This is a genomic window from Kitasatospora sp. NPDC057936 (genome assembly GCF_042887525.1).
Lineage (GTDB): Bacteria > Actinomycetota > Actinomycetes > Streptomycetales > Streptomycetaceae > Kitasatospora.
This window is the reverse complement of record NZ_JBHVPD010000031.1, coordinates 1-57,208: the sequence shown is the minus strand read 5'-3', so window position 1 is coordinate 57,208 and position 57,208 is coordinate 1. Positions and strand designations below refer to the sequence as shown.

48 protein-coding genes, 1 tRNA gene and 2 pseudogenes (1 of these 51 cut by a window edge) are annotated in these 57,208 nt (G+C 73.7%); 19 read left to right on the top strand and 32 right to left on the bottom strand.

Annotated features, from left to right (window positions below; all coding sequences use genetic code 11):
• Both ACFVU9_RS18355 and ACFVU9_RS18350 read left to right on the top strand, forming a co-directional pair.
• Positions 1-40 carry the 3' end of a nuclear transport factor 2 family protein gene (locus ACFVU9_RS18355; RefSeq protein ID WP_387594383.1) on the top strand. It extends 365 nt beyond the left edge of the window, so only the last 40 of its 405 coding nucleotides appear in the window; its start codon lies off the left edge, out of view; it ends in the stop codon at positions 38-40.
• Positions 41-183: 143 nt separating this feature from the next.
• Entirely contained in the window at positions 184-1,656 is a 1,473-nt protein-coding gene (locus tag ACFVU9_RS18350) for an FAD-dependent monooxygenase (RefSeq protein WP_387594381.1), read from the top strand.
• A gap of 61 nt (positions 1,657-1,717) precedes the next feature.
• Here the strand turns inward: ACFVU9_RS18350 and ACFVU9_RS18345 are convergent, their stop codons facing one another.
• Positions 1,718-2,386, bottom strand: coding sequence for a hypothetical protein (locus tag ACFVU9_RS18345; RefSeq protein WP_387594379.1), 669 nt, complete (start codon positions 2,384-2,386; stop codon positions 1,718-1,720).
• Between the two features lie 108 nt (positions 2,387-2,494).
• Here ACFVU9_RS18345 and ACFVU9_RS18340 point away from each other — a divergent pair, with 108 nt between their 5' ends.
• Positions 2,495-3,121: a TetR/AcrR family transcriptional regulator gene (locus ACFVU9_RS18340; protein WP_387594377.1), complete on the top strand. Its 627-nt coding sequence runs from the start codon at positions 2,495-2,497 to the stop codon at positions 3,119-3,121.
• A gap of 36 nt (positions 3,122-3,157) precedes the next feature.
• Here the strand turns inward: ACFVU9_RS18340 and ACFVU9_RS18335 are convergent, their stop codons facing one another.
• Entirely contained in the window at positions 3,158-4,852 is a 1,695-nt protein-coding gene (locus ACFVU9_RS18335; protein ID WP_387594375.1) for a serine/threonine-protein kinase, read from the bottom strand.
• A gap of 236 nt (positions 4,853-5,088) precedes the next feature.
• Between ACFVU9_RS18335 and ACFVU9_RS18330 the strand changes: the two genes are divergently transcribed.
• Positions 5,089-6,621 carry a serine hydrolase domain-containing protein gene (locus ACFVU9_RS18330; protein WP_387594373.1) on the top strand — a complete coding sequence of 511 codons (1,533 nt, stop codon included), beginning with the start codon at positions 5,089-5,091 and terminating at the stop codon, positions 6,619-6,621.
• Positions 6,622-6,798: 177 nt separating this feature from the next.
• Here the strand turns inward: ACFVU9_RS18330 and ACFVU9_RS18325 are convergent.
• Positions 6,799-6,870, bottom strand: a tRNA-Glu gene (locus ACFVU9_RS18325).
• A 126-nt stretch (positions 6,871-6,996) separates the two neighbouring features.
• Here ACFVU9_RS18325 and ACFVU9_RS18320 point away from each other — a divergent pair.
• A complete protein-coding gene (locus ACFVU9_RS18320) occupies positions 6,997-8,025 on the top strand; it encodes an AraC family transcriptional regulator (protein ID WP_387594371.1) in 1,029 nt (342 codons plus the stop codon).
• Positions 8,026-8,228: 203 nt separating this feature from the next.
• On the opposite strand, the gene ACFVU9_RS18315 is transcribed toward ACFVU9_RS18320, so the two are convergent.
• Together ACFVU9_RS18315 and ACFVU9_RS18310 are read right to left on the bottom strand one after the other, a co-directional pair.
• A complete protein-coding gene (locus ACFVU9_RS18315) occupies positions 8,229-9,323 on the bottom strand; it encodes a PQQ-binding-like beta-propeller repeat protein (RefSeq protein ID WP_387594369.1) in 1,095 nt (364 codons plus the stop codon).
• Between the two features lie 125 nt (positions 9,324-9,448).
• Entirely contained in the window at positions 9,449-10,327 is an 879-nt protein-coding gene (locus tag ACFVU9_RS18310) for an SDR family oxidoreductase (RefSeq protein ID WP_387594367.1), read from the bottom strand.
• Between the two features lie 165 nt (positions 10,328-10,492).
• On the opposite strand from ACFVU9_RS18310, the gene ACFVU9_RS18305 reads away from it, so the two are divergent.
• The 3 genes from ACFVU9_RS18305 to ACFVU9_RS18295 are packed head-to-tail and all read left to right on the top strand — an operon-like array spanning position 10,493 to position 12,331.
• Positions 10,493-11,428, top strand: a complete 936-nt coding sequence (locus ACFVU9_RS18305; protein ID WP_387594365.1) for a LysR family transcriptional regulator — start codon at positions 10,493-10,495, stop codon at positions 11,426-11,428.
• A gap of 55 nt (positions 11,429-11,483) precedes the next feature.
• Positions 11,484-11,900, top strand: a complete 417-nt coding sequence (locus ACFVU9_RS18300) for an SRPBCC family protein (protein ID WP_387594364.1) — start codon at positions 11,484-11,486, stop codon at positions 11,898-11,900.
• A complete protein-coding gene (locus ACFVU9_RS18295) occupies positions 11,900-12,331 on the top strand; it encodes a MarR family winged helix-turn-helix transcriptional regulator (RefSeq protein WP_387594362.1) in 432 nt (143 codons plus the stop codon). The genes ACFVU9_RS18300 and ACFVU9_RS18295 overlap by 1 nt, the downstream gene beginning before the upstream one ends.
• Here the strand turns inward: ACFVU9_RS18295 and ACFVU9_RS18290 are convergent, their stop codons facing one another.
• A complete protein-coding gene (locus ACFVU9_RS18290; protein WP_387594360.1) occupies positions 12,332-12,931 on the bottom strand; it encodes a DUF1707 domain-containing protein in 600 nt (199 codons plus the stop codon).
• Entirely contained in the window at positions 12,928-13,803 is an 876-nt protein-coding gene (locus tag ACFVU9_RS18285) for an alpha/beta fold hydrolase (RefSeq protein WP_387594358.1), read from the bottom strand. The genes ACFVU9_RS18290 and ACFVU9_RS18285 overlap by 4 nt, the downstream gene beginning before the upstream one ends.
• An 86-nt stretch (positions 13,804-13,889) precedes the next feature.
• On the opposite strand from ACFVU9_RS18285, the gene ACFVU9_RS18280 reads away from it, so the two are divergent.
• Entirely contained in the window at positions 13,890-14,447 is a 558-nt protein-coding gene (locus tag ACFVU9_RS18280; protein WP_387594356.1) for a helix-turn-helix domain-containing protein, read from the top strand.
• Positions 14,448-14,465: 18 nt separating this feature from the next.
• Here the strand turns inward: ACFVU9_RS18280 and ACFVU9_RS18275 are convergent, their stop codons facing one another.
• Together ACFVU9_RS18275 and ACFVU9_RS18270 are read right to left on the bottom strand one after the other, a co-directional pair.
• Complete coding sequence (locus ACFVU9_RS18275) at positions 14,466-15,017, bottom strand: DUF4303 domain-containing protein (protein ID WP_387594354.1); 552 nt, start codon at positions 15,015-15,017, stop codon at positions 14,466-14,468.
• Positions 15,010-15,180 (bottom strand): hypothetical protein, encoded by a 171-nt coding sequence (locus ACFVU9_RS18270; RefSeq protein ID WP_387594352.1) that lies wholly within the window; start codon positions 15,178-15,180, stop codon positions 15,010-15,012. Before ACFVU9_RS18270 ends, ACFVU9_RS18275 begins: the two co-directional genes overlap by 8 nt.
• A 174-nt stretch (positions 15,181-15,354) precedes the next feature.
• Between ACFVU9_RS18270 and ACFVU9_RS18265 the strand changes: the two genes are divergently transcribed.
• Together ACFVU9_RS18265 and ACFVU9_RS18260 are read left to right on the top strand one after the other, a co-directional pair.
• Complete coding sequence (locus tag ACFVU9_RS18265) at positions 15,355-16,167, top strand: hypothetical protein (RefSeq protein ID WP_387594350.1); 813 nt, start codon at positions 15,355-15,357, stop codon at positions 16,165-16,167.
• A gap of 169 nt (positions 16,168-16,336) precedes the next feature.
• Entirely contained in the window at positions 16,337-17,332 is a 996-nt protein-coding gene (locus tag ACFVU9_RS18260) for a DUF2278 family protein (RefSeq protein ID WP_387594348.1), read from the top strand.
• Between the two features lie 237 nt (positions 17,333-17,569).
• On the opposite strand, the gene ACFVU9_RS18255 is transcribed toward ACFVU9_RS18260, so the two are convergent.
• Positions 17,570-18,757: a CaiB/BaiF CoA transferase family protein gene (locus ACFVU9_RS18255; RefSeq protein WP_387594346.1), complete on the bottom strand. Its 1,188-nt coding sequence runs from the start codon at positions 18,755-18,757 to the stop codon at positions 17,570-17,572.
• A gap of 225 nt (positions 18,758-18,982) precedes the next feature.
• The gene (locus tag ACFVU9_RS18250) at positions 18,983-19,909 is read right to left on the bottom strand and encodes a hypothetical protein (protein ID WP_387594344.1); all 927 of its coding nucleotides are present in this window, start codon (positions 19,907-19,909) and stop codon (positions 18,983-18,985) included.
• 195 nt (positions 19,910-20,104) lie between these two features.
• Here ACFVU9_RS18250 and ACFVU9_RS18245 point away from each other — a divergent pair, with 195 nt between their 5' ends.
• Together ACFVU9_RS18245 and ACFVU9_RS18240 are read left to right on the top strand one after the other, a co-directional pair.
• On the top strand, positions 20,105-22,552 hold the full coding sequence (locus tag ACFVU9_RS18245) for a hypothetical protein (protein ID WP_387594342.1): 2,448 nt from the start codon (positions 20,105-20,107) through the stop codon (positions 22,550-22,552).
• A gap of 80 nt (positions 22,553-22,632) precedes the next feature.
• Positions 22,633-22,770 (top strand): annotated as a pseudogene (locus ACFVU9_RS18240) (IS5/IS1182 family transposase); the annotation flags it as partial.
• 49 nt (positions 22,771-22,819) lie between these two features.
• Here ACFVU9_RS18240 and ACFVU9_RS18235 read toward each other — a convergent pair.
• The 13 genes from ACFVU9_RS18235 to ACFVU9_RS18175 all read right to left on the bottom strand — a co-directional run bounded on the left by ACFVU9_RS18235 (position 22,820) and on the right by ACFVU9_RS18175 (position 38,458).
• Entirely contained in the window at positions 22,820-23,584 is a 765-nt protein-coding gene (locus ACFVU9_RS18235; RefSeq protein ID WP_387594340.1) for a maleylpyruvate isomerase family mycothiol-dependent enzyme, read from the bottom strand.
• A 105-nt stretch (positions 23,585-23,689) separates the two neighbouring features.
• The gene (locus ACFVU9_RS18230; RefSeq protein ID WP_387594339.1) at positions 23,690-23,881 is read right to left on the bottom strand and encodes a hypothetical protein; all 192 of its coding nucleotides are present in this window, start codon (positions 23,879-23,881) and stop codon (positions 23,690-23,692) included.
• Positions 23,882-24,000: 119 nt separating this feature from the next.
• Positions 24,001-25,248, bottom strand: a complete 1,248-nt coding sequence (locus ACFVU9_RS18225) for an RICIN domain-containing protein (RefSeq protein WP_387594337.1) — start codon at positions 25,246-25,248, stop codon at positions 24,001-24,003.
• Between the two features lie 483 nt (positions 25,249-25,731).
• On the bottom strand, positions 25,732-25,953 hold the full coding sequence (locus ACFVU9_RS18220; protein ID WP_387594335.1) for a hypothetical protein: 222 nt from the start codon (positions 25,951-25,953) through the stop codon (positions 25,732-25,734).
• A gap of 183 nt (positions 25,954-26,136) precedes the next feature.
• Entirely contained in the window at positions 26,137-26,640 is a 504-nt protein-coding gene (locus ACFVU9_RS18215; RefSeq protein WP_387594333.1) for a DinB family protein, read from the bottom strand.
• A gap of 102 nt (positions 26,641-26,742) precedes the next feature.
• Positions 26,743-27,615 carry an ABC transporter permease gene (locus tag ACFVU9_RS18210; RefSeq protein WP_380447777.1) on the bottom strand — a complete coding sequence of 291 codons (873 nt, stop codon included), beginning with the start codon at positions 27,613-27,615 and terminating at the stop codon, positions 26,743-26,745.
• Complete coding sequence (locus ACFVU9_RS18205; RefSeq protein WP_380447775.1) at positions 27,575-28,435, bottom strand: ABC transporter ATP-binding protein; 861 nt, start codon at positions 28,433-28,435, stop codon at positions 27,575-27,577. The genes ACFVU9_RS18210 and ACFVU9_RS18205 overlap by 41 nt, the downstream gene beginning before the upstream one ends.
• Positions 28,432-28,938, bottom strand: coding sequence for a MarR family winged helix-turn-helix transcriptional regulator (locus ACFVU9_RS18200; RefSeq protein ID WP_387594330.1), 507 nt, complete (start codon positions 28,936-28,938; stop codon positions 28,432-28,434). Before ACFVU9_RS18200 ends, ACFVU9_RS18205 begins: the two co-directional genes overlap by 4 nt.
• Positions 28,939-28,990: 52 nt before the next feature.
• Positions 28,991-30,493 carry an alpha/beta hydrolase gene (locus ACFVU9_RS18195; protein WP_387594329.1) on the bottom strand — a complete coding sequence of 501 codons (1,503 nt, stop codon included), beginning with the start codon at positions 30,491-30,493 and terminating at the stop codon, positions 28,991-28,993.
• Positions 30,494-30,635: 142 nt separating this feature from the next.
• On the bottom strand, positions 30,636-31,688 hold the full coding sequence (locus ACFVU9_RS18190; RefSeq protein ID WP_387594327.1) for an NAD-dependent epimerase/dehydratase family protein: 1,053 nt from the start codon (positions 31,686-31,688) through the stop codon (positions 30,636-30,638).
• Between the two features lie 10 nt (positions 31,689-31,698).
• Complete coding sequence (locus tag ACFVU9_RS18185; protein WP_387594325.1) at positions 31,699-32,184, bottom strand: flavin reductase family protein; 486 nt, start codon at positions 32,182-32,184, stop codon at positions 31,699-31,701.
• A complete protein-coding gene (locus ACFVU9_RS18180) occupies positions 32,181-32,669 on the bottom strand; it encodes an acyl-CoA thioesterase (protein WP_387594324.1) in 489 nt (162 codons plus the stop codon). Before ACFVU9_RS18180 ends, ACFVU9_RS18185 begins: the two co-directional genes overlap by 4 nt.
• Positions 32,669-38,458 (bottom strand): SDR family NAD(P)-dependent oxidoreductase, encoded by a 5,790-nt coding sequence (locus ACFVU9_RS18175; protein WP_387594322.1) that lies wholly within the window; start codon positions 38,456-38,458, stop codon positions 32,669-32,671. Before ACFVU9_RS18175 ends, ACFVU9_RS18180 begins: the two co-directional genes overlap by 1 nt.
• 356 nt (positions 38,459-38,814) lie before the next feature.
• Between ACFVU9_RS18175 and cyaB the strand changes: the two genes are divergently transcribed.
• Positions 38,815-39,369, top strand: a complete 555-nt coding sequence (cyaB, locus tag ACFVU9_RS18170) for a class IV adenylate cyclase (RefSeq protein WP_387594320.1) — start codon at positions 38,815-38,817, stop codon at positions 39,367-39,369.
• 106 nt (positions 39,370-39,475) lie between these two features.
• Here cyaB and ACFVU9_RS18165 read toward each other — a convergent pair whose 3' ends face one another.
• Genes ACFVU9_RS18165 through ACFVU9_RS18155 form a run of 3 tightly spaced genes read right to left on the bottom strand, consistent with a single transcriptional unit; the run spans position 39,476 to position 42,635 of the window.
• Complete coding sequence (locus ACFVU9_RS18165; RefSeq protein WP_387594318.1) at positions 39,476-40,447, bottom strand: carboxymuconolactone decarboxylase family protein; 972 nt, start codon at positions 40,445-40,447, stop codon at positions 39,476-39,478.
• Between the two features lie 2 nt (positions 40,448-40,449).
• Positions 40,450-42,108 (bottom strand): FAD-dependent oxidoreductase, encoded by a 1,659-nt coding sequence (locus tag ACFVU9_RS18160; RefSeq protein ID WP_387594316.1) that lies wholly within the window; start codon positions 42,106-42,108, stop codon positions 40,450-40,452.
• Positions 42,105-42,635: a DUF5987 family protein gene (locus ACFVU9_RS18155; RefSeq protein WP_380447936.1), complete on the bottom strand. Its 531-nt coding sequence runs from the start codon at positions 42,633-42,635 to the stop codon at positions 42,105-42,107. The genes ACFVU9_RS18160 and ACFVU9_RS18155 overlap by 4 nt, the downstream gene beginning before the upstream one ends.
• A gap of 599 nt (positions 42,636-43,234) precedes the next feature.
• Here ACFVU9_RS18155 and ACFVU9_RS18150 point away from each other — a divergent pair.
• The gene (locus tag ACFVU9_RS18150) at positions 43,235-44,002 is read left to right on the top strand and encodes a helix-turn-helix transcriptional regulator (protein WP_380447934.1); all 768 of its coding nucleotides are present in this window, start codon (positions 43,235-43,237) and stop codon (positions 44,000-44,002) included.
• 137 nt (positions 44,003-44,139) lie between these two features.
• Here ACFVU9_RS18150 and ACFVU9_RS18145 read toward each other — a convergent pair whose 3' ends face one another.
• From ACFVU9_RS18145 to ACFVU9_RS18125, 5 genes are all read right to left on the bottom strand, one after another.
• A complete protein-coding gene (locus ACFVU9_RS18145) occupies positions 44,140-45,426 on the bottom strand; it encodes a cytochrome P450 (protein ID WP_387594448.1) in 1,287 nt (428 codons plus the stop codon).
• Positions 45,427-45,518: 92 nt separating this feature from the next.
• Positions 45,519-46,550 (bottom strand): enediyne biosynthesis protein, encoded by a 1,032-nt coding sequence (locus ACFVU9_RS18140; protein ID WP_387594314.1) that lies wholly within the window; start codon positions 46,548-46,550, stop codon positions 45,519-45,521.
• A gap of 5 nt (positions 46,551-46,555) precedes the next feature.
• Complete coding sequence (locus ACFVU9_RS18135; protein WP_387594446.1) at positions 46,556-48,406, bottom strand: CRTAC1 family protein; 1,851 nt, start codon at positions 48,404-48,406, stop codon at positions 46,556-46,558.
• 123 nt (positions 48,407-48,529) lie between these two features.
• On the bottom strand, positions 48,530-49,504 hold the full coding sequence (locus ACFVU9_RS18130) for a DUF1702 family protein (RefSeq protein ID WP_387594312.1): 975 nt from the start codon (positions 49,502-49,504) through the stop codon (positions 48,530-48,532).
• A gap of 109 nt (positions 49,505-49,613) precedes the next feature.
• A complete protein-coding gene (locus tag ACFVU9_RS18125) occupies positions 49,614-50,612 on the bottom strand; it encodes a DUF1702 family protein (protein WP_387594310.1) in 999 nt (332 codons plus the stop codon).
• A 236-nt stretch (positions 50,613-50,848) separates the two neighbouring features.
• On the opposite strand from ACFVU9_RS18125, the gene ACFVU9_RS18120 reads away from it, so the two are divergent.
• The 4 genes and pseudogenes from ACFVU9_RS18120 to ACFVU9_RS18105 form a co-directional block, all read left to right on the top strand.
• The gene (locus ACFVU9_RS18120) at positions 50,849-52,633 is read left to right on the top strand and encodes a hypothetical protein (protein ID WP_387594309.1); all 1,785 of its coding nucleotides are present in this window, start codon (positions 50,849-50,851) and stop codon (positions 52,631-52,633) included.
• Positions 52,634-52,656: 23 nt separating this feature from the next.
• Positions 52,657-53,847: a hypothetical protein gene (locus ACFVU9_RS18115; RefSeq protein WP_387594307.1), complete on the top strand. Its 1,191-nt coding sequence runs from the start codon at positions 52,657-52,659 to the stop codon at positions 53,845-53,847.
• A 257-nt stretch (positions 53,848-54,104) separates the two neighbouring features.
• Positions 54,105-56,630, top strand: a complete 2,526-nt coding sequence (locus ACFVU9_RS18110; protein WP_387594305.1) for a hypothetical protein — start codon at positions 54,105-54,107, stop codon at positions 56,628-56,630.
• A 43-nt stretch (positions 56,631-56,673) separates the two neighbouring features.
• Positions 56,674-57,208, top strand: a pseudogene (locus tag ACFVU9_RS18105) (hypothetical protein); the annotation flags it as partial.

The window sequence follows — 57,208 nt, the reverse complement described above, 5'->3', positions numbered from 1 at the left end:
AGGCGCCGACGCCGACCGGAACCTCGGCAGCGCCCGCTGAGCCGCAGCGCCCGCCCGACGCCACGACGCCGCCGCCGTCCCCGCCGCCGTCCTCACCGCCGCGGATCGGCCGCTGATCGGCGCGCGGCCGTCATGGCGCACCGTCCCGAAGCATCATGCCGATTGTGAGAGGAAGTACTTGTCATGCTCGACGTGCTCATCGCCGGGGCCGGCCCGGTCGGGCTCTGGCTCGCCGCGGAGTTGCGCCTGCACGGGGTGGAGGTGGTGGTCGTGGAACGCCGGGCGGCACCGGACGGACGGTCGCGCGCGGTCGGCATGCAGGCCGGCACGCTGGACACCTTCGCCACCCGCGGCCTCGCGCAGCGGTTCATCGAACGCGGCACACCGGTGCCGACCGGCCACTTCGGCGCGGCGACCACCCGGCTGGACTTCTCCACGGTCGGGGCGGTGCACCCCTTCATGCTGGCGCTCGGTCAGTCCGTCACCGAGCGGCTCCTGGAGGAGCACGCGGTCGCCGTGGGCGCCCGCGTGCTGCGCGGACAGGAGGTCGTCTCGCTCACCCAGGGGCCGGACGCCGTCGAGGCGGTGATCCGGGCCGACGGCACCCACCGGACCGTGCGGGCCCGCTGGGTGGTGGGCTGCGACGGCACCCGCAGCGCGGTGCGCCGGGCGGCCGCCGTCGAATTCCCCGGTCAGGACACCACCATGACCGGGTGGCTCGCCGACGTCGAACTCGACGACCCGCCCGCCGCGCCGCTCGGCGCCACCGGGCCGGCCGGTTCGTTCCTGGCGGCCCCGATCGGCGACGGCGTCCACCGACTGGCAGGACTGTCCACGGCCACCATGCACCTCGGCGCCGGCGAACCGCTGACCCTGGAGGAGGTGCGCGAGCAGACCCGCGTCCTGCTGGGGCGGGACCTCGGCATCCGCAACCCGCGGTGGCTCTCTCGCTACGGCAACGCCACCCGCCAGGCCACGCGGTACCGGGCCGGACGGGTGCTGGTGGCCGGGGACGCGGCGCACATGTTCTTCCCGGCCGGCGGGCAGGGCATGAACCTCGGCATCCAGGACGCCACCAACCTGGGCTGGAAGCTGGCCGCCACCCTCCAGGGCCGGGCACCCGACGGACTGCTCGACAGCTACGACACGGAGCGCCGGCCGGCCGCCCGCGCCGTCATCGACAACACCCGCGCGCAGCTCGCCCTGTTCGCGGCGGCGAGCCCGGAACAGATCGCGCTGCGCGAGGTCTGGTCCGCCGCGCTCGCCGAACCCCGGACCAACCACCAGTGGGCCCGACGGATCGCCGGCTTCGACGACCCGATCCCCGCCGGCACCGTGCCCGGCGCGCACCCGCTGACCGGCACCCGGCTGGCCGGCCTCGCCCTGGCGGCGGCCGACGCACCCACCGCCCACCCGCTGATGCACCACGGCCGACCGCTCCTGCTGGACCTCGACGGGACGCGGACACCATGTCCCGCGGACGGCCTGGAGCAGCGGGCCGCCACCGTCGACACCGAGGCGGCGCACCCGATCTGGCGGGACGTGAGCGCCGTCCTCATCCGTCCGGACGCCCGGATCGCCTGGGCCGGAACCGACGCCGACCCGCAGCGCCGGGCCGCGGAGTGCGTCACCGCCCTGCGCACCCTGTGCCGCTGAACGCCGCAAGACGGCAGCGGGCGCTGTGCACCCGCTGCCGCTTCGTACCGCTCGTCCGGGGTCAGGCCGTCCGCTCGGCCGCCGGGCGGACCAGCCGGCTCCGGACGGCCCACGCCACCGCGCCGAGGGCGAACCCGTAGACGGACACCAGTCCGTGGCCGTTCTCCTGGGCGAGCCACATCGCCATGCCCAGCGCCGGAACGCCGGCCGCCAGGGCGATCTCCTTCGGCACGCGGGTGCGGGCGAGGAAGGCGATCGCCAGGGTGGCGCCGAGGAAGTAGGTGGCGCCGGAGCTGCCGGCGAAGTTGCGGGGGTCGGTGCTGGGGCCGCCGCCGAAGCCGAGCAGGTCGTCGATCCGGCCGGGCAGCAGGATGCCGGCGAGGAAGAAGCCGAGGGTGAGCGTGCCGCCCCAGTACCAGTGGGCGAGCGCGGCGACGGCGGCGAGGGTGACGAGGTTCCACAGGCCGCCGAACAGGCCGCCGTTCTGCATGAACACCGAGGTGAACTCGCGCCACCAGCCCGACTTGGCGGGGTCCGCGTCGAGCGCGTCCATGGCGCCCGACCAGACCAGCTGGAGCACGACGCCGCCGACGGCGAGCGCGGTCAGGACGATCGCCGCCCACGGCAGCGGCCGCCCCCGCAGGGTGTCCCGGCCGACCACCCCGAGCCCGCAGTTGACCATCATGACCATCAGCGCGGCCGTGGTCACGTTGAACAGGATCGCCCCCATGCCCGCCCTCCCCCCGGTTCGGCGTTTTCCAACGCCGTTCGAAAACGTGATGGCGCAAAGTTAGCACAGTTTTCGAACAGTGTTGGAAAACGCGGTACCGTGGACCGCATGAAGCTCACCAAGGAGCGCATCGTCGACGCCGGCATGGCCGTCTTCGCCGAGGTCGGCTACCAGAACCTGTCCATGCGCCAGGTCGCCGACCGCCTCGACGCCCACGCCGGCAGCCTCTACTACCACGTGCGCGGCAAGGACGAGCTGCTCGCCCTGATGGCCGACCGGATCTGCCGAGCGGCCTACGACGCCGGCACCGAAGCCCTGGCCGCCCTCCCCGCCGACGCCACCTGGCAGGACCGCGTCGAGGCCCAGGCCGCCACGCTGCGCCGGAGCATCAAACAGCACCCCGGCGGCGCCCAACTGCTCGCCGAGAGCCCCGGCATGCTCAGCCCCGGCGCCCTCTCCCTGATGGAACGCCTGCTGCGCACCCTCCTCGACGCCGGCCTCCCCGCCGACCACTGCCCCACCGCCGCCGACACCCTCCTCAGCCACGCCACCGGCTTCGTCCTCCAGGAACAGAACCAGCCGGCGACGCCCCCGCCCGTCACCGCCGAGCTCTACGCCGACCTGTGCGAGCGCTTCCCCCTGGTCATGGGCCCGCTGATCCCGCGCATCAGCCAGGACGAGAAGTACACCCGGAGCATCCGGCTCCTGTGCACGGGCTTCGCGGCGCTGGCGTAGCCGTCAGACTCCTCCCGCGCGCGTCGGCGTCCCGGCTCAGGGGAGCTTGGCGAGTGCCGCGTTCATCATGTCCGACAGCCTGGGCTCGTCGGGGAAAGGGTCGTCGTTCTCCGTGAAGAACTCCACCAGGAAACCGTTGCGAGTGACGGTGACCTTGTCCGACCAGGCCGTCGCGTAGGTGGTCCGGGAATCGTGGCAGTTGTACGTCTCCCGGCGTGCCACCACGTTGCCACCCGCGTAACTGACGGCCGGGGCCGGCCGCGGCGTGATGCTGACCGTGCAGGTGTGGGGGCCCGAGGAACCCGGCAGCCAGGTGAAGGCGAAGGCAGAGCACTGCTGCAGTTCCTCACGAACCGCGGCCAGGTGCTGGGCGGCCACTTGTTCGCCGACCTCCATGACGACATAGCCGAGGCTCCACTTGTTGGAGCCATTGCCGTCCGGCGAGAACGCCACGGCGTTGGCCGATGTCCTCCGCTCCCATGGCACTTCCCGGTTCCGGGGCGCGCACGACCATGGGCCGGTGGCCGGCGTGGCGTACGGCAGATCGGCGAACCCGCTCGTGGTCGTCACGGTGAACGCGGGCATGTCGGTCCGGTCGAGCAGGTAGGGCTGGAGGTTGAACCGGCGAGAGGCCGAGGCGGCGGGGGTGGGGGTCGGGGACGAGGCGGGCGGGGAGGTGGCCGTGCTCGCAGTCGCGCTGCGGCCCGCGTCCGACGAGCCGTCCGGCGGCAGCGAGGCGGCGACCACCATCCCGCCGACAGCGAGGCCCACGGCCAGCGTCGTCGCCGTCAAGGCCGGCCAGCGGCGGGTGGTCCGGGTCCGGCCGGCCGCCACCGGGCCCGGCCGCGCCGGAAGCGGGGGCCCGTCGTCCGGACCGTCCGCCGCCGAGGGCACCGGGTGGGGACCACCGAGCATCCGGGTGGCCTCGTCGATCGTCGGACGACGAGCCGGGTCCTTGGCCATCAGACCGACGATCAGGGACGTGAGGGCTCCGGCGGCTCCCGACACGGGGGCGTCCTCGCTGACGACCGCCAGCAACGTCGAAGCGGCGCTGGCCCGCCGGAAGGGCGACACCCCCTCCACGGCCTGGTACAGGGTGACGCCGAGGGAGAAGAGGTCCCCCTCCGGCGCGTCCGGGCCGCCCTGCAGCCGTTCCGGTGCCATGTACTCGGCGGAACCGATGAACGCGCCGGTGGCGGTCAGTGCCGTGTCCTGGCTGTCGACCGCGATGCCGAAGTCCGTGAGGAGCACCTGACCGTCGTCGGTCAGCATGATGTTCGCCGGCTTGACGTCCCGGTGCACGATCTGCCAGGCGTGCGCGGCGCCGAGTGCGGAGAGGACACCCGCGGCCACCCGCGCTGCCTCTTGCACGGACAGCGGTCCCTCGGCGTCCAGACGATCCGCCAACGACCGGCCGGACACCAGCTGCATGACCATCCACGGCGTTCCGCCGTCCACGACGACGTCGTGCACGGCGACGACGTGCGGGTGGTCGCGCAGCCGCGCCGCACTGCGGGCCTCCCGCTCCGCCCGCTTGATCCGCTCGCCCTGCTCCGCGCCGCTCATCGAGGGCGCGAGCCAGACCTCCTTGATCGCCACGTCGACGCGCAGCACGAGGTCGTGCGCCTGCCAGACCCGGCCGAAGCCGCCCGCGCCGAGCCGCTTCGCCAGCCGGTACCGGCCGGCGACGATTGCGCCCGGCCCGACCGAACGACCCTCTTCCGACGTCACCCAAGCCCCCCAGGTGTCATGTATCCGCCTTGTCAGGGCGTCGCATCATGCTAGCGACGAGCCGACCCGTACACACACCGATCCCCCGACACCGCCCCGGCCGCGGAGACGGCCGGTTTCGAACGGTGTTGGAAATTTTCCCGGCGGACGGGAACCGGGCCGGTGTCGCGACCGTTTCAAACGGTGTTCGAATGGGTGGGGCGACCACGCACCACCCGTCATCTGGGAGGGGAAACGTGTCGAAGGACATGTACAAGGAGTTCTCGGAGAACGTCGACCGCGAGGTCACCAAGCTCGTGGACCGCACGCACCAGGAGGCCGCGCGGGTCGTCGACCGGGCGCTGGGCAGGACCGGGACGGGCGGGGCGTTCGACACCGACCACTGGCAGCGCCGGCTCGACGAGCTGCTCGCCGTCCACCGCATTCCGGGCGCCGTGCTGGCCGTCCTCACGGGCGGGGAGATCCACGAGGTGGCCGGCGGGATCCTGCACACCGGCACGGGGGTGGAGACCACCACGGACTCGGTGTTCCAGATCGGTTCGGTCAGCAAGGGCTACACCGCCGCCCTCGTCCTGAGCCTCGCCGACGCCGGCAAGCTCGACCTGGACCGGCCGGTCGCGGAGATCCTGCCCGACTTCGCCCTAGCCGACGCCGAAGCGGCCCGCACCGTCACGCCGCGCCAGCTCCTCAACCACACCAGCGGGATCGAGGGCGACCACGTCAACGACACGGGCCGCGGCGACGACTGCCTGGCCCGCTACGTCGACAGCACGCGCGACGTCGGGCTCACCAACCCGCCCGGCGCCACCATGTCGTACTCCAGCACCGGCTACAACGTCCTCGGCCGGATCGTCGAGGTGATCACCGGCCTGACCTGGGACGAGGCGCTCAAGCAGCTCATCTGCGAGCCGCTCGGGCTCGAACACACCATGACGCTGCCCGAGGAGGTGCTGCGCTTCCGCGCCGCGATGGGGCACATGGGCGAGCCCGGCGAGGACCCGGTGCCCACCCCGCTGTGGAACATGCTGCCGCGCTCCGCCGGACCGTACGGCGGCATCAGCGCCACCGCGGCCGACGTGGTCCGCTTCGCCCGGATGTTCGTCGACGGCGGCACCGCGCCGGACGGCACCCGGGTGCTCTCCGCCGCGGCCGTGGAAGCGATGCTCACGCGTGAGGTCGAGATGCCCGACCAGTGGTTCCTCGGCGCCCACTGGGGCCTCGGCTGGGGCCTGTTCGAGTGGGACGGCGCCCGCGGCTTCGGCCACGACGGCAGCACCTTCGGCCAGCTCGCCTACCTGCGGGCCATCCCCGAGAAGGGCCTCGCCATCGCCCTGCTCACCAACGGCGGGGGCGCCGCGCCGAAGGTCCACGAGGCCCTGTGCCGCGAGCTGAGCGCGGAGTTCGCCGGGGTCGCCATGCCCGCGTTCGGCCCGGCCGACAACCCTCCGACCGTCGACACCGAGCCGTTCACGGGCCACTACTTGCGCGAGGGCTTCCTGATGACCATCACCGCCCGCGAGGGCGACGGCGAGGGCGAGGGCGAGGGCGAGGGTGTGCTGGACCTGCGCTACGAAGGCCGGGGAGGCCTCGCCGGCACCTTCGACCCGCTCGTCTGGCACCTCACGCCCGTGTCCGACTCTCCCGCCAAGACGGTCTTCGCGGGCCGCCGCAACGACAAGGACGCGTGGATCCCCGTCGTCTTCTACGCCCTCGCCGACGGCACCCGCTACGTCCACTTCGGCGTCCGCGCCACGGCCAAGTCCGCCTGACCGCAAACCTGCTGAGCGGCCGTTCGCCTCCGCCCGTTTTTACCCGAAGCGGCTGCGGGCGGGCGGCCGCTCTGGGACGTCCTGCCGCGCGTGCCCGCTCCTCGCGACGGCCGCGGCAACTGACCCGCGGAAACGCCGCGGGGGCGGGAGCCGAAACCGGCTCCCGCCCCCGCGAGTTGGAGCGCCGGGCCCGAATCGAACGAACCCTTCCCGCTGAAAGCGGGCGTGCTACCACTGCACCACCGACGCCTGACCGACCTGGCCCCGCTCGCTTCCGCGATCTGGTCCCGTCGACGGATAAGAAGTTACCAGTTCATGATCGGAAGAGGAAAATCGAGAGCCGACGGGGACAGGAGCCGAGGGAAGGAGCCAGGATTGACCGGGAGTGCGGGGACCGTGTTCCGGGGCGACGAACTGCCTGCGGAGGACCGTTTCGACTGCTGGCGGGAGCTCATCGGGCGGACCCGGGACAGCGAGATGACCAGTGCGCACGCCGACCACTTCGAGGCGGAGATGCGGCACCTGGAGCTGGGGCCGGTGACGCTCCTCAAGTCGTCGTTCCCGCCGGCCAGGTTCCGGCGGTCCGCACGGCGGGTGCGGCAGTCCGACCGGGAGGTGTGCCACCTGACGCTGGTGCTCGACGGGGCCCTGTCGCTGACCCGCGACCCCCGGGCCGGCACGACGGTGTTCCGGCCCGGCGAGCTGACCGTGCTCGACAGCTCGCACCCGTACGACGTGCGGGCGTTCGCCGGCCGCGCCACCGGGACCGCCGGACCGCAGGCACCCCGGACCGATGCCCTGGGCATCGACTTCCCCATGGCGATGCTGCCCCTGCCCCCGGACCGGGTGCGCGACCTGATGGGCCGGGGGTTCTCGGGGCGCCAGGGTACGAGTGCGCTGCTCTCCGACTTCCTGGTCGGGCTGGACCGCCAGGCCGCCCTCCTCGGCCCGGCCGAGGCGCCCCGGCTGGGGACGGTCGTGATCGACCTCGTCGCCGCCTGGCTGGCCCGGGAGCTGGACGCCGAGGCCGTGCTGCCGGACGACGCCCGGCAGCGGGCCCTGGTGGAGAACGTCCGGACGTTCATCGGCCGGAACCTGCACGATCCCGAGCTCTCGCCGCCCGTGATCGCCGCCGCGCACCACATCTCCGTCAGCTACCTGCACCGTGTCTTCACGCAGCAGTCGGAGGGTGAGACGGTCGCCGCGTGGATCCGCCGCCAACGGCTGGAGAAGGCCCGCCAGGACCTGGCCGATCCCGCGCTGCGCGCCCTGCCCGTCCAGGCCGTCGCCGTCCGCCGGGGCCTCCCCCGCGCCTCCGACTTCAGCCGGGCGTTCCGGGCCGCGTACGGGATCTCCCCGAGCGAGCACCGGCGCACCGCGTCCTCAGGGGGCGCGGGCGAGTAGACGCAGTGCGCAGGAACTGTCGACTCGGTGACAACACGGCAGGTCCGCGACCTGGCAGCCTCGTTCCCCGAGGAGGAGCGGCGCCCCACCGCCGTCCACTCCGGCGCCGGACCCAATCCACCCGGCGCAGCAGGACGGGCCGGCGGCCCGGCACGCCACAGGGGAGCGTGCCGGGCCGCCGTGCTGCGTCATGTGCCGGGACGTCAGGCCGTCGGCACCGCGCCGAGCGCGTGGACGCCCCGGCGGCCGCCCTGGTAGACGGCGGTGCCGGTGGCGGCCAGGTAGATGCCGGTGCGTTCGTTGCCGGTGCGCTTCGGTTCGTCCTGCCAGCGGAGGTGGCCCGTCGCGAGGTCGTGGGCGTAGACGCGGTCGTCGTTCGTCCCGACGTAGACGGTGTCGGCGGTGGCCGTGACGGCGTTGCCCCCGAGGCCGAGGCCGCTGGGGACGGCGGCGGTCCAGCGGGTCCGACCGGTGTCCGCGTCCAGGGCGGTCAGTCGCGGCCCGCCGAGCAGGAGGACCGTGCCGTCGGACACCGCGAGCGGGCAGCCCGGGACGTCCTGCTCGGCCTGCTGCCAGCGGACCCGGCCCGTGGCGGCGTCCAGGGCGTAGACGGTCGAGGACTTCGTCGCCTGGTCGAAGTCCGCGGTGTACAGGACGCCGGAGCGGACGACGGGACCGGTGAACTGCCGGCCGACGGCGTTCTGCTCCCAGCGCTGCTCGCCGCTGTTCGCGTCGTGGGCGCGCACGCCCGCCGACTTCCCGGCCGTGTACACGGTGTCCCCGGCGACGGCCGGAACGCCCGAGGTGTCCGGCGGGCCGCTCCAGCGCAGTTCGCCGGTGGCCGCGTCGTAGGAGCGCAGGGCTCCCCCGTACGCGGCGAACACCCGGCCGCCGGCGACGGCCGGACCGTCGCCCCACTCGGCCGTCATGCTGTCGGGTTCCTCCGCCTGCCAGCGCACGGCGCCCGTCGCCGCGTCGAGGACCTGGAGGCGGGTCAGGCTGGTGGCGCACACCAGTCCGTCCGCGACGGCCATCGGGCAGCCGTCCAGTGTGTCGGCGTGGCCGGGGGTGGTGACCTCGCTGCTCCAGCGGACGGTGCCGGTGTGCGGGTCGAGGGCGCTCACCCTGCCGTCGTAGCCGGAGACGTACAGGCCGTTCTGCGCGCCGGTGTTCAGGGCGACCCGGCCGCCGGCGGCCGTCGTGCTCCAGATCCGCGGGCCGCGGGCGTCGTCCCGACGGGCCCACCAGCCGACGCTCGCCGCGACCGCGAGGGCGCCGGCGCCTCCCGCGGCGCTCACCAGCAGCCTCCTGCGGCCGGGGCGGGGCCGGGGCGGATCGTTCTGCGTTTCGTTCGAATTCACACCAGACTCGACTTCGTACACCGAGTTTTGGTTCCCGCCCCGGCATGTCGATTGACGGCGGATCAGGCGAAGTAGTGCCCCTGGTCGAGGTCCTCGACGAGGCCGGGCTCCACCGGCCGCCAGCCGAGCAGGTCGCGGGTCAGGGCGGCGGACGCCGACTGGTCGACGCCGAGGAGGGCGCCCAGGAAGCCGAACTCCTCGGGCGGGAGCGGGCCGGTGGGCAGGCCCAGCCGGCGGCCGATCAGCGTGGCGATCTCGCGGATCGGCACGCCCTCGTCGCCGATCGCGTGCAGGACCGATCCGGCCGGGGCCTCCTCCAGGGCGAGGCGGTAGAGCCGGGCGGCGTCCCGGACGTGAACGGCGGGCCAGCGGGTGGAGCCGTCCCCGACGTACCCGGAGACGCCCTTCTCGCGGGCGAGCCGGATCAGGGTCGGGACGAAGGCCTGGTCGCCCTCGCCGTGCACGCTGCGCGGCAGCCGGACGACGGACGGGCGGACGCCCCGGGCCGCGAGGTCCAGCGCCGCGCGGGCGTTCGCGTCCCGGCCGGCCGCCGGGGTGCCGGGGGTGGCGCGGTCGCGCTCGGTCGCGGCGCGGCCGGGTGCCGCGGGCGTTCCGGAGCTGACGACGAAGGGCCTTCCGGTGCCCTCCAGCGCGGCGCCCAGCACGGCGATGGCGCGCCCGTCGACGCGGACCGACTCCTCGAAGCGGCTGAAGTCGTGGATGAAGGCCAGGTGGACGACCCCGTCGGCCGCCGCCGCGCCGGCGCTCAGGCTCCCGGGGTCGTCGAGCGCGCCGCGGTGCACTCCGGCCCCGGCCGCCTCCAGCGCCGCCGCGGACCGGTCGGAGCGGGCGAGCCCGACGACCTCGTGGTCGGCGGCCTGCAGCTCGCGGACGACGGCACTGCCGATGAAGCCGGTGGCTCCGGTGACGAACACGCGCATGATGCGTTCACTCCTCGTGGGTACGGCTCGGTGCCTCCAGCGTCGGCGGGTGGGGCGGCCGCCGTCCAAGTCCTGTTCCGGATCGCGCAATACGGATCAGGCATCACCACTGGTCGGAGTGCTGTCCGAAGGTGATCCCCAGGGAACGGGGCTTACGCTGGGGACATGGCCGACCCATCCCCGCCGGACCTCGACCTCCGCCTCGTGCGCTACTTCACCGTGGTCGCCGACCACCGCAACTTCGGCCGCGCCGCCGCCGAGCTGCGCGTCGCCCAGCCCTCGCTCAGCCGGCAGATCCGCCGCCTGGAGCAGCAGCTCGGCGCGCAGTTGCTCGACCGCACCCCGCAGGGCAGCCGGCTGACCGAGGCCGGCGAGGTGTTCCTGCCCCGCGCCAGGGCGCTGCTGCGCTCGGCCGCGCAGGCCGCCGCCCACACCCGGGCCGCCGCCGAGCCGAGCCGGATCACCGTCGGCTACACGGCCAACCTCATCGTCACGCCGGCCGTGCGCGAGCTGCGCCGGCGCCACCCGGACGCCGACGTGCACACCCGGCACCTGGCCTGGAACGACGCCCGCCAGGCCCTCCTGGAGCACCGGGCCGACGCGGTCGTCACCCGCCTGCCGCTCAGGACGGACGGGCTGCACGTGACCGTCCTGCACGACGAGCCCCGGGCCCTCGTGGTGCCGGCCTGGCACCGCCTGGCCGGCCGGGCGTCCGTCACCCTCGACGACATCGCCGACGAGCCGCTCCCACGGGTGTCCGACCCGGCCTGGGACGCCTTCTGGCGGATCGACCCCCGCCCGGACGGCCGCCGGGCGCCCGACGGGCCGCTCGTCGCGGCGAACGAGGACAAGTTCGAACTCGTCGCCGACGGCCGGGCGGTGGCCCTCGTCCCGATCGGCCCCGGGCGGTCCGCGCCGCGCCCGGACCTGGTCGTCGTCCCGATGGAGGGCGTCGAGCCGAGCCACGTCGTACTGGCGGTGCGGGCCGGCGAGCGCGGCCGCCTGGTCGCCGCCTTCCGGAAGGCGGCGGAGGCGCTGCTGACGGGCACGCCGGAGCCGCAGCGCGGGGTCACGACGCGGAGGGGTGGCCTGGACTCATAGCCTGCGCGCAGATAATCTACGGACGGATTACCTCTTCCCCTTCCGGAGGCGCCCCATGTGGACGTACGAGCACAGCGTCGAGACCGACGCCACCCCCGAGGCCGTCTGGCGCCTGTGGGCCGACGTCGACCACTGGGGGGCGTGGAACGCCGACATCGTGAGCGTCCGGATCGACGGCCCGTTCGAGGCCGGCACCGGCATCCTCATGACCCCCTGCGGGCAGGACCCCGTCCACCTGCGCATCGCCGAGGCCATCGCCGGCGAACTCTTCGTCGACGAGGCCAGGATCGACGGCCTCGTCCTGCGCACCACCCACCGGCTGGAACGCGGCGAGCGGCTGCGCACCCGGGTCACCTACCGGATGGAGATCACCGGCGACACCGTCGACCTGACGGGCCCGCAGCTCGGCCCGGCCGTCACCGCGGACTGGCCCGCGACCATGGCCGCCCTCGTCGCCCTGGCGCGCGGCTGATGGCGCCCGGCCCCGGCGACAGCCCCGGGTTCCTGCTCTGGCACGCCACGCTGCGCTGGCAGCGCGACATCGCCGCCGCGCTCGGCCCGCTCGGCCTCACCCACGTCCAGTTCGTCCTGCTCGCCTGCACCTGGTGGCTCAACTCCCAGGGCGAGCACCCCAACCAGCTCGCCCTCGCCCGCCAGGCCGGCACCGACGTCAAGATGACCTCCCAGGTGCTGCGCACCCTCGAAACCAAGGGCCTGATCGAGCGCGAGGTCGACCCCGCCGACACCCGCGCCAAGCGCCTGCGCATCACCGACGGCGGCGCCGAGCTGGCCCCGCGCGCGATCGCCGCCGTCGAGGCCGTCGACGCGGAGTTCTTCCGCCCGGTGCCCCGCGAGGACACGCTGACCCTGCTCCGCCGCCTGGCCGCCGCCCCGGAGGCGTGACTACCCGCCGAGGCCCTTCCGTTCGCGCGTCCGGAGGCGGCGCTCCTTGGCTGCCGGAAGCTCGCGCACGACGAACACGCTGCCGCACACGGCTACGCCGGTGACGGTGATCCGGTGGGCGGCCGGGCGGTGCGTAGTCGCGCGGTCCTGGTGGAAACCGCCCAGGACTCCGGTGCCCTCGACACACACCTCGACGCCCTCGGGGACGACGACGTGGACCGTGCCGATCCACGCGTGCACACGGATCGTCGTCTCCGGGCCGGTGAACCGGGCCTCGCGGAGGTCGACCACGCCCGTCGCGACGATCGCCGTGGCGCGGTACCGGGCGCCCACCAACCAGGGACCGCGACGGGCGAAGTCGCTCAGCACACCGGCGTCCTCGGCCGCCGTCGGCCTGCCGCCCGGCGACCCGAGGTCCCGGACGGCGTCGGCCAGTTCACCCGTCGTCCGCGCGCCGTAGACGAGGTCCAGGCGCTCGTGCAGCTCCCCGGTGGCGAGCCGGCCGTCGGCCGTCGCCTCCCGCAGGACGGCGGCGGCGCGCTCGCGGTCGGCGTCGGAGACGCGCAGGGCCGGGGTGGCTTCGCGGGGCTCGTGCGTCACCGGGCCTCCTCGCCGGTCCCGGTGTCGGGGTGGGACGCGTCGAGCAACTCACGCACGCGGTCGGCGACGACGCCCGGCTGCTCGGCCTGGATGAAGTGGCCCGAGTCCGCACGCTCGAACCGGCCGTCGGGCAGCGCCTCGACCCAGCGGCGCTGGTGCTCGACGAGTCCGGCGTGGTGCCGCGCCCGGCCCGGCTGCGGACGGGAAGCCGATCGCAGGACGGTCGGGCACGTGGGCGGGGCGGGCGGCGCCACACGGAAGCGCGGGATCGCCTCGGCCACGGCCTTGATCTCCTTCCTCGTCTGCGCGATGCCCGCCGGGACGAAGTCCTCGGCCAGCATGGTCTCGTACGCGTCCGCGGGGAACACCCGGCGGACGTTCCCGCTGGTCAGGCGGGCGAACCAGCGGAACCGGACGAGCGTCTGCAGCATGGCCAGGCTGCGGTCCACCTGGGTGACGGTCCGGTCGAACGTGTCGTAGACGGGCGCGGTCTCCGCCGTCGGGTCGAGCAGCAGCAGCCCGCGCAGCCGCGGCCCCAGCGCCTCCGCGGCGCGGCGCGCGACCAGGCCGCCCATGCTGTGCGCGACCAGCACGAAGCGGCCGGGCACGACCGCCTCGACCAGCGCGACCAGGTCCGCGGCCATGTCGTCGATGCTCAGCCCGGCCTCCGTCCGGCCGCTGCGGCCGAAGCCGGCACGGTCGTACGCCACGAGGCGCGCCCGGTCCAGCAGCAGCGGCCGCACCGGATCCCAGCAGGTGCGGCCCATTCCCCCGCCCGCCTCGAACACCACGTGGTCCGGTCCGGTGCCGGACTCCTCCACGTAGACGGACCGGCCGTTCACCGGCACCGTCCGTCCCCTCTGCTGGCGCATGTCCCCCTCCGATCGCCGTCGATCACCGATGGATCGCCATCATTTCCAGTTTCGATAATAGTGCCAAGTGTGGAATCGTAAAGCCCATGGACACTACGGACGTGCTTCTCCACCCGGTGCGGCTGCGCGTCGTGCACGCGTTCGCCGGCGACCGGGTCCTCACCACCTCCCAGCTGTGCGAGCGCATGCCCGAGGTGCCGAAGGTGACCATGTACCGGCACGTCGGCGTACTCGCCGAGGCGGGCTTCCTGGAGGTGGCCGACGAGCGGCGGGTGCGCGGCACCGTCGAGCGGTCCTACCGGCTGCGCCGGGACCGCCCCTCCGTCGGCACCGCCGACGCCGCGGCGATGACGCCCGACGACCACCGCCGGGGCTTCGCCGCCGCCGTGGCCGTCCTCATCGCCGAGTTCAACGCCTACCTCGACCGCGAGGGCGCCGACCCGGTGGCCGACGGAGTCTCCTACCGGCAGGGCACGCTGTGGCTGAGCCCGGAGGAACTCGGGCGGATGACGGGCGACCTGCTCGCGGTCCTCGGTCCCTACCTGGCGAACGAACCGGCGCCCGGGCGCAGGCCCTACCTGCTCAGCCCGATCCGCTTCCCCACCGGCCCGGCGGCGGAGGCGGGCGACGAGGCGCGCTCCTGAGCAACCGGTCGGCCCCGCTTACGGTCGGCCCGGGGCCGTTCCGCGCCAGCGGGCGAACCGGTCGGCCCGGGCCGGCGAGTTGAGGCGGCGGATCCACTCGGCCTCGCGGGCCGGGTCCAGGTCATCGGGGTCGGAGACGGCGAAGACCACCACGTGGTCGGTGCCCGGGCCGAAGGCACCTTCGGCGACGAGCGATTCGAGCGCGGCCACACACGCCTCGTACACGGCGTCCCGGAACATCCGGAACTGCGCACCGTCGGCGTCCGGCCTCTCGGCGCGCAGCCGTCGGCAGATCGACGCGAACTGCTCGGCCGCGACGCCCTCCATCGCCCACTCCGCCGGAGTCCACTCGTAGTAGTCCGCCTCGGTCGGGTCCTCGGCCCGCAGCCTGGCGAGGTGCGGGACGGTGTTGGCCGCACAGCACACGGTCATCGCGCCGGCGTCGGAGTACAACGCGTACCCGCAGTAGTCCGCGGCGTCCGCAGCGGGACGGGCGTCGAGCAGCCCCGCGAAGGCGGCCCGTGCCGCCCGCTCCACCTCCGCCCGCAGCCGGGCCCCGGCGTCAGGCACGACGGCACCGGTCGTCGAATTCGACGGAGACGACGAGCTGCCGCCGCCGTCCCGGCCCGTCGAGCCAGACCCGGACGGCGACGTGGCCGGGGTCGAGGACCTGGACCCTCCAGCGGTAGTCCCGTCCGTCGACCCGGATCCTGCGTGGTGGTCTCGGTGTCACACGATGACCATAAGGCCGCACCGGCACCGGCAGGCCGGGCAGTCGACATCGCCCCCTCTCCCCCGGACCCTCGCATTCCGGCCAATTCCCGCCACACGCCTACAGGATGATTACCCGGGCGCCAGGATGGCCGAGGCACACGTGCCCCAGGCGACCGATCGGAAGGGACGGACCATGCGCAAGAACGCACGCCGACTCAGGGCGGCGGCGACCGTCTGCGCCGCACTGATCGGCACGGCCGGACTCCTCGCACCGGCCGCCCAGGCGCACAGCCCTGCCCCGACGCACGTGGCCGCGGCCGGGCTCCGGGCGCAGGACGCGACGCCTCCCGGCACCCAGGTGCAGTCCACCACGGTCACCCGCCCCGACGGCACGCACGCTCAGGTCGCGATCTTCTCGACCAACTACGCGACCGGCCAGACGATTTGGTACCGCTCGCAGAGCGCCCCCGGCGGCGCGTACGGCGGCTGGAGCCAGGTCAACGGCATGGCGCTCAACTTCCAGAACCTCGTGCTCACCGCGGCCGCGGACGCCGACGGGAGCCTGGAGGTGTTCACCATCGGCTACCAGTCGACCGTCCTGGTCCGGATGCACCAGTCCGGAGAGGGCGGGGCGTGGTCGGCGCCCGAGGCGTTCGGCCCGTCCCCGGCGAGCGTGCCGCGCTTCTTCGGCCCGCCGGTGGCCTTCACGAGGGCGAACGGGACGCTGGCGTTCTTCGAGGTCTACCAGGGCTCGGGTGCACCGCGGCTGTACGTCAACGAGCAGAGTGCGCCCGGTGTTTGGGCTTCCTGGACCGACCTCGGGACCGGCCCGCTGCCGTCCTCCGTCGCCACGCCGTCCACCGTCACGCAGGCCTCGGACGGGACACTCACGGTCGTCGCGCACATGTGGAACGCCCCGTCGATGTACGCCGAGGTCTCCGAGCGGACCCCGGGCGTCTGGGGCCCCTGGCAGACCTGCGCGACGGCCGGCTGCGCCAACGGCTGACGCCCCCTGGCCCCGAGGGGACTCTTTCGACTGGTCGTCGGATGGCAGGCGGGTGAACACCGCGCGGTTCTCCGCCCCGCCCGGCAGTCGATCGGCGATAACGGGAGGCACGACAACGGCGGCCACTTCGAGTCACCGCCACCCGCGCCTTCAGCCGAGAGGACGACACATGCCCCTGGTCAACTACGGTGTGCTCGCCGCCAAAGCCATCGAGAGCACGCGCGAGGCGGCGCAGGTCTCGACGCCGCACTACCAGATCCACGTACGCGACGACGGCGGCACCGACTACCGGATCGCCGTGAACGTCAGGTCGCAGACCACGCCGCCGAACCTGCTGTACGTCGCCATCGACGACTTCCACCACCCGCTGGTCCAGCTGCTCCCGCCGGCCGGCAGCGGCTGGCACCCCGAGCCGTCCCGTCCCGGCACGGCCAGCCTGGACTTCATCCGCGGGAACCTCTTCGACCCGGCCACCATGCGCGTTCTGCCGGCCGACGTTCCCGGCCTCAACAACGACCTGGAGGACCTGCTCGACCACTACGTGCAGCGCGCAATCGCCGACCAGACCATCGGCCTCTACGTCTTCGGCCAGCGCTGGCCCACCGACGCCGGCGACAAGGTGTTCGGCTTCCAGCCCGGCAACGGTGTCCACGACATCCACATGAACCAGGGCAACGACGCGGGGCACGCCGGCGACGACGGGGTCTGGCAGGACGGCGGCCTGCTGCTGCACGTGGCCCCGGAGAACCGCTGGGTGGCGATCTTCCTGGCCTTCCAGTCCCAGGCGTGGCACACCGACGACACCACCGGCCACGCCCTGGCCCCCACCCGGCCCACCACCCCGCACCAGGAGCCGATGCGGATCTCGGCCGCCCTGGTCAACCCGGTCGCCCCGGCACCCGAGACGGTCACCCTGGTCAACACCTCGGCCACGCCGATCAGCCTCCAGGGATGGCACCTCAGCGACCAGCAGCAGAACGTGCTCCCGCTCCCCGACACCGAGCTCCAGCCGGGCACCTCCACCACCTTCCCGGCCGCGAACGGCTTCCGACTGGGCGCCGACGGCGGCGCGATCACCCTCCTCGACCAGTCCGGCCTCAAGGTCCACGGCGTCGCCTACACCCGGAAACAGGCCTCCGTCCCCGGCCAGACCCTCACCTTCTGAGGGTTCGAGGGCCGCCCTGGCCTGGGAGCACATCGCGGCGGCAGCCTCACCAGGCAGGACGGCCCTCTGCCCGAGGGCCGGTGCCCGTCGGACGGCATGCATGACTCCTTCGTCAGGTGGCGCTGCCGAGCGCCGAGACCTGCTGGTGCAGGGCTGAAGCCCGGCCGTCGGCCATGAGTGGAACGAGGCGCGCAGCGGATCATGACTCGCGCCGTCCGGGACGGTGAGAGGCGGGCCCTACTCCCCCAGTACCCCGCTCGCGCGCAGCTCGGCGATCCGCTCGTCGGAGTAGCCGAGCCCGCGCAGGGCCGCGTCGGTGTGGGCGCCGAGGGCGGGGACGGGGCCCATGGGGAGTTCGATGCCGGCGAAGCCGAACGGCGGCAGCAGGCTGCGGACTTCGCCGACCGGGGTGGTCACCGGGCGCCAGCGGTCGCGGGCGGCGAGTTGGGGGTGGTGCAGGAGGTCGGCGACGTCGTTCAGGCGGGCGGAGGCGATGGCGAGCGCGTCCAGGAGCTTGATCGCCTCGTCGGCCGTCATGGTCGCCGCCCGGCCGCCCACCAGGGCGTCGACCAGTCGGCGGCGGCGCACCCGGGCGACGTTGGTGGCCCACTCCGGGTCGTCGGCGAGGTCCGGGCGGTCCAGGAAGCCGGTGGCGAAGCGGGCCCACTCGCGGTCGTTCTGGATACCGATCATGACCTCGCGGCCGTCGGCGGTCGGGTAGGCGTCGTACGGCGCGATGGCCGGGTGGGAGAGGCCCGCGCGGCCCGGCGAGCGGCCCGCCCCCTGGGTGTAGTGGAGTTGGTGGCCCAGCCACTCGGCCGTCGCCTCGAACATCGACACCTCGATCGCGGCACCCTGCCCCGTCGCGGCGCGGCCGACCAGCGCGCCGAGCGTCGCCGTCAGCGCGTACATCCCGGCTGCGATGTCCGAGCTCGGCACCCCGGTCTTGGACGGCCGGTCGGGCGGGCCCGTCACCGAGGCGAGGCCGGACTCGCACTGGATCAGCATGTCGTAGGCGCGCTTGTCCTGGTAGGGGCCGCCGGAGCCGTAGCCGGAGAGGTCGACGGTGACCAACCGGGGGTGCCGGGCCCGCAGTTCGGCGGAGCCGAAGCCCAGGCGGGCGGCGGCGCCGGGCGCGAGGTTCTGCAGGAAGACGTCGGCGCCGGCCACCAGGTCGGCCAGCACGGCGCGGCCCTCCGGCGCCTTCAGGTCGAGGGCGACCGACTCCTTGCCGCGGTTCAGCCAGACGAAGTGGCTGGCCAACCCGTTGACGCTGTGGTCGTAGCCGCGGGCGAAGTCGCCGCCGTCCGGCCGCTCGATCTTCACCACCCTCGCGCCGAGGTCGGCCAGGTGCCTGCTCGCCAGCGGCGCGGCCACCGCCTGCTCCAACGCGATCACCGTGACACCCGCCAGCGGCAGCGACACCTGGACTCCCTCCCTCGTGAACGGATCGTGACCTACCCGGATGGGACCGGGTTCAGTCCGTCTCACCCTCCGCCGGACACCCCGTCACCGGCCCCCGGCCGGGCCTCCCTCCGGTCGCGGGCCGGCACCGGAAGCGGCAGGTGCGGCAGGCCCGTGGGCCAGGCTTACGTCGGGTAGCCGTCGATCGAGGCAACCGCTGAACGCTCCGGCTCCAACCGACACCCGTCAGCGAACGGCGGGCACGACGTTCCGCAGGTGGTAGCCGTCGCCGTAGCGGATCAGGCCCCGGAGTTCGGCCAGCGGGTTGAACGCCTGGGCGTTGCGACGGTGCGGCTGGTGGGTGAAGGGGATGCCGGACCACGGGTTGTCGGGGTGGTGGTGGCTGCCGGGCTCGGCGCCGGGGTCGACGGGCCAGTGGAGCCAGACGGAGTCGCACCGCAGGCAGACGACCTGGCCGAGGTACCAGACCGCGCCGGCCAGGAACGGGCCGCCCGGGAACGGCCCGTCCGGCTCCGCGTCGAACGCTCCCGCCCCGGCGCACCGGGCCCGCACCTCCCGTTCCAGCGCGTCGAGGCTGGCCAGGGAGAAGTCGTACGCGTTCCGGCCTCCCCGCAGTCGCCCCGCCCATGCCCCGAACGCGGCCCGGCGCTCGCGCAGCCAGTCGGCCAGTTCCGGGTCGTCGGGCTGCGGACCGACCGGGTCCAGCGGCGAAGCCTCCTTCTCGGGCGCCCAGCCGGAATCGACGGCGCGGACCGCGGCAACGGCGGCCAGCAGCCGCTCGTATTCCCGGCCGAGCACCTCGCCGCTGCGCTCCGCGAGCGCCACGTCGACCAGCAGGCCGACCGACAGCGGTGGCAGGCCCAGCGCCGGGTCGGGGAGCACGGCCGGCCCGGCCTCCACGTCCCACCGCCCGCCGCAGACGCCCATCAGCACCTCTCCCGCGTACCCGGCCGCCGCACACGCGAAGTCCTCGTCCGGTCCGCCGGGTTCGTCGAGCAGCAACCGCTCCAGGGCGGCCAGCGAGTCCGTGCCGTAGTCGAGGACGAAGCCGTCCGGCACGTGCACCTGCTCCAGGCGTGCGACCAGGAGCGGCAGGTCCTCCAGCCAGTCCTCCAGCAACCGCTCCCCCGCCCCGCCGTGATCATCGCTCATACCCGTCAGCCTAAGCCCTGCACCGACAACTCCCGTGACTTCAGCCAAAATTGTGGCTTCTGTGGGCGATCTGTAAAGCCGTCGAATCCCCGCCGTGCCGCGGCTAGGGTGGCGCCGCCGGGGACGTGTCGACGGGGGCCGCACGCCACCGGCCGCCTGTCCGACCCTCGGCCCCCGCAGGGGGATCGCCACACCGTGCGACAACCGTTACGCACCAGGGGACTGCTGGCGGCGCAGGCCACGGCCGTCGTCCTCGGGATCACCGCGCTCGTGTTCGCCGGCCTGCCCGGCCTGCAGGAGCACGCCGAGGCGGCGCCGGCCATCACGCGCTGCCAGGACAAGTACGGCACCACGCCGACGCCGCCGGACCAGTCCACGCTCCCCGGCTACCGGCCCACCGGCTCCGGCCAGTGGGCGACCCCGGACGCCGAGCAGCGGCTCTACCCGTACGACCTGCCGCCCAAGGGTTTCGACGGCCTGACCGATCCGTCCCAGGTCCCGCTGCCCCAGGGGTCGGACCCGAAGAAGTACGAATGGGGCAGCATCGAGAACGCGGTCGCGACCTGGATACAGAAGCAGGCCGGCAACAAGCCGTACAAGGGCAGCTTCAACAGCTGGCTGAACAGCGTCTACACCCGGAACGTGGGCAACAACAAGCGCGGCGACGCCTACGAACGCGAGGTCGTGCGCTACTTCAACCTCGGCGGGGTCGACTGGATCTGCCAGGGCAGCCTCAAGGACCTCGACGAGAAGCTCTACCAGGAGCTGAAGGACGAGCTCGGCGACCGGTTCCCCAAGGGCAACCGGCTCTTCGACGCCGTCAACATGCGGACCAGGACGATCTACGAGATCAAGTCCGGCATCGGCTACGACAAGGCCCAGCTGCCGGTGGACGAGGCCCTGGTCAAGCGCGGCTGGAAGGTCGTCTACATCAACGGCCAGCAGCCGAACGCCAGGACGATCGCCAAGTACAAGAGCGCCGGAGTGGACTATTACCGGCACTCGGCCACCCCGGAGCCGCAGTTCAGGCAGACCCCGTACATGCGCCAGGCCCCCGGCACGATGACCGTGGACCCGGCCAAGCCGTCCGTCGGCGCGGGCACCGACATGGTGGAGGGCTCGGCCCCGACACCGGAGGAGGCGGAGCAGGAGGCCCAGCGGACGAACGGCCTGATCGAGGAGCCCGAGCAGGACATCCGCCGACCCGGCGGCATCGACTTCTCCACCCTCGACCTCTCCTACATCGGCCAGACCAAGGCCGGGGACCTCAAGTACGCCTTCAGCGCGAGCAACACCGACGAGGAGGAGCACCCCGGCTTCGGCGGACAGGAGAAGGCGCAGCTCGTCTCGGACGCCTTCTTCACCTGGCTCGCGCTCACCCCGGACCACTTCTGGGTCAACCTCAACCCCGACGACCCGAACACGATCATGCAGTCGCCGTTCGACGGGACGGACGCCGGGCGGGTGCTGCTGGAGGCCGACCTCGCGATGAAGCGCGACTTCGGCCGCGCCGAGGACCCGAAGACGGACGCCGGGAACAAGTTCTGGTACGGCATCTCCCGGATCGACGGACTGCCGTGCATGAACTCCACCCGCAACTGGATCGTGCCCAAGCAGGCCAAGGTGCGCGTCCAGGACGACGGCGTCTACATCCTCGACAGCCCGCTCGAGGTCAAGACGGTGGCCCAGGACTACACCAGCTCGGGCCCCGGCACGGGCTGCAACCTGACCAAGGAGCAGATCGACCACAACATGGACGTCTACCGCTCCACGATCCTGCCGATCGTGGAGAAGGAGGTGAACGAGGACCCCAAGTACGCGGACCTGCGCCGCGTCTACAAGGCCCGCATCGGCGCCGAGTACGTCCGCCAGACGGTCGCGAAGGACCCGACGGCCTTCGGCGGGGCGTTCACCAAGGTCATCGACAGCAACGACGTGTCGAAGTGGCCGCTGCGCGGCACGAACGCCGGCTGGGACAAGATGACCGTGTGGCGCGAGATGCGCAAGTCGTTCACCGAGGGCGACTTCACGTACCAGCTCCCGCTCGGGGGAACGGTCTACACCTACATCGTCGGCGGGGTCGACTTCCAGCAGCAGCCGCAGCAGAAGATCGACCAGGCCGCCTTCCAGGCCGCGAAGCCGAACCTGGACGATGTCACGCAGCACGCGAAGAGCGAGGCGCTGTCGTACAAGGACGACGGGATCACCGTCATGGGCGGCGACAACAGCGGTCAGGCCGGCACCAGCGGCGACCCGACGCCCACGCCTACCCCGACGCCTACGCCCACGCCTACGCCGACCCCGACACCGACCGGGACCGGGACCGGGACGCCGACGGGGACTCCGGCACCGACGCAGACCCCGACGGGCGAACCGACCACCAGCCCGACACCGACGCCCACAGGGCCCCCGGCACCGACCCCGAGCGGCAGCACGGGCGGAACCGGTGGAGCCGGTGACGGCGGTGACGACGGAACCACCCCGCCGCCCGTCGGCAACAGCGGCACCGGCAGTGGCGGTGGTGGCGGCAGCCTCGCCTCCACCGGCCTCCGGATCACCGGCGTCGCCGGAACCGCCGCCGCCCTCACGGCGGCCGGGACGGCCCTGGTCTGGCTCCGCCGACGCCGCAACACCACCGGCTGACCAGCACGCCGCACGCCCCCACGCCCTGGCCGTCCAGGGCGTGGGGGCGTCTGCTCTCACCGCTCGCGGTCGTCGATCGGATCGTCTCCGACGGACCCGACCGGCACGATTCACCCCTGCTCGGCCCCACTCCGGACGCGGCACAGGCACAGGTCGGCGCGATGCCGGAGACCGTCAACGTCAACCTCGACCGCGGCTACGACAGCGCCAAGTCCCGTCTGCCGCCGCACCACCCGACGCCTCAAGTGAACTATTTGCCAGTCCGTCTCAGTCCGAGTCCTGCAGCTGCTGGAGCAGGTCGGCGTCGCCCTCCATCCGCAGCGAGCCGTTCGGGATGCGCATGTACATGAGCAGGGCCATCTCGCTCGCCGTGCCGTAGATGGCGGCGGTGGGCTTGCTCTCGGCGGCCTCCGCCGCGGTGAGGCGGGTGAAGCGGGAACCGGCGGCGTCCACCGTCTGGCGCCAGGAGCCGGCCCCGGCTGCGTGGTAGTCCATGGTGGCGGGCTCGTGCGGCCACGGGACCGTGACGGTGCAGACCGTGGCGAGGAACTCCTCGATGGCGTCGACCGCCTCGGTCGTCGGCAGCTCCTGCGGGGTACCGGAGGCCAGCTGGGCGTCGTAGGTGTGGATCAGCGACTCGTGGACGCGGCGGCGGGCCACGGCGGCCCCCGTGTGCGGCGAGGCCAGCGGCTCCCACCAGGCCCAGCAGCCCCGGTCCGGGCCGGCCTCGCGCAGAGCGGCAAGCAGCTGCTCCGTCGAGTCGGCCAGCCAGGCTATGAGGGCCTCGCGCTCCCTGGGCGCCGCCAGCCCGTCCTTGCTCGGCCGCTCGTCGCCCGGCGCGGTGTTCAGCACGATGTAGGCCCAGAAGCGGTCCCCCTCACTGAGGTGGTTCGCCAGGTCGTACAGCGTCCAGCCCGGGCAGGACGGGACGTCGGCGTCGAGGCTGGGGGCCGCGGCGACGGCGGCGCGGAACGCGGCGGACCGCTCGTCAATCATCCGCAGCAGGGTGGGGAAGTGGAGATGCTCTGTCACGCAGACCTTGTATCACCCGGACCGGAACTCTCGCACTCGATTAACAACCCGCGCAGACAGGCGTTGGGGCTTCCCCGTACTGCGAGACGTTTGTGCGGGGCCCGGTCAACGGCGGGCCAACACCGCGACCTCCCACCCGAAGCCCACCACCAACCGACCGTCCGGCACCACGGCCACCGCGCAGACCGGCAGCGGGAACACCAGCTCCGGCCCGACCTGGTCGCCGGCGGTCAAGTCCCATAGCCGCACGGTGCCGTCGTCGCCGCCGGTGACCGCCAGGGGGCGCCCGTCGACCACATGGCGGACCGGGACAAGGACGAATGCACGTGTGGCGAGTGAGCCCGGCCTGACCCTGCGGGCTGGAGCAGGCGTCGGCCGCCCCGGTGCGGTGGGGCGGCCGACGCGCAGGGGTCACCTCACCACGAGGTGCCTTCCTTCTGGAAGCGCCAGAGCCGGTCGGCGCTGTTCTGGTCGGTGTCGAGGTACAGGCTGTCCCAGCTGCCGGAGCCCTGGTAGGTCTGGAGGGTGATGGCGAGTGAGGGGTTGGTGCGCGGGCGGTAGGCGGACCAGCCGGAGGTGCCGGCGTAGTTGCTCTGCTCAGGCCTGGTGTCCCAGTCCTGGGCGGCCGAGCCGTTACAGGGCTGCACGACGATGGCGTTACCCGCGGCCGGGGAGGCGTTGACGGGTTGCAGGCACAGATTGGCGGCGTCGTTCCGGATGACCTGGTAGCCGCTGCGCTTGGTGATGACGGTCCACTTACGGGTCTGGTAGACCCACCCTGGCGACCGCAGCGAGATGGCCTGCGCGCCCGCGCCCGTCGCGTCCATGCCGAGCGCCATCCGGCTGCCGTCCATGCGGTTGATGAAGAGGTTGTCGGAGTCGGTGGTGGACAGCTCCGCCGTGAAGACGCCCGAGTTGCCGGGGTCCAGCTGCCAGCCGCCCGTGCCCGCGGCGCACGACGGCTGGGTGTCCTTCGTGTTCGACACGTTCGTGCCGGTGCCAAACGGCGTGTTGGGCATCACGGTGGTGTACATCGTGCCGTCGGTGTACTTGTAGACGCACTGATGCAGGTTCAGGTACTGGCCCGAGTCCAGGTCCAGCGGCTTGACGGCCGAGTTGCCGGGGTCCAGCTGCCAGCCGCCCGTGCCCGCGGCGCATGACAGCTGGGTGTCCTGCGTGTTCGACACATTGGTGCCGGTACTGAACGGCGTGTTGGGCATCACGGTGGTGTACATCGTGCCGTCGGTGTACTTGTACGTGCACTGGTGCAGGTTCAGGTACTGGCCGGTGGTCAGGTCCAGCGGCTTGACGGCCGAGTTGCCGGGGTCCAGCTGCCAGCCGCCCGTGCCCGCGGTACAGGACAGCTGGGTGTCGGCGGCGCCCGACACGTTGGTGCCCGCGCTGAAGGGCGTGGTCGGTACCACGGTGGTGTACATCTTGCCGTTGGTGTACTTGTACGTGCACTGGTGCAGGTTCAAGTAGCGGGCGACGATGCGTCGCGCGCGATTCTCGGACGTGTTGGTGGAGTGCGTCGGCGCCTTGGCCGCGGGGCCGTTCTGCGCCGACGAGGCCGCGTACGCGGTGGTGGTCGCGGGGCCGACGGCGGTCAGCCCCAATACCCCTGCGGTGGCGATGGCCGCGAGCGTGATGCGTGACATGGACATCCTCATGATCGTCGATGGAATGACCACTGGACGGCGCCGCCCGCCACTGCCGAGGGCTGCCGATTCGGAGGACACCGAAGACTCCTCGGCCGGCACGAAGGCACTCGCCGCCCGGCGAAGAGGACCTGCGGCGACGGTCGACACCTGACCGCCCGCTGGACCTCCTGCCGGAAGACGCTATGGTCCCCGACTCCGCAGTCCGTACGACGCACCGGCACCTTCGCATACGGACCATCAATTGGCACACGCACGGACCAGCATCACGTCAACCGGAAAGTCCAATGGGCGGATGAACGTCGACCCAGTGAGACCGCCACCCACCCTCACGCCGACCAGCACCGACACCGCCCGAACATGAGCGGCTTAGCGTCCCGCTGGGTCTGGGTAATGCGCTGCGACACCAGCACGGGCACCCCTTCGGGCATGTGCAGAGCGGCGCGCTCGTCGGGGTTGGGCATGCGGGCGCTGACGCCCTCGCGCCACTCAAATCGCGCCGTGTACGGCGGCCAGCGCCGCGTAGGCGTCGGTGTTGAACACCTCGGACTGCTGGGCGAGAAGCCTGCCGGTGATCTGCTCCATGGGCAGAAGTGCCGTGTAGCGGGCACGAATTCCGCTGCTCTCGTGCGTATAGGGGCGCTGGACGAGGAAGGCGGCTTCGCTCTCCTCCGTGTTCAGCAGCTCCGCCGCGCCGGGTTCCAGGCGCACCCGGAAGACCGTGGGCTCTTCCGCGTCGTGCCATCAAGGGCAACGGCGCGTTCGCCGTAACCATCGCCGGCAATCAGGCCAATGTCGACGGAGCTGCCGGCTACACGCAGTCGACGAACCGAAGCAGCACACGCGTCCGTTCCAACAGCACGAGCGGCGAGGGGGAGATCAGATGAACCGGATCTACTCGCCGACCACTCCGTCGATCGCTTCGCGCAGCAGGTCGGCGTGGCCGTTGTGGCGTGCGTACTCCTCGATCATGTGGGTGAGGACGTAGCGGAGCGAGATGACCTCCCCCCGGAAGTCGACCGTGTCGTCGAGGGATTCGACGGCGTCCGCCGCGGCACGGGAGCCCTCGCACGCCTCGTGCCAGAACGCGAACGCCTCGTCGACGTCGGCGTCTTCCACCTGGAAGTCGGCGAACTCGCCGTTGGTCCTGGGCCAGAGGGGCTTGCAGTCCTCACCGTTCAGCACCAGCCGGAACCAGCTCCGCTCGACCTCGGCCGCGTGCCGTACGAGGCCCAGGAGCGACAGGCCCGAGGTGGGCACCGCCTTCTGCTTGAGTTGCTCGCCGGACAGCCCCTGGCACTTCATGGCGAGGGTCGCGCGCTGGTAGTCGAGGAACGCGGTCAGCGACGCACGGTCGTCGGCCGCCTTGGACGGATGCACCCGCTGGTCATCACTCATCCGACGATCATCGCAGGAGGTCGCCGTCCCGGGCTTCCCCGCCCGGAAGTCGGACGCGGTCGACGAGGAACGGCCCGTCCCCGATCGGGGACGGGCCCGGGCTCACCGCGCCAGGCGGCCCAGGAGGGACGAGGCGGCGGCGATGCCGAGGAGCGTTGCCACCGTCAGCACCGCGAAGTCGAGCGGCAGGTGGGACGGGGTGCCGATCAGGAGGCCGCGCAGGGCGTCGACCTGGTAGCTGAGGGGGTTGGCCTTGCTGACCGCTTGCAGCCAGCCGGGCATCAGGTCGACGGGGTAGAGGGCGTTGGAGCCGAAGAAGAGCGGCATCGTGATGGCCTGCCCAATGCCCATCAGACGGTCGCGGGTCAGCACGATGCCCGCGATGGCCATCGACAGGCAGGAGAAGAACGCCGAACCGAGCAGCACCGCCACCACGACCCCGAGCAGGCGCAGCGGGTTCCACGTCATGGCGACGCCGAGCGCGGCGGCGATCAGGACGACCACGACGGCCTGGAGCACCGCCTTCACCCCGGCGGCGAAGGCCTTGCCGGTGACCAGGGCGGCCCGCGGGGTCGGGGTGACCAGGAGCTTGGTGAGGACGCCGGAGTCCCGCTCCCAGATGATCATGATGCCGTAGAAGATCGCGATGAACATCGCGGACTGGGCGATGATGCCCGGCGCGAGGTAGTCCAGGTACGGGATCCCGCCGGTCGGGATGGCCTTCAGGCGGGTGAAGGTCTCGCCGAAGATCAGCAGCCAGAGCGCGGGCTGGACCGCCCGGGTGTAGAGCTCGGTGCGGTCGTGGCGCAGCTTCTGCAGCTCGACCGCGCACATCGCGACCACCCGGGCCGGCACCAGGCGCCAGCCGGTGCGGGCGCGCGGGGGCACGAGCAGCAGGCCGAGGTCGGGGCCGGCGGGGGACGGTCCTGCGGGTTCAGCCGACGCGGCCGGCTGTGCGGCGGGTACGACGGACATCGCTGAAGTCTCCTTCCGCGTTCTCGGAGCCGGTGAGGTCGCGGCCCGCGAAGTGGCGGAACACGTCGTCGAGGGTGGGGGCGGGCTGTGCCGGGTCCTGCTCGCGGACCTGGGCCTTGAGCTCGTCCGGGGTGCCGAGGGCGCGGATGCGGCCGCGGTCCATGAGGGCGATGCGGTCGCAGTGGCGCTCCGCCTCGTCCATGTAGTGGGTGGTGACCAGGACGGTCATGCCGGTGGCGCGGCGAACGGTGTCGACCCGGTCCCACACGCCGGTGCGGGCGATCGGGTCCAGGCCGATCGTCGGCTCGTCCAGGACGAGCAGGCGCGGGGCGCTGACCAGGGCCTGGGCGAGTTCCAGGCGGCGTACCATGCCGCCGGAGTAGGTGCCGGCCATGCGGTCCGCGGCGTCGGTGAGGTCGACGGCGGCCAGCGCCTGGGCGACCCGCGCGGCGCGCTCGGAGCGCGGCACGTCGAAGACGCGGGCGAACAGGGCGACGTTCTCCCGCCCGGTCAGCCCCGACTCGGCGGACAGCTGCTGCGGCACGTAGCCGAGCGTGCGGCGCACCTCCATGCGCCGCTTGGCCGCGTCGTTGCCGAAGACCCGCACCATGCCCGCGCTCACCGGGAGCAGGGTGGTGATCGCGCGGATCGTCGTGGTCTTGCCCGCGCCGTTGGGGCCGAGCAGGCCGAACACCTCGCCAGTGCGCACGGTGAGGTCGATGCCGTCGACGGCCTTGGTCGCGTGGGCCTTTCCCCGACCGTGGTGGAACGTGTACTCCAGGCCGCGGCACACGACCGCCTCGTCCTCCGGGGTGGTCATCGCCCGTCCTCCCCCGGCAGGGTGCGCAGGCCCTCCGCGACGCCGCGCAGGGCCGGCAGCGCGGCGGCCAGCGCCGCCCGGTCCGCGGCGGGCAGGCCCGCCACCAGGTGCTCCATGAGCTCGGTGCGGCGGGCGCGCCAGGCGGCGAGGCGTTCGACGGCCTCGTCGGTCACGTACAGCAGCGCGGCGCGGCGGTCGGCCGGGTCGACGTCGCGGCGCAGGAGGCCCAGGCCGACGAGCTGGTTGACCAGCGTCGAGACCGAGTTGCCGGCCAGGCCGAGCTCCTTGGCGGCGTCGGACACCCGCGTTCCGGGGGCGTGGGTGACCAGGCGCAGCAGTTCGACCTGGGCGCCGCGCAGGCGCGGTTCGGTGAGGCCGTCGCGCAGGCGGCGGCGGACCATGCGCTGGATGCCGACGAGGAGGGTGGAGAACTCGTCGGCCAGCGCGGTGTCGAGGGGGTCGAGGGGCCCGGCCTCCAGTGGTTCCAGGGCTTCCGCACTCATGTCTCCATATTAGCTCTCAATAAGAGCTATCTGTCGAGAGTGCGGCTCACATTCAGCTCCCGCAGGTGCCGTCCGTGGCGGACAGGGCTCCGGTCAGGAGGTAGGCGTTGACGGCGGCCCGGGCGCACGGGCTGTAGCCATTCAGGTAGACGGTGTGTACGCGGCCGGGGACGGTCAGCAGGCGGGAGGCGCGCAGCTTGGCGTGCATGCCGAGGGCGCCGTCGTACGGGGTGTGGGTGTCGCCGGTGCTCTGGACCAGCAGCGCGGGAACGCTGTTGTCGACCGCCACCGGCTCCTCGCGCGGTGCGTGCTTCCAGAAGGCGCACGGGGTCGGGCCGTTGTACACCGGGCCGAAGACCGGCTGCGCGGCGCGCGAGCGGGCGACGGCGTCCCGGTACCAGTCGGCGCCGCGCGGCATCGCGACGTCGTCACAGAGGATGCCGATCGTGGCGGCGAGGTCGCGGTCGGCGCCGGTGCCGCGCGCGTCGAGGACGGCGGTCAGCAGGTCGTGCAGGACCGGGGTGACGGCGACCGGCTTGCCGTCGGCCGCGTCGAGCAGTTGGCGCAGGACGCTCGCGTAGTCGACGCTGTCCCGGTCGTCCGACTGGCAGACCGCGAGGAGGAACGGCAGGACGTAGCCGTCGAGTTGGCGCCCGTCGACGCGGATCGGGGCCGCTTCCGCCCGCCGGACCAGGCCCTCGACGGTCGCGCGGACGGCGGCCGGGGTGGCGCCCAGGCCGTACTCGCCGTGGCGGGGCGCGGCCCACGCGGCGAAGTCGTCGAGGGCGCGCTCGTTGGCGGGACCCATGTCCTGGAACATGCGGATGCCGTACCGGGCCGGGTCGGGCACGCTGTCGAGGACGAGGCGGTCGACGCGGCCGGGGAACACCTGCGCGTACGCGGCGGCGAGCAGCGACCCGGCGGACTGCCCGAACCACGAAGCCCGCCGCTCTCCGAGGACGCTGCGCACCACGTCCGCGTCCCGCGCGGTGTTGCGGGTGGTGAGGTACGGGAGCAGGTCGGGGTACGTGTCCTGGCAGGCGTCGGCGTCCTTCTTCGCGAGGCGCCAACTCTCCTCGAATCCCTGCTGGTCGGCCCCGACCGAGCGCAGCCAGCTCCCCCGGTCGAGGCCGCAATCGAGCCCTTCGCTCGCGCCGACGCCCCGCGGGTCCATGCCGACGACGTCGTAGGCCGCCGCCACGTCGGGCGTCATCTGCGCCCGCACGGCGGCGGGCATGTCCAGCCCACGGCCGCCGGGGCCGCCGGGGTTGGTGAGCAGGATGCCGCGGCGTTTGGCGGGGTCGGTGGACTTGAGCCGGGAGATCGCGAGGTCGAGGGTGCGGCCGTACGGGTCGCCGTAGTCGAGCGGGACCTTGAGCGTCGCGCATTCGGTTCCGGTGGCGGCGAGTCGAGGGTCCGCACAGGCCGCCCAGACGACCGGCTGACGGCGGAAGCGGTCGGACCCGTCACCTGCTGCCGCGGCAGCGGGACCGGCCGTCGCGAGGACGGTGACCGTGGACAGGGCGAGGGCGCCGAACGCCATGGCGGGCTTCATGATGGAACCATAACTACCGCCAGCAGTAAGCCAGTTAGCCCTGAAGGAGGAGTTCGGCGCCGGACACCTCCTCCTTCGGGCTCATACCCCGGCCACGGCGGCGTACCCGGAGGGCTCCCACCACTCCGGTGCGCTCCGGGGCCTAACCGGGCTCGGCCCGGTGGGCGTCCAGTGCCCGGCCCGCCTGGTGTGCCGTCAGCAGGCCGCGGTCGTGGAGCCAGCGGATGGTGTCCGTCATCGTTTCGGCCGTCGGGCGTGGGGTCAGGCCTCCGGTGCTCGCGGACGCGGCTACCGGGCGGGCGTGGGCGCAGGTGTAGATGGCGCCGTACTCGGCCGGGATGTGCCAGGGCCACAGGCGTTGGGCGGCCGTCGCGAGGGCGCCGACGGGGAGCATCGGGGCGGCCGGGAGGTGGAGGGCGGGCAGGGAGCGGCCGGTGACCTCGCGCAGGGTGCGCAGGTAGGTGCGGGTAGGGACGTGGCGGCCGGGGGCGAAGTGGCGGTTGGCGACGGGGGCTTCGGCGATCGGGTGGGTGGTGAGCAGGTCGGCGTGCAGGCGGGCGGTGTCGCGGACGTCGCCGACCGGGAAGCCGCCGAGCGGCCACAGGGGCATCAGGCCGCGCAGGGTGTTGCGCAGCCGGGTGTTCTGGTCGCCCGGCCCGGGGTCGTGCGGGCCGAGGAGCGCGGGCGGGTAGGTGATGAGGACGGGGGCGCCGTCGGCCTGGTGGCGGCGGGCGATGCGTTCGGCGGCGGCCTTGCTGGCCATGTAGGCCTCGCGCGGCCGGCCGACGGGTGTGTCCGCGTGCAGCGGGCCGGGCCCGGCGGGCAGGAGGGCGACGACGCTGGAGACGTGGACGATGCGGGCGGCGCCGGCCCTGCGCGCGGCACCGAGGACGAGCTCGGTGCCGCGCGCGTTGGTGGCGCGCATGGCCGCGTGGTGGCGGCTGTCGAAGGAGTAGACGGATGCGGCGTGCAGGACGGCGTCGGCGCCCGCGACCGCCCGGCGGACGTCGCGCTCGACGGTGACGTCGCCCGCCACCACGCCGACGGCGGACGGGTCGACGGCGAGCGCCGCCAGGCCGCGCTCGGCGGTGCCCGGGTCGCGGGCGAGGATCCGCACCCGGTGGCCGCGGCGGACGAGCTCCGCGACGGAATGGACGCCGACGAACCCGGTGCCGCCGGTCACGCACACCAACATCCCGGTCTCCTCAGCTCGTCCGGTGGAAGCCGCCGCCGTAGAACAGCAGCGCCCGTTCGTCGGGGGCCCGGTCGGTCGCGAGCACCTCGCCGAGGAAGATGGAGTGGTCGCCGCCCTCGTAGACCTCGGCGAGCTTGCACTCCAGCCAGGCGAGCGAGCCGGCCAGCAGCGGCGCGCCCGTGAACGGGCCGGGACGCCAGTCGACCTCGCGGAACTGGGCGGCCCCGAGCGGGCGGGCCCGGTCGGCGAAGTACCGGGCCAGGGCCTCCTGTTCGGCGCTCAGCACGGAGACCGCGAAGGAGCGGACGGCGGTGATGGCCTCGTGCATGACCGCCGTGCGGGACACGCAGCACAGGACCATCGGCGGCTCCAGCGACACCGAGGTGAAGGAGTTCGCGGTCATCCCGTGCACGCTGCCGCCGCCCGTGGTGAGGACGGTGACGCCGGTCGCGAAGCCGGACATGGTGGCGCGCAGGTCCGCGCCGGCCCCGATCACCGCGGCCGTCCCGCGCCGGCCGAGCCGACCGGGCCCACCGGCCCGGCCGGCCGCAGCGGGTCGGCGTACGGGGCGAGGGCCAGGCGCAGCTCCGGCGGCACCAGGGCGGGGACGGTGTTCGTGTTGGGGCCGCGCATGCAGGCGATCCGCTGCCGGCCGCGGGCGACGAGGAGTTCCTCGACGCCGGCCAGGCGCACGTACTCGAAGCCGAACTGGAGCTGGGTCTGGGTGACCTCCTCCAGCCGCATGCGGACGGAGAGTTCGTCGAAGGCGGTGATCTCGGCGAAGAACTCGCAGTCGACCTTCAGCGTGAACAGCTTGAGGTCGCCCTGGAGTTCGGCGAGCACTCCGGGAGCCTTCTCCTTGAGGAACATCTCCCGGCAACGTCCCTGCCAGCGCAGGTAGTTGACGTAGTAGACGTTGCCGACGAGGTTGGTCTCCTCGAAGCCGACGGTGTGCCGGATCTCGTAGTAGGCGGCGGACATCACTCCCCCTTCCCGGTGAGGACGGCGAGGACGACGGGTTCGTCGCGGTCGGTGACGGTGGTCGCCCAGGTGGCGATCGTCGCGTCGCCGGCCGACAGCACCACCCAGCCGGAGCCCTCGATCCGGTCGAGCGTGAGGGCCTGGCCGGTGGCGGCGGACTTGCGCAGGCACTCCAGGGCGCACCACACCCGGGTGGCGGCGAGGTCCGGCGGGCAGCCGGCCTCGGCCACCAGCAGTTCGCGCAGCGGGAGTTGGGCCTCGCCGAGCAGTGCGGCCCAGTCCGCCTCGGTGCGCGGCCGGACCGTCTCGACGTCGCACGCGAGCCGCGTGCCGTCGTCGCCGACCACCGCCAGGGTCAGCCCTCCGCTGTGCGAGGCGGATACCGCATGGCCGTACAACTCCGGTTTGCCGTCCGGCCGGTGGCGCAGCTCGGCCGGTGCGCCGAGCGCCCGGGAGACGGCGGCGGCGGTGCGGGTGCGCCGGTCCGGCTCGTCCCCGGCGGCCTCGACGACGACGGCGCGGCTGCCGCCGAGCACGGTCTCCAGCCTGCGTTCGAGGTAGGAGCCGAGCATGGCGGGCACCCAGGGTCCGGCGCCGTCGCGTTTGCGGACGGCGACCAGGGTCAGGCCCTCCCAGCGTTCGACCACCCGGCCGTCCGGGGTGCGGACGTCGAGGTCGTAGACGTAGGTGTCGCCGTCCTGGCTGCGTTCGCGGGCGTCGAGGACGACGAACTCGGTGTCCTGGTCGGCGGGTTCGGCGAGCCAGAGGCGTTCGATGCCGCGCGGCAGCAGGGTGGCGTCGGGGACGCAGCACTGGAGGGCGTGCATCATCGTGTCGCGGGTGCCGGGGTCGGCGAGGACGTGGTCCTGCGGGAGGTAGGCCGCGAACCAGGGGGCGGGCGTGGTGGTGGAGACCTCGGCGACGGCGTTCCGGGCGCTCGCGCGGCGGTAGTCCAGGAGGCGCTGGAAGCGTTTGCCCTGGAACAGGACGCTGCCGTAGAGCTCGGTGACCGGGTCGACGGGGACGGTGGGCAGGTCGAAGGCGGCGGAGCGCGGGCCGCCCGGGACGGCGGGCCGGGGGTAGCGCAGGCGGGCGCGGAAGTGGTCGGCGGCGAAGCCGGTGTCGGCGGTGCGCAGGACGACGTCGACGGTGCCGGTGTCCTGGACGAGGGCGGCGACGCGCAGTGTGGTGGAGCCGCCGGGGCGCACGGCGATGGGCCGCAGGAACTCGACGTCTTCCAGCACCGGCGGTCCCGCGTGCCCGCTGACGGCGCCCGCGACCTGGGCCATCGCCTCCATGCCGAGGACGGCGGGGAAGAGGAGGTCGCCGTCGAGCTGGTGGTCGAGGAGGTACGGGTCGCTGCCCTCGGTGAGGTCGGCCTCGGTGACGAGCTCGACGCCCGGGTAGTGCGCGAGGACGCGCTCGACGAAGCGGCCGAGCGGCAGTTCGGGCCGGTCGAGGGCGAGGGTGGGCAGCCCGGCGGCGCGTCCGCTGACGACGACGGCGGGCCCGGCGGCCGGGTCGGCGAGCAGTTCGCGCAGGACGCGGATGCCCTCGTCGGTGGAGATCGGGGTGATGCCCTCGCGCATCAGCGACTCGACGACGCCGAGGCGTTCGCCCATGCCGGCGCCGGACCACACGGACCACTCGATCGCGAGGGCGCGGGCGCGCGGGTGCCGCTCGCCGAAGCGCAGGGTGAGTTCGGTCATCCAGTCGTTGGCGGTGGCGTAGTGCGCCTCTCCGCGCAGGCCGGCGCGGCCGATGATGGAGCCGAAGGTGATCAGGAGCTTGAGGCGCTCGGGCGTGACGGCGGCCAGGACGGCGGCCAGGCCGCCGGTCTTCGGGGCGAGGGTGCGGCGGAAGTCGTCGGCGGTCAGGGCGGTGAGGGCGGCGGGCTCGTTGCGGCCGGCGCCGTGCAGGACGGCGGTGACCGGGCCGAGGGCGCGCTCCAGGCGTTCGACGGCGGCGGCGACCTGAGCGGCGTCGGTGACGTCGGCGCGCTCGTAGTGCAGGCGCAGGCCGGCGGCGGTCATCCGGGCGAGGTTGGCGGCGAGTTCGGGGTCGGTGGCGGGGTCGGCGCGGCCGACGAGGGCGAGGGCGGCGCCGGAGTCCCGGGCCATGGCCAGGGCGCACTCGGCGGTGATGCCCTTGCCGCCGCCGGTGACGAGCAGGACGTCGTCGCCGTCGAGCGGGGACGTCAGGGGCCCGGCCGGGGCCGTCAGCGGGCGCAGCACGGGCACCGTCCTGGTGCCGTCGGGCCGGTAGCGGACCTCGCTGAAGCCGGTGGTGGCGGCGGCCTCCGCGACGACCAGGGGAACGGCCTCCGGCGCGAGGGGGTCGGCGAGTTCGACGACGGTGGTGGGGACGGACGGGTGCTCCAGGTGGAGCGTCTTGGCGAGGCCGGTCGCGCCGAGGCGGTGCTGGACGACGACCAGACGGGTGCCGGGCGGGGCAGTGGCGGCGGCGCGGCCCGCGGCGAGGAACAGGTCGGCGTCGTCGGGGCGCGCCTCGGCGGGCAGGCACAGCAGCACGCCGTCGCCGATGCCGGCCCCGGCGAGGGCGGCGCGCAGCGGCTCGGCGAGCGGGTGTCCCGGCGTGCCGAAGGCCGTCCAGCGGCCGGTCGCCCCCGTGGCGGCGGTCGCGGGCAGCGGCGCTTCGACGTGCTCGACGGCGAACGGGCGGACCCACGGCGCGACGCCCGCGACCTCGGCCGTCGGCGCGGCGCCGTCCTCGGCGGTGCGCGCCAGTCCGTCGATGAGGTCGGCGAGTTCGCCGAGGCGGACGGTCGCGTAGCCGGTGGTGGCCTCCAGGGCGGGCAGGCCGAGCGCGCGGGTGACGTCGTTGACGATCTGGCCGACCGTGATCGAGCTGAGGTGCAGGTCGTCCATCGGGTGGGTCGAGGAGGTGACGGACTCCAGCGGCAGCTCGACGCGGTCGGCGGCGAGGCGGCGCAGGAGGTCAAGCGTCGACTCCCCGGTGGCCTCGACCGGAGCGGCCTCGACGGCCGTCTTCGTCGGCGCGAGCAGGGCGGCGTCGATGGCCGGGGCGGACTCGCAGGGGCTGGCGAGGAACGTCATGGCGCCGTCCTCGGGCAGCGCGCGGATGAGCCGCCCGGCGAACAGGGCCTCGGTCCGGACGGGCGCGCCGAGCACGTGGGCGGCGGCGACGACGCGCAGCAGCGGGCCGAGGGACGGGCTGTCGGTGTCGACGGCGAGGACCGGCCGGTCCGGTGCGATCTCGGCGAGCAGGCCGGACAGCACCCGGCCGGGGCCGACCTCGACGACCTGGTCGGCGCCGGCCGCGGCGACGGCGGCGGCCTCGTGGAAGCGCACCGGCAGGGACACCTGGTCGCACAGCAGCGTCCGCAGGTCGGCGTCCGGGTCGAGCAGGGCGCCGGTGACGGTCGAGGCGTGCGGGCGGACGGGCCGGGCGAAGTCGACGTCGCGCAGCCGCTCGGCCATCACACGGGCGGCGGGGGCCACCAGCGGGGAATGGAAGGCGTGCGAGACGTTGAGCCGGGTCGCGGTGACGCCCTCGGCCGCGGCCCGCCGGCAGGCCTCCTCGACGGCGGCGGCCGGACCGGAGACGACCGTCTGCCGGGGGCCGTTGTAGCCGGCGACGACGACGTCGAGGCCCGCGGACAGGCGCGCCACGTCCTCCGGCGTGGCGGCGAGTCCGGCCATCGCGCCGCCGCCCCGGCTCGCCTCGGCCATCACCTGGCCGCGCACGGTGGCCAGGCGCAGCACCTGCTCCTCGGTGAGCGCGCCGGCCCAGTGCAGCGCGGTGAGTTCGCCGAGGCTGTGGCCGACGGCGGTGGCGGCGCGGACGCCGAGCCCGTCGAGGACGCGCAGCGCGGCGAGCGAGCCGGCGACGATGCGGGGCTGGGCGACGCGGGTGTCGACGTGGTCGGCGCCCCGCGGCAGCCCGGCCAGGCGGTGGACCTCGTCGGCGGCGGCGAATCGGCGGCGCAGCGCGCCGACGGCGCCGCGGCCGGAGCCCTGGCCGGGGAAGAGGTAGGCGATCCGCGGCGGGGTGCCGGTGGAGGCACCGAGGAAGACGCCTTCGCCGGGCAGGAACCTCACGCCGGCGCCCGCGTCCTCGGCACCCGCGTCCGAGAGCAGCGCCACCAGCCGCTCCAGTGCGCGGACGGCGTCGTCCGGCGAGGTCACGACGAGCGCCGCCCGCGCCCTCGCCCCGGTCAGGCGCGCGGCCGATCCGGCGGCCAGGTCGGCGAGTTCGGCCTGGGCCAGCTTGGGGACGATGCCGAGCAGGCGCTGCGCCTCCTCGCGCAGGCCGGCGCGGTCGCGGGCGTCCAGGAGCAGCAGCTCGGCGTCCTGACGGCCGGCCACCAGGCGCCCGGTGTCGGCGTCGACGGCGGTGCGGCGGCGGGCGCCGGGGACGGCGGCCACCGCGATGTGGGTGTTGATGCCGCCGAAGCCCATCGCCGAGACGCCCGCCCGGACCGGCTGGTCCTCGGGCCACAGCTCGGCGGCGCCCGGCACGTACAGCGCGGCGCCGTCGCCGAGCAGGCCCGGGTGCGGGTCGTGGTGGCCGGTGCCCGGCGGGATCACCTGGTGGTGCACCGCGAGCGCGGCCTTGATCAGGCCCGCGACGCCGGCGGCGGCCTTGGTGTGCCCGAAGTTGCCCTTCACGGTGCCGAGCGCGGCCGGGCGGGCCCCGGGGGCGGCGGCGCGGCGGGCGGAGGACAGTGCCTCGATCTCGGTGGCGTCGCCGAGGGCCGTGCCGGTGCCGTGTCCCTCGAAGTAGGAGACGGTCTCGACGCCGTACCCCGCCTGCTCGTAGGCGCGGGCGATGGCGAGCCGGTGGCCGCCCGCCTCGGGGCGGGTGATGCCGCCCTTGCCGTCCGAGGAGACGCCCCAACCGGCGATCGTCGCGTAGATGCGGCGGCCGGCCGCGAGCGCGTCGTCCTCGCGCATCAGCACGAGCATGCCGGAGCCCTCGCCGGGCCAGAAGCCGTTGGAGTCGCGGTCGTAGACCTTCATCTCGCCGGTGGCCAGCGCGCCCGTCTTGGCGAAGCCGATCACCTCGAACGGGTCGATGGACAGGTCGACGCCCCCCGCGAGCGCCACGTCGAGATCGCCGTCGGCGAGCGACCGGGCGGCGGTGATGACGGACAGCAGCGACGAGGAGCAGGCGCCGTCCACGGTGTACCCGCCGCCGCGCAGGTCGAAGTGGTTGCAGATCCGGCCCGCGATGGTGTTCGCCAGGCCGCCCGCGAGGGAATCCTCGTCGATCGCCGGGAAAGGCGCCTTGTAGGCCGGTTCCAATTCCGCCAGGAACTCGGCGGCGGCCTCCTCGGACCAGCCTTTTCCGGTGAGCGCCGCGGCGACCGTCCGGCGCACGTAGGGCCAGCGCAGGCGCATGATGTTGGCCCGCGAGAATTCCCCGGTGAGGCTGTTTCCGACGACGACCCCGGTGGACTCGACGGGAAGTCCCTCCCCTCCCGGGAATCCCGCGTCGGCCAGTGCCCGGGCGGCCGTGTCGAGGGCCAGCCAGTGCGTCAGGTCCGTCGAGCGGTAGGTGCTCCCGGCGACGCTGTAGGCCACCCGGTCGAACGTGAAATCGCGGAGCACCGCGGCCTTGCTCGCGTAGAAACGGTCCGGCGCGGTCCGGTCGGCCGACCAGTAGTCGGCGTGGTTCATCCGCTCGTCCGGCAGTCGCCGAAATGCCCGGCGCCCGCCCAGGACGTTCTCCCAGAGTTCGTTCGGGGAATTCGCGTCCGGGTACCTGAGCCCGATTCCCACGATGGCGACCCGCTGGCTGCTCACGTATTCACCGCCCCTTGGATCCGAATTGACGACCCGCCACCCCGCACCGGGAACGGCACGCCGTATCCGAATCAAGGCTGCCCGGCCGGGGCCCGGGTGTCTACTTCGAGCGTGCTTTGCGCCAGCCCCGGGAGGGGTTTATTGCATAACAGCGTCATCCCTGCTTTGCATAACGGCGTCATCGGATTCGGCGGCCGACGGGGCTTTTCGGCCAACTTCGCGACGGCCCCCGGAGTAGTCCGTTCGGGTGAACTGCGCGCTCCCGCTGACCTGCCCGCGGCCCGGCCGTGATGATCTCTGTCCGGCACACCGCCGGCACGCCACCCGGCACCCACGCCCACGGACAGGGGACGCGCGTGAAGTACATCGAGGTCGAGCAGAAGTACCGCCTCCTCGGCCCGCCGGACGACCTGCGGGCCACCCTCGCCGGGCGCGGTGGCAAGCCGGGCGAACCGTCCCGGCAGGTCGACACCTACTACAACTCCCCCCACCGGGACTTCCTCGCCGGCGAGGTGGTCTCCGAGTGGCTGCGGATCCGCGAGGGGGACGACGGGGCCTCGGTCAACTTCAAGCTGTTCCACCCGGTCGAGGCGCCGGTGAAGACCCACTGCGACGAGTACGAGAGCGCCGTCGAGGACGCCGAGGCCGTCCGCCGGATCCTGGCCGCGCTCGGCTTCACCCGGCTCACCGTGGTCGACAAGGTCCGCGAGGAGTGGACCGCCGACGGGATCGCCGTCGCCTTCGACACCGTGGCCGGGCTCGGCGACTTCGTCGAGTTCGAGTTCAAGGGCGAGGCGGGCGGCGTCGCCGAAGCCACCGAACGGATCGAGGAGTTCATCGCGGACCTCGGCGTGCGCCTCGGCGACCGCATCCACCTCGGGTACCCGCACATGACCCTCGGCCTGGGCTGAGCAGCGGCAGGCGGTCGATCGAGCACGACGGCCCCGGACACGGCGAAGCCCCCGTCCACCCGGGCGGGGGAGCGCCGGGCGGGCGGGGGCTTCCGTCAGTGGCGGATCAGAGGGACAGGGGGACCGTCCCGGCCGCCAGCCGGCGGGCGGCGGTGAGGGACGTCCAGGCGGTCAGTTCGATCAACCGGGCGTCGCTCGGGGCGGTTTGACGGGCGGCGGCCACGACGGCGTCGTCCACCTGGTAGGCGGCCTTCGCCGTCAGGAGGGCGAGCCGCCCGGCCGCCCGGTGCTCCGGGGGCAGGGACGAGAGCGGCGGTTCGAGCCAGGCCCGGCTCAGGCCGGGCGGGGTGCCGTCCCACGCGGCCAGTTCGGCGGTGACGAGTGCGCGGACGGGGGCCGGGACCGCCCGTTCCCCGCCCTCGTCGACGGCCGCCGCCGCCCGCGCGAAGGCGCCCGCGATGCTCGGGGTACCGGCCGCCCACAGCAGGTCCTCGGGCAGCCGGGCCGCGGGGAGCAGGTCGAGCGAACCCCCCGGTGAGGGGGCCGCGTTAGCGCTCTGCCGGGCCAGCCGGCCGAGCAGTGCCCGCGCCGCCCGGCGGGCCGCCGGCGGGGCCTTGGGCGGCATCGGGCTGTCGCCGAGGAACAGGCTCACCATCCGGTTGAGGTAGTGGAAGGTGGCGGCCACCCCCACCAACTCCGGTGCCAGCGCGGGCGGGAAGGGCTCCAGCGGGCCCTCCCCCACGGACCCGCCGAGGGCCTCGATCGCCGTCGTGTGCACCTCGACGCAGTACGGGCACGCGTTGGCCCGGGAGACGGCCGCGGCCACCGCCTCCTTCTGCGCCCGGTCCGCCCGGCCCGCGGCGACGAGCGTCTCGCGCAGCATCATCCACGCCGCCGCCAGCACCGCCGGGGCCGGCGCGTGCAGGGCGACGGGCGGTGCGAGCATCCCGAACTCCCGCTCCACCTCGGCGTAGACGCGCGCCACCGGGGCCCCCGCCCGCGCGGGGCGGACGGGGGCGACGTGGCGGACCTGGCCGAGGGAGCCCCTCAGCGCGGTGCGCAACAGTGGTCCTGCCATGGCTACTCGCCCAGCAGGCCGGGCAGCTGGGGCTTCACCCCGCGCCGTCCGGCGGTCTCGCCGCCGGGGCCGGGCGCGCCGTACTCGACGTCCACGCCGCGTTCCCGGGCGGCCCGCACGATGCCCGGGACCGCGCGCTCGGCGAGGGCCGAGATCGTGAGCGCCGGGTTCACCGTCAGGGCGGCCGGGACGGCGGAGCCGTCGGTCACGAAGATGCCGGGGTGGCCGCGGAGTTCGTGCCCGTCGTCGAGGGCGGAGGTCTCCGGGTCGTCGCCGATGCGGCAGGAGGCGAGCGGGTGCACGGTGTAGGCGCCGACCACGTCGTTGGTCCAGGGCATCACGCGGGCCAGGCCGTCGCGTTCGAGGATGTCCTTCACGGCGGCGTCGGACTCGGCCCAGCCGCGCAGGGTGCTCTCGGTGGGCACGTAGCCGATCGGCCCGCGTCCGAGCATCTGCTGGGAGATGCGGACGGCGTTGCCGGTGGGCGGCGGCGGGCCGAAGACGCCCTCGTTGTCGTCCTCGACCATGGTGAAGATGGTCAGCCAGGACTGCCACTGCCGGACGAGCTCCTTCTTCTCCCGGCCGAACCAGCTGGGGCCGGTGGCGTCCGGCACCTGGGCGAGGATGGTGCCGAAGCCCGGCGGGAAGTAGAGCTGTTCGAGCGAGTAGCGGGAGCCCACCGGCCTGGACCCGTCGAGGGCGTCCCAGCTGGCGACGACCGGGCCCTTGCCGATCTGGTTGGCGCCGTAGGCGGCGAGGCCCTCGCCGCGGCCGAGGCCGAGCAGGTCGCGGGCCTTGTCCTCGTCGACGACGGCGGTGTTGAGGCGCTCGCCGTTGCCGGAGAAGTAGCGGCCCACGGCGTGCGGCATCCGGCCGAGGTCCGCCTCGGAGCGCTGGAGGATGACGGGGGTGGCGCCGGCGCCCGCCGCGAGGACGACAATCTTCGCGTCGATGACGCCGCTCTCGTGGTGGACGCGGTAGTCGACGTCGTCGATGACGTTGTAGTGGACGCGGTAGCCGCCGTCCTCGGTGCGGGTGAGCTTCTGGACCTCGTGCAGCGGCCGGATCTCGGCGCCGTGGGCGAGCGCGGCGGGCAGGTAGTTGAGCAGCAGGGAGCGCTTCGCGTCGAAGCGGCAGCCGGCCATCATCCAGTTGCAGTTGGTGCACTTCGCGCGGTCGATGGCGGCGGGCACCGGGTTCGCGGTGCGGCCGGCGTGCGCGCAGGCGGCGGCGAACAGGCCGCCCGCGTAGGTGACGTCGTTCCAGTCCTGCTGGGTGATCGGCAGCGCCTCGGCGACGCGGTCGTACCACGGGTCGAGGGCCTCGCGGCTGACGGCCTTCGGCCACAGCCGCGCGCCGGTGGCGTTGACGCGGTCGAAGACGAAGCGCGGGGCGCGCGGCATCGCGGCGAAGTAGACGACGCTGCCGCCGCCGACGCAGTTGCCGCCGAGCAGGCTCATCCCGTCGCCGACGACGAAGTCGAAGATCCGGGTGTAGGAGGAGCCGAGCAGGAAGTCGTGCTCGAAGTCGCCGGCCGTCAGCCAGGGGCCGCGCTCCAGGACGGTGACCTTCGCACCGCCCGCGGCCAGGTGGTACGCCGCGATCGCGCCGCCGAAACCGCTGCCGACTATGAGGACGTCGGTCTTCTCCGTGGAGGTCATGCCGGGCTCCCTGTCGCCGTCGTGTCCGGGTGGATCTCGGCCAGCGGGCGGCCGTAGGAGAAGTCGGGGAACCGCCACAGGGCGTCCTCGCCCGGGTCGAAGAAGCCCATCGCGAGGAGGCCCGGGTGGCCGGCCGCCATGGCGTCGGTGGTGTGCAGGTGGGCCGCGGTGTCGAAGGCCATGTTGCTGAAGAGGGTCAGCAGCACCCACAGCTCCTTCTCGGGGTGCCGGGGCGACGTCAGCTCCCGGGCCAGCGCCGTGCGGTCGTCGAAGGCGAGCGCGACGAACGGCGGGACGTCGTCGTCGAGCGCGAGCCCCCGCCCGGCCGCGAAGGCGCGGGCGTGGCGGTTGAGCGCCTCGGCGTAGTCGTCCAGGGCGGTGGAGATCCCGGTGGCGGGCGTCTCCAGGAGCTCGATCGCCCCGGCCGCCACGGCGCCGCCGCCGGCCGAGACCCCGGCCACCGCCCGGTCGTCGGGTGACCTCTTCTCGCCGGGGACGATGGTGTCCGCGAATGCCTCCAGGGTCATCGTTCGAGCCCGGTACTCATCCGATATGTCGGAGCGCACTGGCGTCTCCTCGGGTTCGTGGGTGGGAAAGCCGGGGGGCCGACACCGGTGCGCCCCGTTCGGAAACCGGAGCGCGGGCACCGCCACCCCCCGTTTCGCAGGCGCGACGGCAGTATCGTGCATGCGAACCACGCGCCCGCGCATCTTCGGCGTTGCTGCCCCGACGCTCCGTCAGTTGCGCGGACTTGCCGCGTACTTGCCATGTCCGCTTCTTCCGTGTTGCTGCCTCGGACGGCAATACGCCGGAGTAGGTATTCCGCCACTGGCCGAGGGCATGCCATGAATATGACGGGCTCTTGTTGCGCCTGACATGCACTGCTACGGTCTTCATTCATCACGGACGCGCAACTTCCGATCATGGCGGTCCCTGGGTGACCGAGACCGCCCGCCAACCCGCGGTGAAGAACCGCTGAACGTTCCCGGGCGGAGGGGGGTGGGTTGAACATGGGCACTGACGCTGCCGAGGGGGGGACCAGACGACCGCGGTTATTGCTGGTCAGGTCGGCGCCAGCGCATCACAACTGTCGAACCGAAAGCGGCTCCTAGAATCTGGGGTAGCAATGAAGCCGGCTATCGAACAGGCCGTGACTCGCGCCATCGAGACGATGCAGGAAAACATTGGTGAGATACTCACCATAGACGACATGGCGCGCGCCGCGATGTACAGCAAATTCCACTTCTCGCGAGAATTCCAGCGCGTCACGGGGGTGTCGCCCCGGCGGTTCCTCTCCGCGATCCGGATACAGGAGGCCAAACGTCTCCTGCTGGAAACGACGTTCACCGTCACCGAGATCAGCCACCACGTCGGGTACAACAGCGTCGGGACGTTCAGCTCCCGCTTCGCGGCCAGTGTCGGCATCTCCCCCACCATGTTCCGCCAACTCGGCGGCTACACCCCGGGGATCGGCGTCGAGGGCCACGCGGCCGACGAGACGTCCTCCGTACGGGGCGAAGTGCGCAGCGCCGTCGCCGGGTTACTCGGACAGGTGTTCCTCGGCCTCTTCCCCACCCGCATCCCCCAGGGCCGTCCGGCCGGCTGCGTCGTCCTCCCCGGCCCCGGGCGGTACCTGATCGACGGTGTTCCCCCCGGGACGTGGTACCTGCTGGCGCACTCGGTGCCCGCGGCCTTCGACGAGGTCCTGCTCGGCGAGCAGGAGGTGTTCGTCGGCTCGGTCGGGCCGATCGAGGTGCGCGCGGACGTCCCGGTGATCCCGGCCGACCTGGTGATGCGGCCCAAGCACACCGTCGACCCGCCGGTCCTGCTGGCCCTGATGGACGTCCGGACGGCCGCCGTGCGCGCCGGCCTGGCGCGAGCGGGCACCGGCTGACGGGCCTTCACGCGCCGTCGCCGGGCAGCGGACGGCGGGTGGGGCCGGCAGCCGACGGGACAGCCGCGCACGACAGAGGGGCCCACCGAGCACGATGGGCCCCTCGTCCGTCTTCCCGCGGTTACCCGGCGGGCCGTTCAGCCCCGGGCACGGTGCACCGTCATCGGCAGGCCGCCGCGCACGCGCAGCGACAGCATCGGCTCGGGCACCACGCGGTGCCCCGGCACCTTCGCGAGCCGCAGCTCGCGCACGAGGACGGCGATGGTGAACGTCGCCTCCAGCAGCCCGAGGTGGCTGCCCACGCAGAACCGCGGGCCCGCGCCGAACGGCAGGTAGGCGTAGCGCGGGCGCTCCGGGCCCGCGCCCTCCGGGCGGGGCCGGTCGGGGTCGAAGCGGTCCGGGTCGAACTGCTCGGGGGCGTCCCAGAACGCCGGGTGGCGGTGCAGGGTGTACGGGCAGATCAGGACGTCCGATCCGGCGGGCACGTGGTACCCGCCGATCTCGTCGTCGGCCTGGGCCTGCCGGGGCAGGATCCAGACCGGCGGGTAGAGGCGCATGACCTCCTCCACCACGCGGGAGGTGTACCGCAGCCGGTGCAGGTCCTCGTACTCCGGCGGGCGGTCGCCGAGGACCTCGACGGCCTCGGCGTGGAGCCGGTCGAACACCTCGGGGTGGCGGTCCACCAGGTAGAAGGTCCAGCCGAGGGTGCTCGCGGTGGTCTCGTGCCCGGCGAGGAGCAGGGTGACGATCTCGTCGCGCAGCCGCCGGCGCCCGACCGCGGGGTCGGGTTCGCCGTGGGCCGAGTCGATGATCAGCGACAGCGCGTCGTCTCCCTCGGCGCCACCGTCGCGGGCGTTCCGCTCGGCGACCAGCGTGTCGACGACGCGCTGGAGTTCGGCGCGCGCCCGGCGGAAGCGCCGCTGCGTGGGCAGCGGGATCCAGCCGGGCACGGCGCCGAGCGTCACCATGTCGAACATGGCCTGGTCCTGCACGGCCTCGAACTCGTGGCCGATCGACTCGAAGGCGCCGAGGTCGGTGTCGAGCAGGGTGCGGCCGAGCACGCCGAGGGTGAGTCCGGTGAGCTCCTGGACGAGGTCGACCGGCCGGCCGTCCTCGAAGGCCCGCAGGCGGGCGACGAGTTTGGCGGCCTCCTCGGCGACCGCGTCGGCCTGCCGGCTGATCCGCTTGTGCTGGAAGACCGGCTGGATCGCACGGCGCTGTTCGCGCCACAGCTCGCCCTCGCTGGTGAGCAGTCCGTCGCCGAGGGCCCGGCGGGCCTGGATCAGCCCGATGCCCTTGTGGTAGTTGGCGGCGTTGTCGGCCAGGACGTGCTTGGCGTGGTCGGGGTGGTTGAAGAAGTAGAGGGTCTTCGGACCGATGGAGATCCGGACCGCGTCCCCGTACTCGGTGGCGGCCGCCCGCATCAGGGCGAGGCGGTCGCCGGCGAGGCGGCGCAGCAGGGTGGGCGCCGCCCGGCGCGGAGGGCCGGGCGGCACCCGCCGGGAGGAAGCGGCGGTCACGCCGCGACCTTTCCGGCCACCGCGGTCTTGCCGGTCGCGCTCGTCCGCAGGAGGGTCGCCCGCGCCTCCTCCTGACCGCGGTCGCGGACGTGGACGTACCAGAGGTAGAGGCCGCGGATCAGGCAGGTGAGGGCGGTGGCGAAGAAGATGCCGTACGCGATGTGGGCGATCATGAACAGGGCGTAGATCAGCGCGACGCCGGCGCCGAACGCCATCTGGTTGGCGGGCTTCGACGGGGTGGTGCCGGGGTCGGTGATCATGTAGTTGGTGAAGAGGACGAAGGCGACGCCCGTCATCATCGCGAGCGCGCCCTGGATCGACGTGCCGAAGATCAGCCCGCGGAGCACGGCCTGGAGGGCGAAGGCGGAGAGCCAGCCGAGGATCAGCCACATCCGGCCGGTGAGCTTGGCGTTGAGGATGGTGCCGGACATCAGGATGCCGAGCACGATCAGCCAGCCGAACGGGGTGTTGACGTGCTCGGTGAAGTGGTACGGCGGGGCGATGCTGGCCCACGGGAAGAGCACGAGGATCGCGGCGATGCCGAAGTTCGACGGGTTCATGTAGTGCCGCAGCCGGCCGCGCACCGGCACCCGCAGCACCCACTTGGCGCTGACCGCGAAGACGACGCCGAACATCATCACGTAGACCCGGTCGTTGACGTAGGTCAGCATGTTGAGCGCGAGGCCGGTGATGTGCGAGGGGTAGAGGAACTCCAGCACCCCGGGCAGGCCGTTGCCGAGGAAGCGCGGGCGCCGGCCCTCGACCTTGGCGCCGACCAGCTCCAGCGCGATCTCGGTGGTGTAGGCGGTGGCGAGGGCGATCAGCGGCCACGTCCAGGGCTGTTCGAAGCCGAGCACGGTGTAGCCGAGGATGTTGAAGACCGTGATCGAGATCGCGAAGCGGCGCAGCGCGATGACGACCTTGGGCTCGTGCCGGGAGGCGGTGGCCGCCTTGCCGGTGGCCGCGGGCGCGGGGGGTGCGGGCGCGGGGGGTGCCGGCTGGGTCGTCGTGGGGGCCTTGTCTGCCATGTGCGTCACTTCTCCTTGGCCTGGCTGCCGAGTTGGAGCGAGTGCCATCCCGGGCTGAGCGTCACGGTCTGCTGGTGCACCTGGCCGTCGCGGTCGCGCCACTGGAGCTTGACCGGCATCGGGCCGGTGACGCCCTTGCCCAGGCCGATGTGCACGTAGTGGCTGCGCTTGCCGGAGTGGCCGCTGCCACCGTCGACGCGGTCGATGAGCTTGCGCCCGTCGGGGGTGGTGACCTCGACCTCGGCGCCGATCGCCGGGGATCCGGGGGCGGGCATCGGTCCGGCGGCGGCGGGGGTGTCGTAGGTGAGCCGCAGACCGAGGTAGGAGCCGGTGTCGGGGCTGTCGTTGCGGTAGAAGACCGGGGCGTCCCACTGGCGGGCCACCGCGAAGTCGAGTTTGCCGTCGCCGTAGGCGTCGCCGGTGGCGATGCCGCGGGTGGGCACGGGGACGGCGAGGCCGAGCCGGTCGGAGAGGTTGCTGTAGTGGCCGTCGGCGCCCTTCACGAAGAAGCGCAGGGTCTGGTCGCCGCCGATGTCGTCGCCGGCCTTGACGTTGGGCCACCACCACGGGTTGTCGAGCAGGGCGTCGTTGGCGGTCGCGAGCTCCTGCAGCTGCGGCCAGCGGTTGGTCTTGCCCTTGACGAAGCCGGTGGCCTGGACGATCGCGAGCTGCCCGCTGTTGTCGAAGTCGCCCATCTTGACGTCCCAGCCCCAGCCGGACCACGCGGTGCCGTCCTCGGCGCTGTGGTCGACGAACGGGGCGGTGCCGTTGGAGAGCTGGGCGCGCAGGTCGGCCTGGTCCCGCGCGGTGTTCATGAACTGGAAGTTGCTCTCCTCGATGCCGAAGGAGGTGGTGATGTTGCTGACGAACAGGTCGTAGAGGCCCTTCTTGCCGGACAGGTCGCCGAAGTCGACGCCCATGCCCTTGAAGGAGTCGTTGCCGAGGATCTTGGACTTCGGCGTGGAGCCGTCGCGCGGCCCGGTGACGAGGTCGAACCTCGGGTGGCCGGGGGTGGAGACGTTGTGCAGCAGGCGGTCGTTGCCGAAGTCGTTGGCGACGTACAGCTCGGGCAGCTGGTCGCCGTCGAGGTCGATCGAGCTGGAGGCGAGCGACCAGCCGTGCTTGGCCTCCGCGGGGAAGGCGTCGTCGGAGCACTGGAACGCGGCGGCGGGTTTGTCGGCCGCGTTGCCGCCGGTCCAGCGGCAGATGTACTTGCCGCCGCTGTTCTGGGCGTGGGACATCGAGTGGTTCATGACCACGCCGCCGCTGACCCGGTCGTCCAGGACGGGCCCGTCGGGGAAGTAGTTGCCGATGAAGAGGTCCTGGTGGCCGTCCCCGTCGAAGTCGGCGACGGTCGCGGTGTTGGTGTTCCACTGCGCGCCGGTGTATTTGCCGTCGGTCGCGTTGGGCCCGGGCACGAGCTCGACCGGCTCGAAGGCGTGCGCGTCGAGCGTGGTGGCGTCGGGCTTGGCGAGGAACAGGACCGGGGTGCGGCCCCAGTAGTAGACCAGCAGGTCGGTACGGCCGTCCTCGTTGAAGTCGCCCGCCACGCAGCCCATCGGCGCGATGTAGTCGTTCATCGGCAGCGGGGACGGGTCGAGCGCGAACGGCGCGTAGTGCGGGCCGTCGGAGCCCGGCACGGGTGTGACGTCGACCTGGTCGGTGCGGGTGTCGACCAGGCACAGGTCGCCGGACTTGCCGGTGCCGCGCAGGTCCGTCATGGTGATGGCCGCGCCGACCGAGGAGATCCAGGCGCGGATGTGCTCGTAGTCCTTGTTGACGGTGCGGATCGTCTGCTGCTTCGCCGCGGGCGGCAGCTCGATCGGCAGCGGCGTGAAGTGGAAGCGGCTCGCCATGGTGTCCTGCTCGGCGGCCGACGTCGTCGGCGGCAGCACCAGGAAGTAGCCGGCGACGATCGCCAGCACGGCGATGATGCCGGGCAGTTGCAGGCGGACCCGGCCAAGGAGGGTGGGCACCGGTCAGTTCCTTCCCGTGGTGGCGAACGCGTCGGCGATGGACCGGCGCCAGGTCTCGAAGGACGGCACCGGGCCGTTCGAGCGGCCGGTGGGGCGCAGGTCCTGGGTGACCTTGGCGGCCGCGGCGGCGGAGGTGCCGCAGAGCACCTCGGCCGCGAGCTCGGTGTGCGGGCCGAGCAGCCCCGCGTGGATGCGGGCCTCGCACGCGAACGCGGCGCCCTGGGCGACGATCGCCCGGTGCGCGCCGGCCCGCTCCCGGAAGTCCCGCAGCTCCGCCTCGTCCACGCCGCCCGCGTAGGCCGCGGCCAGGCCGGCGCCGCCGTACAGGTCGGAGTGCCGGGACTCGTGGAACCGCTCGATCAGCCCGGCGACGACGCCCGGGTCGGTGCCGCCGACGAACCACAGCGCCCGGCCGATCCCCTGGTCGATCGCCCGGTTCACGTACCCGGGCGAGTCGTCGGCCGGCCACGGGAACGCCCGCTCGCGGAACCGGCCGTGGACGTACCGGTCGGTCGCGAAGTACGCCTGGTGGAATCCGTAGCCGTCGAGCACGAGCCAGCGCAGCAGGGGGTCGAGGGCGGTGATGTCGGGCCAGCAGAAACGCGGCAGCCGCGCCATCGCCCAGCCGATTCCGACGTACACCATGTAGTGGTGGTCGGCCCCCCGCCCGGCGAGGAATCCCCCCACCCAGCCGCGGCCCTGCAGCGGCAGCCCGTCCAGCATGGCGAATCCCATGCCGGCCCCCTCGTAGGCGAAACCGCGGAATCGGTGCGGGACGTTTTCCAGCCGGTGCTCCGCCTCGGCGGGCGCACCGGACTCCACCGCGTACGCATAGCCTTCGAGGAAACGGCTCCCGACGGTTTCGAGGAGTTCCCTGGCCTCCGGCGACTTCTCGTGGAAACCCCGCTTGGCCAGCTTGGTCTCGGCGGTGTTCGGCGTCAGCACGCGCCGCCGTAATGTCCGCAACGGGCTTGGCACTCTGCTCTCCTTTCCGTGGTACGGAGATTGACGAGCCTTACCCTGGATAATTCCCGTTCCGGCGGACGGCCGCTTCTTCGCGAATGCTCTGGTCTTTCTTCCGGAATGCTCAGCCGGTGCCGCGGCCGGGATCCGGCGCGGCGAACCGCTTGCGCACGTTCGTGCGCCACGCCTCGTACGCCGGCGGGTCCGCGGGCGAGGCCGCGTCGGCGAACACCGCGCACTCGTCGCCGAGCGCCGCCGCGTCCGCGACCGACAGGCCGGTGAGCGCCTGCGAGGCCTCCTCGCCATGCGCGGGGACGAAGCCCGCGTACACCCGGGCCTTCGAGGCGAACACCGACCCCTGCGCCAGCTCCGCCCGGTGCTCGCCCGCCTCCTCGCCCAGCTCCGCCAGCTGCGCGGCGCCGCACCCGCCGGCGAACGTCGCCGCGAGACCCACCCCGCTCCACAGGTCGGCCTGCCGGTGCGGCGCGAACTTTCCTACGGCCGACGCCACTTGGCGGTGCTGCGCGCCGTGGATGAACCACAGTGCCCGCCCGATCCCCTGGTCCACCGCACGCGGGAAGTAGCCCGGCGCACCCTGCCAGGGGTAAGGGCTCGGCACCCGCTGCTCGTCCACCCAGCGCCGGGTGTGGAAGTACGCGAGGTCGAAGCCGTAGCCGTCGACGGCCAGCCAGCTCATCGTCGGGTGGTACGGCGTGCCGGACAGGTCCGGCAGCACCTTGGGCCACAACTGCCGCGGCAGGCGCGCCATCGCGAACCCGATCCCGATGTACGCGAGGAAGATGTGCGGCTGCCCGGCCCCGGTGAGGAGGTCCCGGGTGCGGTGCCCCCGGCCCATCGCGTCCAGGACGGTGAAGGCCATCGTCGCGCCCTCGAAGGCGAACCCGCGCTGCTCCGCGTCCACCAGGCGCAGCCGGTCCTCGACCTCGCGCGGCCCCCGCGCCTCGATTCCCCACTCGAACCCGCACACGACCGCCTGCGGCGCCGCCTCCAGACGGCGCGTCACCGGCGAGGCCGCCACGGGGAACCCGCGCCGGGCGAACGTCACCTCCGCCGGCGAGGGCGCCAGGACCAGTCGGCGCAGCGTTCCCAGGACCGTCGGCATGTTTCCCCTCCGCCCCCGCCGTCCGATACGGCGGCACGGTTACATGCTCGGCGGCGGGTCCCGCCTGGGGCATCTTCCGCGTTGCGCTGCAACGCGGTAACCGGTCCGTACCGTTTGAGCGAACGTCCTTTGCCTGAGGGGGCGTTGTGCCACCATGAGTGCCCCGACGGGGAGGCGGCGGTTTTCGGCCGTTCTCTGCGACGGTCCGTGCGCGCTTGTCGAGCTGGAGGCCAAAATTGATCGGGGGCTCGAATGACGGGGCGTGTCCGGTCTGCCACGGTCCGCAGGGCGGACGCGGGTTCTGCACCAGCTGCCGCTGGCGGCTGGAGGGCGAGGTGTTCCTCGGCGGGCCCACCCCGGACGACCTCCGCCGCGAGGAGGAGGCGCTCGCCGCGGCCCGCGCCGAGTGGGACGAGCAGGCGGCCGCCCTCGCCGCCGGCGACCCCGGACCGGCCGGCGAGCCGGGCCCCGCGTGGGACCGGCTGCTGGAGGAGCTCGTCGAACACCCGGACGCCGTCCTCTGGTTCGTCGAACTCACCGACGAACGCGTCGGGTTGATCCGGGCCGAGGCCGACCGCAACGGCATCCCGCACACCGTCGACCTCGGCGGCGCGGCCTGGACCGCCCTCGCCCCCGAGTTCGCCGAGGACCCCGCCGACCGCGCCTTCCAGCTCGCCGGCGGCATCGGCACCCGCCCGCCCGTCGACCGCGCCGCCCTCGACGACGCCGTCCGCCGCCTGCTCGGCACGCTGCTCCCCCACGGGCGGCGCCACCGCACCGTCCTGCTCACCCAGCGCCCCGACTGGCCGCTCCTCGCCCGCGCCGCCGAGGCCGCCCGCACACTTCGCTCGCCCGACGCCCAACTCGGCCCCGTCAGCGGCGGAATGGCCGGAGTTCGCCTCCTCCTGCGCGGCGCCCCCCTGCACCGCGACCACTCCCTCGTCCTCGCCGACGTCGACGCGCTCAGCGGCGCCGTCCGCCCCGAGGCCAAACTCCTCTTCCCGGCCGGCGCCCGGCTGCGCCCCGGCGAGACCGTCACGGTGCCGGTCACCGTCCACGGCGGCGTCGACGCGGACACCCTCGTCACCCTCCCGGTCGTCGCCGCCGGCAGCGGCACCCCGCACGACGCCGTCTCCACCCACGGCGTGCGGCTGCCCGCGCTGCGCTCCGCCGACCTCACCTTCGTGCTGCACGGCCCCGGCGAGGTCGAGGTGCTGCTGCCCGACGGCTCCGCCGCCGAGCCCGTCCGCGACGACCTCGGCACGATCATCGCCGCCCTCCCCCGCCGCCTCGCCCGGCCGCCCCGCCTCCACCTCCTCCTCGCCGTCGAACTCGGCTACGGCGCCTCGCCCGACGAGGTCACCGCCCGCCTCGACTACGCGCGCGGCCTGGTCACCGCCCTCAGCGGCCCCGAGGGCGCCGCCGCGGGCGTCGACGTCGGCCTCGTCGGCTACTACGACCACCACGTCCGCGAGAGCCGGTACGCGCCCCGGGGCACGCTGCTCGACACCCTGCCGCTCGGCCCGCCCGCCACCGCCCTCGCCGCCCTCGCCCGCTGGCGCCCGCAGCGCCGCCGCCGTGACACCGCGTCGGCGCTGGAGGACGCGCTGCAGGCGCTGCGCCGGCTGGCGACCGCGCCGCCCTGGACGCCGCCCGGCCGCGCGCGCCCGCAGCGCACCGTGCTGGTCCTCGGCGCCCGCCCGCCCTGCGAGTGGGCCGAGCACGGCCAGGGCCCGGTGCCCGCCTGCCCGCTCGGCGTCGACTGGCGCGCCGAGCTGGCCGGCCTGCGCGAGGCCGGGGTCCGCGTGCTCGCCCGGCGGGACGGCGCGGCGGACGAACGGCCGAGCGAACTCGCCCTCCAGCCCCTGTGGGACCACACCGAACTGGCCTGGCACACGATCGGCACCGACGGCACCCTCCCGCCCGGGCAGCCGCCCGCCGCGACCGCCCTCGACCTGCTCCCGCCCTGGCACGTCGACGGGCCGCCCTGCCGGCTGGCCCTGGCCCGTTCCCTGCTCTGACCGCCGCACCGAGGAGACCCCCGATGTCCAACCTGCCCGACCCCTCGTCCGACCACGGCGCCGCGGCCAAGGACGGCCTGCCGCCGGAGCCGGATGCCGGACCGGCCTGGGAGGGCCCGCACACCCAGGGCGGACCGGGCCTGCGCCCCTACGGCCCGCCCAGCGGCCCACCCCAGCCCACCCTCCCCGATGGCTACGCCGCCCCCATCCCCGCCGCGCCCGGCATGGCGCAGGACGGCAACCTGCCCCCGCTGCCGCTGCCCTCGCCGCCCGGCGCGATCGGCCCGGACGGGCCGGGCTCCGTCCGCATCGGCCTGTGGGGGGCGCCCCGCTCGGGCAAGACCACCTTCCTCTCCTCCCTGCCGATCGCCGCCATCCAGCACAACCGGCACGGCAAGGGGAACTGGGTCATCAGCGGCATGACCAAGGAGGCCATCGAGTTCCTCAACCGCGGCATGCGCCTGCTGGCCGTCGACCGCGGCTTCCCCGGCGCCACCTCCGCCACGGCGGGCATGAGCTGGGCCTTCCAGGGCGAGGAGCCGCGCAAGCTGGCCGGCACCCGGCAGGTCGGCTTCGTGCTCGACATCCACGACGTCAGCGGCGAGGTCTTCCGCCCCGAGCACCCCAACCACGAGGCCATCGTCGACCAGCTCGCCGCGGCCAACGGCCTCGTCTACCTCTTCGACCCGCTCCTGGACCGCGAACACGCCACCCAGAGCCTGGACTTCTTCTACGCGACCCTCAACGCGATCACCAGCCGCGTCCGCGACAGCCGCGGGATGATCAACGGGCGGCTGCCGCACCACGTCGCCGTGTGCGTCGCCAAGTTCGACGACCCGCTGCTCTTCCGGCCCTCCGTCGAGGCGCGGTGGGTCACCCAGGACGGGGTCGGCGCCCGCATCCCGCGCGTGCCCGCCGAGGCGGCCGCCGGCTACTTCACCTGGATCTGCGACACCTTCCGCGGCTCCAGCGCCTCCCTCGTCCGCGACGCCCTGAACGCCTACTTCGTGCCGGACCGCATCAGCTACTACGCCACCTCCGCGATCGGCTTCCGCCTCAACGCCGACGGCATCTTCGACTACCGCCTCTACGCCAACGTCGAGCAGGTCGGCGGGAAGCCCCGCATCGCCACCTCCCCGCAGCCCATCAACGTCCTGGAGCCGCTGGTCGACCTCGAACGGCGGATCCGCTCGCGCAAGATCAAGCTGCGGTGACCGCCGTGCAGCCACCCGACCCGCACCTGCCCGACCCGCACCGGCCGGACCCGCACCGGCCGGGGCCCCACCCGCCACACTCGCCGGGGCCCCAACAGCCCGGTCCCCACCCGCCCGGTCCCCAGCTTCCGGGTCCGCAGCTTCCCGGTCCCCAACTTCCCAGTCCGCAGAGGCAACCCGAGCAGCGGCAGCGGCCCGCCGCCACCGAGCCCGTCACCGCCCACTGGGCCGTCCTCGGCAAACACCCCGGCCGGGCCATGGGCTACGAGCTCCTCGCCGCCAGCCTCGACGAGGACCGCGCCCGCCGCTACCTGTGGGGAGCCCAGACCGGCACCCCCGAGGTGCGCCGCCCCGACGAGACCGGCGGACTGCCCTGGCGCGTCTTCCTCAGCGGCGTCGAGGGCGAACGCACCGCGGCCTGCGCCCTGATCGAGCAGAGCTGGGACGGCACCAGCGACGGCACCGGCGCACCGATCATCACCTCCCGCCTGCTGCTCGTCGAATGGGCCCAGGCCGCGGCGCGCGGCGTCACCTGGTCCACGCTCGCCGACGCCGCCGCCGGCCTGCGCTGGCCGGGCCCGGAGGAGGGGCCGGCCCGGCCGCTGCGCCTCGACCTCGGCGGCCTGTCCGTCCCCTCCTCGGCCGCCGAACTCGCCGCCGTCGTCGACGAGGTGGGCTTCGAGTGGACGGCCTGCGTCGCCGCCCTGCTCACCGCCGGCCACCGGATCACCATCACCGCCGACGGCCGCCGCCTGCCCACCCCCGAGCGGCGGGTGCGGATCGTCGACGCGATCGCCGCGCTGCTGCCCTACGGCTGCCGGCACTGGCTCAGCGGCGCCAGCTGGACCGGCGACTCCGACCACAAGGTGCAGCTGACCTTCGCCGAGAGCGCCCGCACCGGCCGCACCGCCGTCCGCTTCGGCGCGGCCACCGCCCAGCCCGCCGATCCCGGGGCCGCCGCCTACCTGGCCGAGCTGACGCGCCTGCGCGCCAAGGGCTGGACGAGCCGGGAGCTCGTCGCCCACCTGCTGGCCGCCACCGCGCCGATCCACTGGAGCGACGGCCCGGCCATGCTCCGCGTCCTGCGCGAGGTCGACCTCGTCGACGCCGTGCTCGCCGCGGTCCGCGAGGGCACCGCCCGGATCGAGGACGTCGCCCGGGTGTTCGAACGCCAGGGTCTCGGGCGGCTCGACGCCGACGGCCACCGCGAGCTCTACCTCTTCCTCGCCCGCACCGCCCGCCCCGGCGGCCCGGACCGGCGCGACGACCACGCCGTCCGGCTGCTGCGTGACCACTGGTCGCCCGGGCTGCCGGAGTGGCTGGCCGGGTCGGTGCTCGCCGACCCCGATCCCGACCGCGGCTTCGACCGGGCCTTCGCCTGGCTCGACCTGCTCAGGGAGCTGCACGGCCCCGGGTCGGGCCCGTTCGACGAGCTGCTCGCGGCGCTGATCGACCAGCGCCGGCCCGGGCCGGTCGCCGGGTCGCGCCAGCGGTGGATCGGCGTCGTCGTCCTGGCCGCCCAGCAGGCCTTCGGCGCCGAGGCCGCACCGGCGGACGGCGTCCTGATCGCCCAGCCCGAGATCGGGCGCGCGTGGGCGTTCGCCGCGCTCGCCAAGGACGGCCCCGGCCCCGCGGTGCTCGACCGGCTGCTGCGGGCCGCGGCGAAGGAGCGCCTCCCGGGCCCGACCGGCTGGCTGCGCTTCACCGCCTACGTGTACGGCGCCGCCGACGACCGCGACCTGCGCCGCGGCGACGCGGCGGACTTCGGGACGGCCATCCCCGCGGCGCTCTGGAAGGAGCTCCTCGAACTCGCCGTCCGCCACCGGCGGCCGCTCGTCGTCTCGCACCTGTGGCCGTCCTACTGGGAGGTCGCGCGCGGGCAGCAGGGCCCCGAACTCGCGGCGGCGCTCGCCGCGGCGGCCGTCCACCTGGAGGCCGCGGCCGGTCAGGTGCGCCCCGAGTACGCGGCCGAGCTGGACCTGCTGCGGCTCCACGCCGCCCAGGGCCAGGCCGTCCCGCTCGCCGGCCTCGACCGGCTGCTCGGCGGGGAGGCCCCGCCGGCGCCGGGCCGGGTGTACCCGCGCCGGGGCTCCGGCCCGGCCGACGCCTATGCCGCGCGGCTGTCGGAACGGCTGTCCGCCGCCGCCTCCGACGCCCTCTGGCAGCGGACCGTGGACGCGCTGCTCGGCTCCCGCCCCGACCCCGGACGCTGGCCGGTCACGCGCCTGCTGGCGGAACGCAACGTGCGGGGGCAGGAGGCGCTGGTCCGGGCCCTGGACAAGCGGCTGCTCGACGGCGAGGCCGCCTGGCTCGAACTCGGCCTGCCGCCCGTGGTGACCGCAGCGCTCGACAAGCTGCCGGGGATGCATTCGCTCAACGCCCGCAACAAGGTCCGCCACCTCCTCCAGGGGCCGCCCGCCCCCGTCCAGCTCGGCATCGCCCTGTCCGACGTGCACGCCGGCGGCTACCCGATCGACCCGACGGCCGAACTGCTGCCCGGCCTGCTCCGCTGGCGGACCGAGGAGGTGGACCTGCTCCTCGCCGAACTCTGGTACCGGGCACGCCCGTTGGCGCAGCACCTGTACCACGTCATCCTGCAGACCCAGGGCGCCACCCGGCTGCGCCTGTCCCTGCTCAACATGGCCCACCAGGAGGCACAACGCCAGGAGTACGCCCGCGAGCTGCTCCGCTACGACGGCTGGTACGGCACGGCCGAGTCCGCCGAGTCGGCGGCCCAGCCACAGGACCGCCGCGGCATCTTCGGCAGGAGGCGCCGCAAGTGAGCCGGGGAAGAACAGGCCGCGCAGCCGCAGAGGAGCGTGCCGGATGACCCTCGCCGTCGACGTCGGCACGCGTTTCGTGCGGCTCGCGCACGTCCGCCCCGACCGCCTGCCCGCGCTCGCCGAACTGCCGGGCGCCGTCCCCGGCGAGGGCGTGCCCGTCCCGTCCGGACAGGATCCGGCGCGCACGCTGGCCGCCGCCTGCTCCGCCTTCCGGGCGCGCTACGGCAAACCCTCCCGGGCCGTCCTGGTCGCCCCCGAGGCCATGCCGCCGCTCTACCGGGACCGCATCGCCGAGGCCTTCGGCCGCACCACCCCGGTCGTCGAACTGCGGCCCGCCACGGCCGTCCTGGCCCTCCTGCGGCACAACGGCGAGGCGCTGGAAGGCACTTGGGCCGTCTGCGCGCTCGGCACGACGACCATAGAGGTGAGCGTGTGCGTCGCCGCGCGGCGCAGCGTCGGCGTCCGGCGCTTCGTCCGCCACACCCCGGAGGGCGGCCTGGGCGCGGCCTTCGACGCCGCGCTCCTCGGCGGCGCCGTGGCCGGCGGCGGCCCGGCCGGCGACGCGGCCCTCGCGGCGC

Bases quoted from the DNA above. Each gene is read 5' to 3' on its own strand.
- ACFVU9_RS18305 (WP_387594365.1), top strand. From the start codon at position 10,493: ATGGCCGACCCATCCCCGCCGGACCTCGACCTCCGCCTCGTGCGCTAC.
- ACFVU9_RS18125 (WP_387594310.1), bottom strand. From the start codon at position 50,612: ATGCCGACGGTCCTGGGAACGCTGCGCCGACTGGTCCTGGCGCCCTCG.
- ACFVU9_RS18280 (WP_387594356.1), top strand. From the start codon at position 13,890: ATGGACACTACGGACGTGCTTCTCCACCCGGTGCGGCTGCGCGTCGTG.
- ACFVU9_RS18155 (WP_380447936.1), bottom strand. From the start codon at position 42,635: ATGACCCTGGAGGCATTCGCGGACACCATCGTCCCCGGCGAGAAGAGG.
- ACFVU9_RS18145 (WP_387594448.1), bottom strand. From the start codon at position 45,426: ATGCGGGCGGCCGCCACCGAGTACGGGGACGCGGTCCGGATCTCCATC.
- ACFVU9_RS18135 (WP_387594446.1), bottom strand. From the start codon at position 48,406: ATGGCGAGCCGCTTCCACTTCACGCCGCTGCCGATCGAGCTGCCGCCC.
- ACFVU9_RS18190 (WP_387594327.1), bottom strand. From the start codon at position 31,688: ATGTTGGTGTGCGTGACCGGCGGCACCGGGTTCGTCGGCGTCCATTCC.
- ACFVU9_RS18260 (WP_387594348.1), top strand. From the start codon at position 16,337: ATGCCCCTGGTCAACTACGGTGTGCTCGCCGCCAAAGCCATCGAGAGC.
- ACFVU9_RS18345 (WP_387594379.1), bottom strand. From the start codon at position 2,386: ATGGGGGCGATCCTGTTCAACGTGACCACGGCCGCGCTGATGGTCATG.
- ACFVU9_RS18225 (WP_387594337.1), bottom strand. From the start codon at position 25,248: ATGTCCATGTCACGCATCACGCTCGCGGCCATCGCCACCGCAGGGGTA.
- ACFVU9_RS18160 (WP_387594316.1), bottom strand. From the start codon at position 42,108: ATGACCTCCACGGAGAAGACCGACGTCCTCATAGTCGGCAGCGGTTTC.
- ACFVU9_RS18195 (WP_387594329.1), bottom strand. From the start codon at position 30,493: ATGAAGCCCGCCATGGCGTTCGGCGCCCTCGCCCTGTCCACGGTCACC.
- ACFVU9_RS18180 (WP_387594324.1), bottom strand. From the start codon at position 32,669: ATGTCCGCCGCCTACTACGAGATCCGGCACACCGTCGGCTTCGAGGAG.
- ACFVU9_RS18265 (WP_387594350.1), top strand. From the start codon at position 15,355: ATGCGCAAGAACGCACGCCGACTCAGGGCGGCGGCGACCGTCTGCGCC.
- ACFVU9_RS18115 (WP_387594307.1), top strand. From the start codon at position 52,657: ATGTCCAACCTGCCCGACCCCTCGTCCGACCACGGCGCCGCGGCCAAG.
- ACFVU9_RS18215 (WP_387594333.1), bottom strand. From the start codon at position 26,640: ATGAGTGATGACCAGCGGGTGCATCCGTCCAAGGCGGCCGACGACCGT.
- ACFVU9_RS18250 (WP_387594344.1), bottom strand. From the start codon at position 19,909: ATGAGCGATGATCACGGCGGGGCGGGGGAGCGGTTGCTGGAGGACTGG.
- ACFVU9_RS18300 (WP_387594364.1), top strand. From the start codon at position 11,484: ATGTGGACGTACGAGCACAGCGTCGAGACCGACGCCACCCCCGAGGCC.
- ACFVU9_RS18310 (WP_387594367.1), bottom strand. From the start codon at position 10,327: ATGCGCGTGTTCGTCACCGGAGCCACCGGCTTCATCGGCAGTGCCGTC.
- ACFVU9_RS18285 (WP_387594358.1), bottom strand. From the start codon at position 13,803: ATGCGCCAGCAGAGGGGACGGACGGTGCCGGTGAACGGCCGGTCCGTC.
- ACFVU9_RS18150 (WP_380447934.1), top strand. From the start codon at position 43,235: ATGAAGCCGGCTATCGAACAGGCCGTGACTCGCGCCATCGAGACGATG.
- ACFVU9_RS18165 (WP_387594318.1), bottom strand. From the start codon at position 40,447: ATGGCAGGACCACTGTTGCGCACCGCGCTGAGGGGCTCCCTCGGCCAG.
- ACFVU9_RS18210 (WP_380447777.1), bottom strand. From the start codon at position 27,615: ATGTCCGTCGTACCCGCCGCACAGCCGGCCGCGTCGGCTGAACCCGCA.
- ACFVU9_RS18200 (WP_387594330.1), bottom strand. From the start codon at position 28,938: ATGAGTGCGGAAGCCCTGGAACCACTGGAGGCCGGGCCCCTCGACCCC.
- ACFVU9_RS18110 (WP_387594305.1), top strand. From the start codon at position 54,105: ATGGGCTACGAGCTCCTCGCCGCCAGCCTCGACGAGGACCGCGCCCGC.
- ACFVU9_RS18295 (WP_387594362.1), top strand. From the start codon at position 11,900: ATGGCGCCCGGCCCCGGCGACAGCCCCGGGTTCCTGCTCTGGCACGCC.
- ACFVU9_RS18140 (WP_387594314.1), bottom strand. From the start codon at position 46,550: ATGGCAGACAAGGCCCCCACGACGACCCAGCCGGCACCCCCCGCGCCC.
- ACFVU9_RS18340 (WP_387594377.1), top strand. From the start codon at position 2,495: ATGAAGCTCACCAAGGAGCGCATCGTCGACGCCGGCATGGCCGTCTTC.
- ACFVU9_RS18205 (WP_380447775.1), bottom strand. From the start codon at position 28,435: ATGACCACCCCGGAGGACGAGGCGGTCGTGTGCCGCGGCCTGGAGTAC.
- ACFVU9_RS18350 (WP_387594381.1), top strand. From the start codon at position 184: ATGCTCGACGTGCTCATCGCCGGGGCCGGCCCGGTCGGGCTCTGGCTC.